The organism is Kordiimonas aestuarii (assembly GCF_025574465.1).
Taxonomy (GTDB): Bacteria; Pseudomonadota; Alphaproteobacteria; order Sphingomonadales; family Kordiimonadaceae; genus Kordiimonas; species Kordiimonas aestuarii.
The window spans coordinates 171,031-224,732 of record NZ_JAOBPP010000021.1; the positions used below are offsets into that span (position 1 = coordinate 171,031).

Annotated in this window: 63 protein-coding genes, 1 tRNA gene and 1 pseudogene (2 of these 65 only partly in view); 37 read left to right on the top strand and 28 right to left on the bottom strand. The window is 56.5% G+C overall.

Annotation, left to right across the window (positions count from 1 at the left end; genetic code table 11):
• Positions 1-1,008 carry the 5' portion of a DUF3883 domain-containing protein gene (locus tag OEU85_RS13350; protein WP_262691998.1) on the bottom strand. It extends 3,294 nt beyond the left edge of the window, so 1,008 of the gene's 4,302 nt are visible here — the first part of the coding sequence; the start codon lies at positions 1,006-1,008; its stop codon lies beyond the left edge, outside the window.
• A 146-nt stretch (positions 1,009-1,154) separates the two neighbouring features.
• Here OEU85_RS13350 and OEU85_RS13355 point away from each other — a divergent pair, with 146 nt between their 5' ends.
• Entirely contained in the window at positions 1,155-1,940 is a 786-nt protein-coding gene (locus tag OEU85_RS13355; protein ID WP_262691999.1) for a DUF2971 domain-containing protein, read from the top strand.
• An 86-nt stretch (positions 1,941-2,026) separates the two neighbouring features.
• Here the strand turns inward: OEU85_RS13355 and OEU85_RS13360 are convergent, their stop codons facing one another.
• Complete coding sequence (locus tag OEU85_RS13360) at positions 2,027-2,275, bottom strand: hypothetical protein (protein WP_262692000.1); 249 nt, start codon at positions 2,273-2,275, stop codon at positions 2,027-2,029.
• A gap of 82 nt (positions 2,276-2,357) precedes the next feature.
• Here OEU85_RS13360 and OEU85_RS13365 point away from each other — a divergent pair, with 82 nt between their 5' ends.
• Entirely contained in the window at positions 2,358-2,573 is a 216-nt protein-coding gene (locus OEU85_RS13365) for a hypothetical protein (RefSeq protein ID WP_262692001.1), read from the top strand.
• Complete coding sequence (locus OEU85_RS13370; protein WP_262692002.1) at positions 2,566-2,835, top strand: hypothetical protein; 270 nt, start codon at positions 2,566-2,568, stop codon at positions 2,833-2,835. The genes OEU85_RS13365 and OEU85_RS13370 overlap by 8 nt, the downstream gene beginning before the upstream one ends.
• Positions 2,836-2,985: 150 nt before the next feature.
• On the opposite strand, the gene OEU85_RS13375 is transcribed toward OEU85_RS13370, so the two are convergent.
• Positions 2,986-3,070, bottom strand: a tRNA-Leu gene (locus OEU85_RS13375).
• Positions 3,071-3,209: 139 nt separating this feature from the next.
• On the opposite strand from OEU85_RS13375, the gene OEU85_RS13380 reads away from it, so the two are divergent.
• The 3 genes from OEU85_RS13380 to OEU85_RS13390 are packed head-to-tail and all read left to right on the top strand — an operon-like array spanning position 3,210 to position 4,916.
• Complete coding sequence (locus OEU85_RS13380) at positions 3,210-3,788, top strand: YqaA family protein (protein ID WP_262692003.1); 579 nt, start codon at positions 3,210-3,212, stop codon at positions 3,786-3,788.
• A 28-nt stretch (positions 3,789-3,816) separates the two neighbouring features.
• Positions 3,817-4,317, top strand: coding sequence for a disulfide bond formation protein B (locus OEU85_RS13385; protein WP_262692004.1), 501 nt, complete (start codon positions 3,817-3,819; stop codon positions 4,315-4,317).
• On the top strand, positions 4,317-4,916 hold the full coding sequence (locus OEU85_RS13390) for a demethoxyubiquinone hydroxylase family protein (RefSeq protein ID WP_394805430.1): 600 nt from the start codon (positions 4,317-4,319) through the stop codon (positions 4,914-4,916). The genes OEU85_RS13385 and OEU85_RS13390 overlap by 1 nt, the downstream gene beginning before the upstream one ends.
• 101 nt (positions 4,917-5,017) lie before the next feature.
• Here the strand turns inward: OEU85_RS13390 and OEU85_RS13395 are convergent, their stop codons facing one another.
• Together OEU85_RS13395 and OEU85_RS13400 are read right to left on the bottom strand one after the other, a co-directional pair.
• Positions 5,018-5,590 carry an HNH endonuclease gene (locus tag OEU85_RS13395; RefSeq protein ID WP_262692006.1) on the bottom strand — a complete coding sequence of 191 codons (573 nt, stop codon included), beginning with the start codon at positions 5,588-5,590 and terminating at the stop codon, positions 5,018-5,020.
• 176 nt (positions 5,591-5,766) lie between these two features.
• Entirely contained in the window at positions 5,767-6,237 is a 471-nt protein-coding gene (locus OEU85_RS13400) for a VOC family protein (RefSeq protein ID WP_262692007.1), read from the bottom strand.
• 81 nt (positions 6,238-6,318) lie between these two features.
• On the opposite strand from OEU85_RS13400, the gene OEU85_RS13405 reads away from it, so the two are divergent.
• Positions 6,319-6,921 (top strand): TetR/AcrR family transcriptional regulator, encoded by a 603-nt coding sequence (locus OEU85_RS13405; protein WP_262692008.1) that lies wholly within the window; start codon positions 6,319-6,321, stop codon positions 6,919-6,921.
• Here the strand turns inward: OEU85_RS13405 and OEU85_RS13410 are convergent.
• Complete coding sequence (locus tag OEU85_RS13410; RefSeq protein WP_262692009.1) at positions 6,918-9,110, bottom strand: TauD/TfdA family dioxygenase; 2,193 nt, start codon at positions 9,108-9,110, stop codon at positions 6,918-6,920. The two genes, OEU85_RS13405 and OEU85_RS13410, sit on opposite strands and share 4 nt — an antisense overlap.
• Positions 9,111-9,178: 68 nt before the next feature.
• Here OEU85_RS13410 and gluQRS point away from each other — a divergent pair, with 68 nt between their 5' ends.
• From gluQRS to OEU85_RS13445, 7 genes are all read left to right on the top strand, one after another.
• Positions 9,179-10,030 carry a tRNA glutamyl-Q(34) synthetase GluQRS gene (gluQRS, locus tag OEU85_RS13415; RefSeq protein WP_262692010.1) on the top strand — a complete coding sequence of 284 codons (852 nt, stop codon included), beginning with the start codon at positions 9,179-9,181 and terminating at the stop codon, positions 10,028-10,030.
• A gap of 115 nt (positions 10,031-10,145) precedes the next feature.
• A complete protein-coding gene (locus OEU85_RS13420) occupies positions 10,146-10,967 on the top strand; it encodes a hypothetical protein (protein ID WP_262692011.1) in 822 nt (273 codons plus the stop codon).
• A 144-nt stretch (positions 10,968-11,111) separates the two neighbouring features.
• A complete protein-coding gene (locus tag OEU85_RS13425) occupies positions 11,112-11,300 on the top strand; it encodes an HIG1 domain-containing protein (RefSeq protein ID WP_262692012.1) in 189 nt (62 codons plus the stop codon).
• A 10-nt stretch (positions 11,301-11,310) separates the two neighbouring features.
• Complete coding sequence (locus OEU85_RS13430; protein ID WP_262692013.1) at positions 11,311-11,877, top strand: cob(I)yrinic acid a,c-diamide adenosyltransferase; 567 nt, start codon at positions 11,311-11,313, stop codon at positions 11,875-11,877.
• Positions 11,878-12,055: 178 nt separating this feature from the next.
• A complete protein-coding gene (locus OEU85_RS13435) occupies positions 12,056-12,802 on the top strand; it encodes an electron transfer flavoprotein subunit beta/FixA family protein (protein WP_262692014.1) in 747 nt (248 codons plus the stop codon).
• The gene (locus tag OEU85_RS13440) at positions 12,802-13,728 is read left to right on the top strand and encodes an electron transfer flavoprotein subunit alpha/FixB family protein (protein ID WP_262692015.1); all 927 of its coding nucleotides are present in this window, start codon (positions 12,802-12,804) and stop codon (positions 13,726-13,728) included. The genes OEU85_RS13435 and OEU85_RS13440 overlap by 1 nt, the downstream gene beginning before the upstream one ends.
• 108 nt (positions 13,729-13,836) lie before the next feature.
• Complete coding sequence (locus OEU85_RS13445; protein ID WP_262692016.1) at positions 13,837-14,712, top strand: 3-hydroxybutyryl-CoA dehydrogenase; 876 nt, start codon at positions 13,837-13,839, stop codon at positions 14,710-14,712.
• A 75-nt stretch (positions 14,713-14,787) separates the two neighbouring features.
• On the opposite strand, the gene OEU85_RS13450 is transcribed toward OEU85_RS13445, so the two are convergent.
• Positions 14,788-16,716, bottom strand: a complete 1,929-nt coding sequence (locus OEU85_RS13450; RefSeq protein ID WP_262692017.1) for a tetratricopeptide repeat protein — start codon at positions 16,714-16,716, stop codon at positions 14,788-14,790.
• Positions 16,717-16,827: 111 nt separating this feature from the next.
• Here OEU85_RS13450 and OEU85_RS13455 point away from each other — a divergent pair, with 111 nt between their 5' ends.
• Positions 16,828-17,463, top strand: a complete 636-nt coding sequence (locus OEU85_RS13455) for a hypothetical protein (RefSeq protein ID WP_262692018.1) — start codon at positions 16,828-16,830, stop codon at positions 17,461-17,463.
• 81 nt (positions 17,464-17,544) lie between these two features.
• Here OEU85_RS13455 and OEU85_RS13460 read toward each other — a convergent pair whose 3' ends face one another.
• Positions 17,545-18,363 (bottom strand): FAD:protein FMN transferase, encoded by an 819-nt coding sequence (locus OEU85_RS13460; RefSeq protein ID WP_262692019.1) that lies wholly within the window; start codon positions 18,361-18,363, stop codon positions 17,545-17,547.
• Between the two features lie 214 nt (positions 18,364-18,577).
• Here OEU85_RS13460 and OEU85_RS13465 point away from each other — a divergent pair, with 214 nt between their 5' ends.
• Positions 18,578-19,255, top strand: a complete 678-nt coding sequence (locus OEU85_RS13465) for a glutathione S-transferase family protein (protein ID WP_262692020.1) — start codon at positions 18,578-18,580, stop codon at positions 19,253-19,255.
• On the opposite strand, the gene OEU85_RS13470 is transcribed toward OEU85_RS13465, so the two are convergent.
• Positions 19,256-19,900: a thioredoxin domain-containing protein gene (locus OEU85_RS13470; RefSeq protein WP_262692021.1), complete on the bottom strand. Its 645-nt coding sequence runs from the start codon at positions 19,898-19,900 to the stop codon at positions 19,256-19,258.
• A gap of 95 nt (positions 19,901-19,995) precedes the next feature.
• Positions 19,996-20,577, bottom strand: a complete 582-nt coding sequence (locus tag OEU85_RS13475) for a TlpA family protein disulfide reductase (RefSeq protein WP_262692022.1) — start codon at positions 20,575-20,577, stop codon at positions 19,996-19,998.
• A gap of 71 nt (positions 20,578-20,648) precedes the next feature.
• Here OEU85_RS13475 and argH point away from each other — a divergent pair, with 71 nt between their 5' ends.
• From argH to lysA, 3 genes are read left to right on the top strand one after another with little or no spacing between them, the layout of a single operon-like run.
• Positions 20,649-22,073 (top strand): argininosuccinate lyase, encoded by a 1,425-nt coding sequence (gene argH, locus OEU85_RS13480; protein WP_262692023.1) that lies wholly within the window; start codon positions 20,649-20,651, stop codon positions 22,071-22,073.
• Positions 22,070-22,192, top strand: a complete 123-nt coding sequence (locus OEU85_RS13485) for a hypothetical protein (protein WP_262692024.1) — start codon at positions 22,070-22,072, stop codon at positions 22,190-22,192. Before argH ends, OEU85_RS13485 begins: the two co-directional genes overlap by 4 nt.
• 11 nt (positions 22,193-22,203) lie before the next feature.
• Positions 22,204-23,472 (top strand): diaminopimelate decarboxylase, encoded by a 1,269-nt coding sequence (gene lysA, locus OEU85_RS13490; protein WP_262692025.1) that lies wholly within the window; start codon positions 22,204-22,206, stop codon positions 23,470-23,472.
• Here the strand turns inward: lysA and OEU85_RS13495 are convergent.
• From OEU85_RS13495 to OEU85_RS18630, 4 genes and pseudogenes are all read right to left on the bottom strand, one after another.
• A complete protein-coding gene (locus OEU85_RS13495) occupies positions 23,415-23,897 on the bottom strand; it encodes a response regulator (RefSeq protein ID WP_262692026.1) in 483 nt (160 codons plus the stop codon). The genes lysA and OEU85_RS13495 overlap by 58 nt on opposite strands.
• A gap of 15 nt (positions 23,898-23,912) precedes the next feature.
• Positions 23,913-24,467, bottom strand: a complete 555-nt coding sequence (locus tag OEU85_RS13500; RefSeq protein ID WP_262692027.1) for a phosphoribosyltransferase — start codon at positions 24,465-24,467, stop codon at positions 23,913-23,915.
• The gene (locus OEU85_RS13505; RefSeq protein ID WP_262692028.1) at positions 24,467-25,357 is read right to left on the bottom strand and encodes a hypothetical protein; all 891 of its coding nucleotides are present in this window, start codon (positions 25,355-25,357) and stop codon (positions 24,467-24,469) included. Before OEU85_RS13505 ends, OEU85_RS13500 begins: the two co-directional genes overlap by 1 nt.
• Before the next feature lie 129 nt (positions 25,358-25,486).
• Positions 25,487-25,588: pseudogene (locus tag OEU85_RS18630) on the bottom strand (zinc finger domain-containing protein); the annotation flags it as partial.
• A 281-nt stretch (positions 25,589-25,869) separates the two neighbouring features.
• Between OEU85_RS18630 and ftsE the strand changes: the two are divergent.
• The 5 genes from ftsE to OEU85_RS13530 all read left to right on the top strand — a co-directional run bounded on the left by ftsE (position 25,870) and on the right by OEU85_RS13530 (position 29,928).
• The gene (gene ftsE / locus OEU85_RS13510) at positions 25,870-26,556 is read left to right on the top strand and encodes a cell division ATP-binding protein FtsE (protein WP_262692029.1); all 687 of its coding nucleotides are present in this window, start codon (positions 25,870-25,872) and stop codon (positions 26,554-26,556) included.
• A 3-nt stretch (positions 26,557-26,559) separates the two neighbouring features.
• A complete protein-coding gene (locus OEU85_RS13515; protein WP_262692030.1) occupies positions 26,560-27,435 on the top strand; it encodes a cell division protein FtsX in 876 nt (291 codons plus the stop codon).
• A gap of 10 nt (positions 27,436-27,445) precedes the next feature.
• On the top strand, positions 27,446-28,009 hold the full coding sequence (locus tag OEU85_RS13520; protein WP_262692031.1) for a YdcF family protein: 564 nt from the start codon (positions 27,446-27,448) through the stop codon (positions 28,007-28,009).
• A gap of 15 nt (positions 28,010-28,024) precedes the next feature.
• Positions 28,025-28,972, top strand: a complete 948-nt coding sequence (locus tag OEU85_RS13525; protein WP_262692032.1) for a DUF2125 domain-containing protein — start codon at positions 28,025-28,027, stop codon at positions 28,970-28,972.
• Between the two features lie 89 nt (positions 28,973-29,061).
• Positions 29,062-29,928, top strand: a complete 867-nt coding sequence (locus OEU85_RS13530; RefSeq protein WP_262692033.1) for an SDR family oxidoreductase — start codon at positions 29,062-29,064, stop codon at positions 29,926-29,928.
• A gap of 38 nt (positions 29,929-29,966) precedes the next feature.
• On the opposite strand, the gene OEU85_RS13535 is transcribed toward OEU85_RS13530, so the two are convergent.
• Positions 29,967-30,893: a prephenate/arogenate dehydrogenase family protein gene (locus tag OEU85_RS13535; RefSeq protein WP_262692034.1), complete on the bottom strand. Its 927-nt coding sequence runs from the start codon at positions 30,891-30,893 to the stop codon at positions 29,967-29,969.
• Entirely contained in the window at positions 30,890-31,993 is a 1,104-nt protein-coding gene (gene hisC, locus OEU85_RS13540) for a histidinol-phosphate transaminase (protein ID WP_262692035.1), read from the bottom strand. The genes OEU85_RS13535 and hisC overlap by 4 nt, the downstream gene beginning before the upstream one ends.
• A 197-nt stretch (positions 31,994-32,190) precedes the next feature.
• Here hisC and metX point away from each other — a divergent pair, with 197 nt between their 5' ends.
• Both metX and metW read left to right on the top strand, forming a co-directional pair.
• On the top strand, positions 32,191-33,336 hold the full coding sequence (metX, locus tag OEU85_RS13545) for a homoserine O-acetyltransferase MetX (RefSeq protein WP_262692036.1): 1,146 nt from the start codon (positions 32,191-32,193) through the stop codon (positions 33,334-33,336).
• The gene (metW, locus tag OEU85_RS13550) at positions 33,329-33,928 is read left to right on the top strand and encodes a methionine biosynthesis protein MetW (RefSeq protein WP_262692037.1); all 600 of its coding nucleotides are present in this window, start codon (positions 33,329-33,331) and stop codon (positions 33,926-33,928) included. The genes metX and metW overlap by 8 nt, the downstream gene beginning before the upstream one ends.
• Before the next feature lies 1 nt (position 33,929).
• On the opposite strand, the gene rraA is transcribed toward metW, so the two are convergent.
• Both rraA and OEU85_RS13560 read right to left on the bottom strand, forming a co-directional pair.
• Positions 33,930-34,436, bottom strand: coding sequence for a ribonuclease E activity regulator RraA (gene rraA / locus OEU85_RS13555; RefSeq protein ID WP_262692038.1), 507 nt, complete (start codon positions 34,434-34,436; stop codon positions 33,930-33,932).
• A gap of 49 nt (positions 34,437-34,485) precedes the next feature.
• On the bottom strand, positions 34,486-34,698 hold the full coding sequence (locus OEU85_RS13560) for an SMc00767 family acetate metabolism repressor (protein WP_262692039.1): 213 nt from the start codon (positions 34,696-34,698) through the stop codon (positions 34,486-34,488).
• A 219-nt stretch (positions 34,699-34,917) separates the two neighbouring features.
• Between OEU85_RS13560 and OEU85_RS13565 the strand changes: the two genes are divergently transcribed.
• Positions 34,918-35,577: a glutathione S-transferase family protein gene (locus OEU85_RS13565; protein ID WP_262692040.1), complete on the top strand. Its 660-nt coding sequence runs from the start codon at positions 34,918-34,920 to the stop codon at positions 35,575-35,577.
• Here OEU85_RS13565 and OEU85_RS13570 read toward each other — a convergent pair.
• From OEU85_RS13570 to OEU85_RS13580, 3 genes are read right to left on the bottom strand one after another with little or no spacing between them, the layout of a single operon-like run.
• The gene (locus OEU85_RS13570; protein ID WP_262692041.1) at positions 35,574-36,314 is read right to left on the bottom strand and encodes a class I SAM-dependent methyltransferase; all 741 of its coding nucleotides are present in this window, start codon (positions 36,312-36,314) and stop codon (positions 35,574-35,576) included. The two genes, OEU85_RS13565 and OEU85_RS13570, sit on opposite strands and share 4 nt — an antisense overlap.
• Positions 36,304-37,548: an alpha/beta fold hydrolase gene (locus OEU85_RS13575; protein ID WP_262693025.1), complete on the bottom strand. Its 1,245-nt coding sequence runs from the start codon at positions 37,546-37,548 to the stop codon at positions 36,304-36,306. Before OEU85_RS13575 ends, OEU85_RS13570 begins: the two co-directional genes overlap by 11 nt.
• A gap of 2 nt (positions 37,549-37,550) precedes the next feature.
• Entirely contained in the window at positions 37,551-37,730 is a 180-nt protein-coding gene (locus OEU85_RS13580; protein ID WP_262692042.1) for a hypothetical protein, read from the bottom strand.
• Between the two features lie 209 nt (positions 37,731-37,939).
• Here OEU85_RS13580 and phaR point away from each other — a divergent pair, with 209 nt between their 5' ends.
• Complete coding sequence (phaR, locus tag OEU85_RS13585) at positions 37,940-38,530, top strand: polyhydroxyalkanoate synthesis repressor PhaR (protein WP_262692043.1); 591 nt, start codon at positions 37,940-37,942, stop codon at positions 38,528-38,530.
• A 96-nt stretch (positions 38,531-38,626) separates the two neighbouring features.
• A complete protein-coding gene (locus OEU85_RS13590) occupies positions 38,627-39,808 on the top strand; it encodes an MFS transporter (protein ID WP_262692045.1) in 1,182 nt (393 codons plus the stop codon).
• Here OEU85_RS13590 and OEU85_RS13595 read toward each other — a convergent pair.
• Genes OEU85_RS13595 through OEU85_RS13610 form a run of 4 tightly spaced genes read right to left on the bottom strand, consistent with a single transcriptional unit; the run spans position 39,801 to position 43,371 of the window.
• Complete coding sequence (locus OEU85_RS13595; RefSeq protein WP_262692046.1) at positions 39,801-40,457, bottom strand: ABC-type transport auxiliary lipoprotein family protein; 657 nt, start codon at positions 40,455-40,457, stop codon at positions 39,801-39,803. The genes OEU85_RS13590 and OEU85_RS13595 overlap by 8 nt on opposite strands.
• Complete coding sequence (locus tag OEU85_RS13600; RefSeq protein WP_262692047.1) at positions 40,454-41,425, bottom strand: MlaD family protein; 972 nt, start codon at positions 41,423-41,425, stop codon at positions 40,454-40,456. The genes OEU85_RS13595 and OEU85_RS13600 overlap by 4 nt, the downstream gene beginning before the upstream one ends.
• Positions 41,426-41,443: 18 nt before the next feature.
• Positions 41,444-42,229 (bottom strand): ABC transporter ATP-binding protein, encoded by a 786-nt coding sequence (locus OEU85_RS13605; protein ID WP_262692048.1) that lies wholly within the window; start codon positions 42,227-42,229, stop codon positions 41,444-41,446.
• A 2-nt stretch (positions 42,230-42,231) separates the two neighbouring features.
• On the bottom strand, positions 42,232-43,371 hold the full coding sequence (locus OEU85_RS13610; RefSeq protein WP_262692049.1) for an ABC transporter permease: 1,140 nt from the start codon (positions 43,369-43,371) through the stop codon (positions 42,232-42,234).
• A 137-nt stretch (positions 43,372-43,508) separates the two neighbouring features.
• Between OEU85_RS13610 and OEU85_RS13615 the strand changes: the two genes are divergently transcribed.
• Together OEU85_RS13615 and OEU85_RS13620 are read left to right on the top strand one after the other, a co-directional pair.
• Positions 43,509-44,915: an MmgE/PrpD family protein gene (locus tag OEU85_RS13615; RefSeq protein WP_262692050.1), complete on the top strand. Its 1,407-nt coding sequence runs from the start codon at positions 43,509-43,511 to the stop codon at positions 44,913-44,915.
• Between the two features lie 36 nt (positions 44,916-44,951).
• Entirely contained in the window at positions 44,952-45,767 is an 816-nt protein-coding gene (locus OEU85_RS13620) for a nucleotidyltransferase family protein (protein ID WP_262692051.1), read from the top strand.
• A 190-nt stretch (positions 45,768-45,957) separates the two neighbouring features.
• Here OEU85_RS13620 and OEU85_RS13625 read toward each other — a convergent pair whose 3' ends face one another.
• Positions 45,958-46,134 (bottom strand): hypothetical protein, encoded by a 177-nt coding sequence (locus tag OEU85_RS13625; RefSeq protein ID WP_262692052.1) that lies wholly within the window; start codon positions 46,132-46,134, stop codon positions 45,958-45,960.
• 89 nt (positions 46,135-46,223) lie between these two features.
• Between OEU85_RS13625 and pip the strand changes: the two genes are divergently transcribed.
• Positions 46,224-47,189: a prolyl aminopeptidase gene (gene pip / locus OEU85_RS13630; RefSeq protein ID WP_262692053.1), complete on the top strand. Its 966-nt coding sequence runs from the start codon at positions 46,224-46,226 to the stop codon at positions 47,187-47,189.
• An 85-nt stretch (positions 47,190-47,274) separates the two neighbouring features.
• The gene (locus OEU85_RS13635) at positions 47,275-47,721 is read left to right on the top strand and encodes a copper chaperone PCu(A)C (RefSeq protein ID WP_262692054.1); all 447 of its coding nucleotides are present in this window, start codon (positions 47,275-47,277) and stop codon (positions 47,719-47,721) included.
• Positions 47,722-47,724: 3 nt separating this feature from the next.
• Here the strand turns inward: OEU85_RS13635 and hemH are convergent, their stop codons facing one another.
• Complete coding sequence (hemH, locus tag OEU85_RS13640) at positions 47,725-48,732, bottom strand: ferrochelatase (protein WP_262692055.1); 1,008 nt, start codon at positions 48,730-48,732, stop codon at positions 47,725-47,727.
• 115 nt (positions 48,733-48,847) lie between these two features.
• On the bottom strand, positions 48,848-49,885 hold the full coding sequence (locus tag OEU85_RS13645) for a succinylglutamate desuccinylase/aspartoacylase family protein (RefSeq protein ID WP_262692056.1): 1,038 nt from the start codon (positions 49,883-49,885) through the stop codon (positions 48,848-48,850).
• Between the two features lie 166 nt (positions 49,886-50,051).
• Between OEU85_RS13645 and OEU85_RS13650 the strand changes: the two genes are divergently transcribed.
• From OEU85_RS13650 to argB, 4 genes are all read left to right on the top strand, one after another.
• Positions 50,052-50,684: a cation transporter gene (locus tag OEU85_RS13650; protein ID WP_262692057.1), complete on the top strand. Its 633-nt coding sequence runs from the start codon at positions 50,052-50,054 to the stop codon at positions 50,682-50,684.
• A gap of 10 nt (positions 50,685-50,694) precedes the next feature.
• Complete coding sequence (locus OEU85_RS13655; RefSeq protein ID WP_262692058.1) at positions 50,695-51,984, top strand: MFS transporter; 1,290 nt, start codon at positions 50,695-50,697, stop codon at positions 51,982-51,984.
• A gap of 98 nt (positions 51,985-52,082) precedes the next feature.
• Complete coding sequence (locus OEU85_RS13660) at positions 52,083-52,799, top strand: lysoplasmalogenase (RefSeq protein ID WP_262692059.1); 717 nt, start codon at positions 52,083-52,085, stop codon at positions 52,797-52,799.
• 48 nt (positions 52,800-52,847) lie between these two features.
• Positions 52,848-53,702, top strand: partial view of an acetylglutamate kinase gene (gene argB / locus OEU85_RS13665; protein WP_262692060.1) — the 5' portion only. 51 nt of this gene lie beyond the right edge of the window; only the first 855 of its 906 coding nucleotides appear in the window; the start codon lies at positions 52,848-52,850; its stop codon lies off the right edge, out of view.

Consider the following 53,702-nt stretch of genomic DNA (forward strand, 5'->3'; position numbering starts at 1 on the left):
AATTTTTTTTCGGGCAATTGGTAATGAAACACCGAGGTATATTCTTCCATTCCGTCGGCGATAATAATCCGGGTAAGAGTTGTCCGAGAACTTTGCAGGTATCTCAAGGATACGCGTAAATTCGAGTTCTTCGAACTTACGGGTTGTGTCCGGTCCATTTTTTTGAACAACCTTCAACTGCCCTATTCGGCGAACCACAGATACTCCGCGCATTCGACAGCGTACAGTTTCGGGTTTCTGTCGCCATTTAATCGAGCGCCCCAATCGAGTGGAACTGAGTGTGAGTTCACGTAGACCAGTTCGTCGTCCTGTCAGGGCCAACTTAATGAGAGTTGCGAGCACCCCTCCCGCCATCGCATCAAATGTTCGCCTCTCCGTATCAACGCGAAATGGCTCAAGCTTTTCGAATTTGCTAGTGCGAAATGGAACTTTGAGACGCACACCGCGCCCGCCATGCCCAATATCCTTGGTCCTGCCCGTCAACAGCTGGGGTAAATCCAGCAATGCCACCTGACCATTGGAGCGGACATAGATCTGATCGCCGAACAAAAAAAGGGAGCGGAGGCCAAAGTTTTTGGATCCAATCCCGTTGGCTTTTCGTGAGATTTGCCCATCCGCATCGTCGCCGACAACTCGACCGGTGCCTACTATAACAGACAGTCGCTTCCATCCGTCGGTGCTGATTCCGCGACCGTTACCGGCCACGTCTAAAGCGTCGGCACTGAATTGCACAGTTAGCTTATTGCCACCTCCATCGAATTCATTTTGAACCAGTTCCCGTAGAACATCACTTGGCTGGTGACCCGCAACAAACTCATCGACGACACTCGCACCGATCCTCGTTCGCAGACTATTACCGAAATCGGGAGGGCTCCATGTATCAATTGACGGCTCACGGAAATCAGCCTTAAGACCACGCAAGCCAGCTACATCCCCATACTCGAGATCGACGTCTGGTTTTTCTTCTGCAGTACCCGCTACATTCCCACTTGCGCTTTTATGCACCATAACACCCCCCTAGACATACAACTTGTAGACATTAGCCATTCCACTCGAATAGTAAAATAGGTGTATGGAGGTATTATAAGTTCTGACACTGATTGCATCAGTACTCAGATCATTGAGCTACGGTGCAAAATCGATGGGGAGTGGGAATGTACTACAAATTTATCGGCGGCAGTGAAGATGCACTCTTAGAAATTTTCACTAAGGCTGTTGCAAACGGCTCTGTAAAGTTCACCCCCGCGCACAGCTTCAACGATCCTTTTGAATTCAAATTCGCAAACGTAGCCCCAACACGAGCGACATTTGATCGTTGGCACAGTATCCATGCTCCCCATCGCACCAAGGACGAACTCGAAAATGCTTGGCGCAGCCTCTCTGGTCCAGCGAAGAGTTACACTGCAGCTTTTGAGCCACGCTTACAACTGATGAAAAACATTTACGTGCTGTGCTTGGCGGGCCGGTGGGATAGCCATTTGATGTGGGCACACTATGCGGCTGAACATCGTGGCTTTGTAATTTGCTACCGACCAGAACTGATCACTACTCTCGCAGAAATGCCAGACCATGCGGGTGACGGCAATGTCACTTATAGCGACAAGGTGCCGGAGATGCGCTGGTTCTCCGGCGATCAAGACGCAATGGCCACTGCCATCCTTACAACGAAATCGTCAGAATGGACTTACGAGCAGGAATATCGCGTATTGAAACAGGGGCCCGCGGGAAGTAGCGCAATAATTAGAGCCGTTGATCCAAACCTAATCGCCGGTGTCATTCTTGGAGATCGCGCCCCCGATAAGTTGGCGGAAAAGGCACTGGGTCTCCAAAAAACTCGAAAGGACTTCACAGTTGAAAGGATCGGCTCAATGTCCAATAGCTATAAAATGATAATGCGGCGAGTAGAACCAAATGTACGTATATTCTCCGGCTCTCTTTGAGCCACCTGTATAGAATCAAGCACCCCAGCCCCGCCCACGCACTCCACCCACACAGACTTTCACACAGTGAGGTACGGTATGGGGTATCAGCGTCCCTTGAGCAATTTTTCCAGTTCCACAATACTAACCTTTAGCCCGTCTAGCCGGTCGAGTTCGGAAAGCCACTCTGTCGGGCAGCCCATAGTAACAAGACGGCGTTCTAGCGCCTTGAAGCCGTTTTTACACCGGAATTTCAACATATTTCCGGAGAGCGTGAGTTCGGAAAAGATTAATCTGACGAACAGCTCCTTTTCCGCTGAAATCGCCGAAATATAGCAGGAATGCGCGTCGTTCACCCTCTTCTATCTCGACCCGCCTTACTATGGTGTCGAGGATTACTATGGCCGCGACCTGTTCAGCCGAAATGAATTTGCCAAAATGGCTACCCAACTCGAAGGCATCAAAGGGAAGTTCATTCTGTCCCTCAACGCCACGCCGGAAGTGAGGGATATATTCAAGGCATTTGCGGTTGAGGAAGTCCCTGTGAACTACACGGCCTCTCACAAGGTCACGAAACTGGCCCGAGAGTTGATCATCTCAAACTGCGCAGAAGATTTCCGGCATGTAACTATGAAGGAGGCGCAGAATGGATAAGCCGTGGCCCCAACCGAGAACTGAGGAGCTGCTCACCTCCATCCTCGAAGAACTGAAGTCAGCGAAGATGCCCAAACGGCTCTGGTCACTGGACGACATCGCCGCCTACCTCAACCGTTCGAAAAACACGGTGCAACAACGGGTGGCCTGCAAGCCTGATTTCCCTGACGCCATCCGCATCCCGACGAGTGCCGGAAAACTCGGCCCTCTCTGGTACGAGGATGAGGTGAAGGCCTATGTCAAACGGCATCAGAAGAAGTGACTACCGAGTCAGCGACACAGGGTGCGGTGCGCAAGCGTCGTACCCTTTCGCTCATTGCGCTTGCAATCGAGTGCGCCAGAGACATAATGCCAAAAGCACTGCGCCAAATGCGCGCCAATGGGCACTAACTCGTTGATTTTTATAAGGTGATGGTGCCCCCGGTCGGACTCGAACCGACACTCCCGAAAGAACCGGATTTTGAATCCGGCGCGTCTACCAGTTCCGCCACAGGGGCCTGTGGGATGGGCTTTTTCAAGCGCCGTGCATCATATACAGCTTCGCACACGCGTCAAGCGCGGAAAAGTGAGAATGCGTGATTGTATTTCGCCCCCCTCATTGCTAACCATCGCATATGAGATGATCAAGGAGCGGGCATGCTGAGAAAGCTGTATGACTGGACGCTGGCGAAGGCGATGAGCCCGCACGCGGAAAAATGGCTGGCGGGCATATCCTTTGCGGAAAGCAGCTTTTTTCCCATCCCCATCGACCTGATGATGATCCCGATGATTTTGGCTCAGCCCTTCAAGGCCTTTCGTCTTGCCACGATTACGCTCGTGGCGTCGGTGCTGGGCGGGGTAGCTGGCTACCTGATCGGCGCGCTTCTTTTTGAGACCATCGGCCAGCCGATCATCGACTTTTACGGCTACAGCGCGCAGTTCAGGGAGTTCCAGAGCTATTATCAGGAGTATGGTATCCTCATTGTTCTGGTGGCGGGATTTACGCCGCTGCCCTTCAAGGTGGTAACCATCGCCAGCGGCGTTGTCGGCATGAACCCTTTGGTGTTTTTCCTCACCAGCGTCCCGGCGCGTGGAGCCCGGTTTTACCTTGTCGCCGCGCTTTTGTGGAAGTTTGGCCCGCCGATCCGCGAGTTTATCGAAAAGCGCCTTGGCCTTGTGCTGACAGCCTTTGTGGCATTGGGTGTCGCCGGGTTTGCCGTACTCAAATACTTATAAAAACAGATACCGGACAGAAGGATACACCATGGCCCAGAACCCGCTTTCCCTGCCCTCACGCGACCCGGTGTTGTTCGCGGGCCTTGTGGCCGCGGTATTGCTGGCGTCTGCTTTCGCCTTCCAGCTGGCCGGTTACCCACCGTGTGAGCTGTGCTGGTGGCAGCGCTACCCCTATATAGCGGCGGTTGCCGTGGCGCTGCTGAGCAAGCTTGTGAAGGCCCTGCCGGCGCAGCTTGTACTTGCGATGCTCGCGCTTCTGTTTGCCACCGACGCTGGCATCGCCGCCTTTCATGTCGGGGTTGAACAGCTATGGTGGGAGGGGCTTGCTTCCTGCTCGGCCTATGTTGATATGTCCGGCGATATGGATGCCGCGCTTGATGCGATCATGAAGGCGCCCATCGTGCGCTGCGACGAAATAGCATGGTCCTTGTTTGGTATCTCGATGGCGGGTTATAATTTCCTTATCGCCCTTGGCATGACCCTCTTTATTGCAGGTAAAATTGGGGCTGGGAAAGGTCGGAAAGCATGATGACCAGGCAAACGCACAAACCGGTGACGGAAAAAACAACGCCCGCGCGCCCCCTACCGGGGGACCGCGACTATAAGGCGGAAACCGACCGCATGATCCGCGTTGATCACGCGGGCGAATTCGGCGCCGTCCGCATTTATGCGGGCCAGCGAGCCATCCTTGGTGACAACCACCCGCGCGCGGGTCTGTTCAAACATATGTATGAGCAGGAAGAGGTGCATCTGGCCCGCTTCAACAAGCTGATCAACGAACGCGGCGTGCGCCCGACCCTTATGGCACCCTTCTGGCATGTGGCAGGCTTCGCCCTTGGCGCCACCACCGCGTTTCTGGGCGAGAAAGCCGCCATGGCCTGCACCGCCGCGGTTGAGGAAGTAATCGACGGGCACTATCAGGAACAGCGCGACAAACTTTCAGCGCGGCAGGAGCATGCCCGCGATATCGAGCTTGAAGAAACCATCGAAAAATTTCAGGCGGAAGAGGTGGAACACCTTGAGATCGCCAAGGCCCACGGCGCGGAAGACGCCACGGGCTACCCCGTGCTTTCCGGCCTGATCAAAGCCGGGTGCCGCGCCGCCATCTGGATCTCGAAACGGGTATAAAATCGGAGCGGCCCACCGCAAGTTTCAAGGCATGCGGCCTTGGGGCCGCATGCAAAAGGCCTCGCCGAAGGCGGGGCCTGAAATATCCCAGCGCACCGCGCCTACTGCTCCAGCTCGGCGTCCCAATAAAGAAAATCCCGCCAACTTTCATGCAGATAGTTTGGCGGGAATTGTCGTCCTCGTGCGTGAAGCTCCTGATTGGTGGGCCTATGCGGCCACCGCATGGGGATCATGCCGGCTTCCTCCGGTGTGCGGCCACCCTTGCGCAGGTTACACGGCGCACAGGCGGCGGTGATATTGGTCCAGCTGGTGCGCCCGCCATAGGTGCGCGGGATGACATGATCGAACGTCAGGTCGTGTGTCGAACCACAATACTGACACTGGAATTCATCGCGAAGGAAAAGGTTGAACCGTGTGAAGGCCGGGTAACGCGGCTGGCGCACAAATTTCTTGAGCGCAATCACACTCGGCAGGTTCATCGCAGTGGAGGGTGAACGCACCTGGCGGTCATATTCCGACAGGATGCTGACGCGGTCGAGGAAAACCGCCTTAAGCGCCGTCTGCCAGTTCCAGAGGCTGAGCGGATAGTAGCTGAGCGGCCGGTAATCGGCGTTCAGTACAAGCGCCGGGCAGCTCTCCGGCGATGGTAGTAGGGGTGCAAAATTGACACCCATATCTCTGTCCCCCTGACCTATCGTACCGGGAACCGACGCCAACCGCCGGTCCCGCCCAATTGGGCTTCAACTCCGACATGTCTGAGAATCAAGATACAGTGTTACGCCGTGATGACAAAGCACTATCTTGTGCCGAATCACGTCAAACAATCGATGAATCGAAGCGCTCTAACCCTTCAGGCTCCGTCAAATGTCGCCGCCCAGCGACCCTGCATTTCCTCGCCCGTCAGATGGTCAACATTCTGTTGCAGCAACCAGCTATAACCAAAGGGGTCCGCCACCATGCATGAAAGATACCCGTAAAACTGTTTCTCTATCTTGCGCATAGGCTCAGCGCCAGCATCCACCGCGCGCTGGAACGCTGCTTCCACGTCATCCACTTCTACTGTGAACTTGACCGGGCACCCACCAATACTCACCGGGCTCAACGCACCGAAGTCAGGGTGTTCGTCGGCCAGTTGCAGCAGTGTGTTGCCAATTTTGAACTCGGCATGCCCCACCACCCCGTTCGGGTCTACAAGGCGGAACTGTTCCTCTGCGGCGAAGGCTTTTTCGTAAAAAGCCAGCGCCTTTTTTGCATCCTTGACAATCAGATACGCGGAGACAGCGTTCATCGACGCTGCTTTTGCTGTGCTGTTCTGACTCATGGCATCATCCTTCCTTGTTGTGGCGAATAATTTATGTTACGTTACGTAACGTAATTAATAAAAAGAGTCAATTGACACAAAATGACACCAGACAAAACGTCACCGAAACGTGGTCGCCCACGCAGCGAAGAAACCCGGGTACGGATATTGACTGCAACGGCCGTGCTGCTGCGCGAGGAAGGCATGCCGGGTGTCACCATTGAGGCTGTGGCCGCGCGCGCTGGTGTCGGTAAACCGACCATCTACCGTTATTGGGCCAACGCCAATGAACTGGCCATGGCAGCGTTGATGGAAACCGCACCCAACCGAGACGCGGCAGATACGGCCGAAGATGCGGTGGATGACCCCGTCTCACGACTGCGCGCTATCCTCCACCGCATATCGGAGACCTTCTTCCACACCACAGGGCGGTACGTTGCGACCATGCTGGCCGCGGCGCATGAGGATAGTGAGGTCTCAAAGGCTTTTCGCAGCCATTTCATCCGCGCCCGCCGACAAGAAGCCGAGCGCGAGATGAAAGCCGCACAGCGGGCTGGCATCATCAGCCCGGCGGCAGACATTGCCCACGCGCTCGACATGCTGTTTGGCGCGGTGTTTTATCGCCTGCTGATGGAACAGGCCCCCATGGATGCCACCCATATGGACGAGGTGCTGAGCTTGCTGATGCGTGGGCTGAGGGGCTAGGCCCGCCCCTTTTCTATCCGGTCATTGACCATCGCTTCAAAGGCGTTTGAGACAGCGTCCAGGTGCACCCGCGTATAGGGAAAGTTGCCTGCATGGTCATAGTTGTGGCGCATCGCGGCGTTGCATTCAAAAATGAACAGCTTGCCGTCTGGTAGCACGGTGAAGTCCACACCAAAAAAATCAAGCTCGACAAGATCTCGGACCTTTTCAAGCCGCGCCATGTTTGCTGCACCCAAGGTGCCGGGCATGTCACGCAGATAGTCTTGCTCCCGCGCTTGCATCGCCGGGCTTTTGTCCATCACCGTATAGCGATCGCCCGAATGCACATTCCAGCTGTTGTGCGTGAGCGACGCCACGGGGAAATAACGCCCGTCAATACAGAAGGTGCGGGATTTCCGGTAAAGACCATGCTCATCGGCAATGTCGTGGTACTCAATGAGATGATATTCCCGGCCCGGCTGCGCCCCCGCAAAATAACGGCGGATTTCGTCTTCGCTGTGCAACATCACCACACCAACACCAGTGTGCGTGCCCGTTGGGCGCGCGATCACCCGCGGCTTCAGCTTCGCTGCTTCCATCTGCGCCAATACAGCCGTCGCCTCACCACCCGGCCACGCAAGCCGCAGGGTCGTGGGGAACACAACGCCCTCGAGCACCCCCAGGCGGCGGGCGTTTTCGTCCCGCGTGGTCGCCAGCACTTGTGTAGGATGGTTGATCAGCGGCAAATCATCATGCACCGCGACAAACTTCTCCAACGCCTCAAGTGAGCCTTTCAGCCGATCGGCACAGGCCATAGTATTCAGCACAAGGTCGACCTTCGGTACGTCATCAGCGAGCGGCCGAGCTTCATCAAACACATTCTGCACAATGAAATTATAGCGCTTCCTCAGCATCAGGTGCCGCAGGGAAAAATGCCCGCCTTCCAGCACCGGTTTATAAAACCCGCTTTTGAGGTTGAGCGTATAGGCCGGGCCTTGCAAGCCCCGGCTACGCAGTATGGTGGGCTTTAGCGGATCGTGGTTATCCTTCACCACAAAAGGTAACGTCTGTGCAGCCAGCCGCTGATGGTCCTGAGCGCGCGCCGCGTCGCCCGCTTGTTCATAAAGCCCTGCTTGCGCCACGTGGGTTTTATAGTCATCCGGCTGCTGTCTCAGAAGCCGGGCGTTGACGGCCAGTGCATCACGGAAGCGACCGGTGGACAGAAAAATGTCACTTGCCGTATGCATCAGGTCGACATCATCCGGCGACGCCTTCAGCTTTCCGGCCAGCACCTCAGCTGGATCAACTGTTGCCCCTGGTGCCGCCACGGACGCGATTTCCTCTTCCGCACCGATGGCGTCGTCTCCATCCCACTCTGCAGCAACGGCTTCGCTTGAGGGTGACAGCAGGCGCGCCCAGAAACCGGTTTTAGGTGTATGGGCATCAAAATCGGCATGGTGGCGCACGCGGAAAAGTGTGCGGCGGCTGTCAGAGGCAAAACCGGTGCGTCCATGCAATACTTTTGCGTTGTTCATCACCACCGCCTCGCCGGGCACAAGCGCAAACCGGATATCATGCGCCAACCGGTCCAACAATTTATCAAACCTGTCGAGAAGCTCGATATCCGCCGCAGACAACGGCTTGTCATCCGCGGCAGCCCGGTCGATTTGCGCGCGGTAGTAGCGCACGAGCATGCCTCTACCCGTTTCCCTCAGGATGGCACCCGTGAACCGCCCGAAGGGAAACGCTGGCTCAGAAAGCCGTGTGCGGTCCTCGTCACTCAGGTGCAGCAGGATATCATCCACCGGCACCATGGTGTTTTCGCCGCCTTCACGCGCCGCGATCACACACTGGAAGCCTACCAGTTCATGTGGGCGTGGCAGATAGGTGGAATCGGTGTGGGGGCTGAGCGGCAGGTGTGTGCGGCTGTAGGCAGTCACACCTTGCGCACGCTCAAGTGCGTCCGGGCGAATGCTGACCGTGGTGAAAGAAACCTTCCCGAGTGCTTGCTTGCTTTGTCCCTCCGCCATCCATTCCGTAAGCGAAATAATCTCTGTCTTATCACCACCTGGGTGGAACCCTTTCACCTTGGCGAAATAGGGATAGGCGTTCAGCGCCGCCGCGATGCGCGCCGTAATCTTTTTCTTCTGCCGCGCAGCGGGACCGCCTGCCCGCAGGAATGTCTCAGCAAGATCAATTGTCTCAAACATCCGTCATATACCCCCTCACCCGCATTATTCCTGTTTCTTTTGCGCGCGGGCTTTTTTATGGTGCCTTCATGCTTACCAAGCCTGAAGAATTTGTCACGCGCTTTGCGCCCAGCCCGACAGGGCGGCTTCATAAGGGCCATGCCTTCTCGGCCCTTATGGCATATAAGCGCGCGCAGGCTGAAGGTGGCCGTTTTCTGCTGCGTATCGAGGATATCGATATCACCCGCTGCAGGGCTGAGTTCGTGGACGGCATTTATGAAGATCTCGCATGGCTGGGCCTGGCGTGGGAAACACCCGTGCGACGCCAGAGTGAGCATTTCGCAGATTATCAGGCAGCCCTTGAAAAGCTGAAAACCCAGGGCCTTGCCTACCCGTGTTTCTGTACCCGCAAGGATATTGAAGCGGAGATCGCCAAATCAGCCAGCGCACCCCATGGGCCGGACGGGCCGGTTTACCCAGGCCTATGCCGTCACATGAGCACGGCGGAACGCACGGCAAAAATCACCGGAGGTGTCCCGCATGCATGGCGGCTGAACCTCGCGACGGCCCTCAACCATATCGGTGAACCGCTGGCATGGCGCGACGAGATCAAGGGCACCGTGCCCGCAATCCCGGAGGCACTTGGCGATGTTGTGCTTGCGCGCAAGGACACGCCGACAAGCTATAACCTGAGTGTGGTTGTGGATGACGCCCTGCAAGGCATCACGCACATTATTCGGGGGGAAGACCTGTTTCACGCCACCCATATTCATGTTGTGCTGCAACGCTTGCTTGACATGCCAACACCCATCTATCACCACCATGGCCTGATGCTTGATGAGCACGGCCAACGCTTTGCCAAAAGGAACAGGGCGGTAACGCTTGAAAGCCTGCGAAATAGTGGTGCTGACGTCGCGACGCTGATGCGCGCCTTCCCTTAATCAAAGCTGATTCACAGGCGAAAGAATAACAATGTTACAAAGTGGCTTGCCAAGCGCACGTCAACACAGCTTTATATACTTCATGTAATGTACACACAAAAATATGAGAAGATTTATGAATTTTTATAGGCCGATCGTGCTTTTGGTGGCTGTTTTTTCGGTATCAGCCTGCATGTCCACCGATCCCAGCCGAATTGCTTCAACATACTGGGTGCCCCAGGCAGCTCCATCGGATAATGAGGCACGCTGGGTAGAACCTGGCGACATCGTTTTGGTGCAGGAAGTTCGCCCGGAACAGGTAGCAGCAGTTAAAACCGCTGATTATCTGTCTGCGGCGGCGGCGGATCTCCCGGGGAATGCGGCCGATGGTCCTGTGCATGTCACACTGCATCAGACCCGGGTGGGCGACAGAACCGAGATATACTGCCTGCCGCGCACCACGGCAGAAGTCAGCGCCTTCGAAGGCTTCCTGATCGGGAAATCACGGAATGTGAAATGCTTCAGGGATACTGATCAGGATGGCGCTTTTGACGAGATGTATGACACCTACAGCAACCTCCATGCACTGCCGATCGTCAGCGGCAAAATCAGCAAACCGGAAACGCTGACACAGCCCCTGCCGTATGTAAAATCACAGGGTCCCATGGACGAGAAATATTTCATCGAAATAAGGTATTCCGGCATACCGCTTCTTTATCGCAGTCGTCGGAACTTCACTGTCTATGGCAAGCAAGGCGAGAATGACCCGAAGTCTTTGACCACAACGGTGAATGCAATCAAGGTAGACGAATTGCCCGCCAAAGGGCAAGTGAACGGCGCCACATTTGAAATTCAGGAAGTTGACGGCGACCGCATCAAAATCAAAATTGTTTCTGCTATTCCGCCTTCTCCGATAACTGTCTTTACGCAGACATCCTATCAGGTTGTATATTATTGACAGCCTTTTGAGCCAGGCCTGATGCGTGATCCGGCTCCGCCGCATCCGGGGGCATGACCTTTTGTCACAAGCGGCATGACAGCCCTTGCCGCGCCATAAAGCAGGTCTATAGTGGGGCAAACGCAATTATGGTAAGGTCCCCCGATGAATTTCCTTTTCTTTCTTGGCCTCCTTTTCATGTTCCTGACGCTTGGCATTTTCTTTGCCGGCATCGGCAGCATGAGCAAGGGGGGCGACTTCAACAAAAAATACGGTAACAAACTGATGCAGGCGCGGGTAATTTGTCAGGCGCTCGCCGTTGTCTGTTTTGTGCTGTGGGCTGTGTCAAACTAGGGGCAAACCTGTGCCAAAACTGAGCAAGATATACACACGCGGCGGCGATAAAGGCCAGACATCCCTGACCGGCGGCAAGCGGGTCCCGAAGGACGATTCACGCGTGGCGGCGTATGGAACCGTGGACGAGGCCAATGCTTTCATCGGCGTGGCCCGCCTGCACGCGGAGGGTATTACCGACAAGATGCTGGCACGCATCCAACATGACATGTTTGACCTTGGCGCGGATCTTTCGACCCCGGGCGATGATTTCACTCCGTCCGAGATGACCCTGCGCATCACGTCAGAGCAGGTCAGCCGACTGGAGCAGGAGATTGATGCCATGAACGCTGACCTGTCACCATTAACCAACTTCACCCTGCCCGGCGGCACGCCCGCAGGAGCGCATCTGCATGTGGCCCGCACAGTGGTCCGGCGCGCAGAGCGCGAGGCAATCGCCGCAAGCCGCGAGGTACCGATCAACCCGGAAGCGATAAAATATTTGAATCGGCTGTCCGACCACCTATTTGTCCTTTCAAGGCATGTGAACAAGAAAGGTTCAGGTGACGTTTTGTGGGTACCCGGCGCCAACAGGTAAAGCGAAATAACGCTACGGCAAACCCGTTTTTGCTGCACTGCATTGACTCGGGTTTTTCTATGGTTTAACGCTGTGTACCCCTAACTTTTCCTAGGGCTGGGGCCATTTTTACCCCGGCTTTGTCAACTGAGGTTCCCCGGGCTTTGTTGCCCTGCACAATAATGGGAGAGAGACCCCCATGAAGATCATGGTCCCCGTCAAACGGGTAGTCGATTATAACGTGAAGGTTCGCGTCAAGTCGGACAATTCAGGCGTTGAACTCGCCAATGTGAAGATGTCCATGAACCCTTTCGACGAGATTGCTGTTGAAGAAGCAATCCGGTTGAAAGAAGCCGGCAAGGCAGAGGAGATTATTGTTGTCTCCATCGGCCCCAAAGCCGCACAGGAAACATTACGCACCGGCCTTGCCATGGGTGCCGATCGCGGCATTCTGGTAGAGCATGACGGCGTGGCAGAACCTCTGGCCGTTGCAAAAATCCTCAAGACCATCGTTGAGGAAGAGAAGCCCGGCATTGTGCTTCTCGGTAAACAGGCCATTGATGACGACTGCAATCAGACGGGCCAGATGCTGGCACAGCTCTTGGGCTGGGCACAGGGCACATTCGCCAGCGAAGTTGCTGTTGATGGCGATACTGTAAACGTCACCCGCGAGGTAGACGGCGGGCTTGAGACCGTGAAGCTGACACTTCCGGCCATCATTACCACCGACCTGCGCCTGAATGAGCCACGCTATGCATCGCTGCCGAACATCATGAAAGCCAAACGCAAGCCGATCGACGAGAAAAAGCCAGATGACTTCGGTGTCGACATGGCCCCGCGCCTGACGACTCTCAAGGTAGAGGAACCGCCAAAACGCGAAGCCGGTATCAAGGTTGAAAGCGTTGAGGAACTCGTAGGCAAGCTTAAAGAAAAGGGAGTAATCTAATGACCGCTCTCGTAATTGTTGAACATGATAATGTATCGGTAAAAGACGCAACGCTTGCCACCGTCACGGCAGCCAAAGCCTTTGGAGATGTGCACGCGCTTGTTGCAGGTTCCGGCTGTGGCGCTGCAGCGGAAGCTGCCGCGAAGATCGACGGCGTATCAAAGGTGCTCGTGGCTGACGACGCATCATACGCTCATCCACTCGCGGAAGAGCTTTCTGCTGTGGTGCTTTCGGTTGCGGGTGACTATGACGCGATCCTCGCGCCTGCCACCACGATGGGGAAAAACTTCATGCCCCGCGTTGCAGCATCGCTCGATGTCGCGCAAATTTCCGACATCATCGAAGTTGTCAGCGAAGACACCTTCAAACGCCCAATTTACGCCGGGAATGCCATCGCAACCGTGCAGTCTTCGGACGCCAAGAAGATCATCACCGTACGTGCGACGGCTTTTGATAAAGCTGCTGCCGAAGGTGGGTCGGCCTCCGTCGAGACTATCTCGGCCGCGGACAAAGCTGGCGTGTCCGAATATGTCGGCGCTGAGCTGTCAAAATCCGACCGCCCCGAACTGACATCGGCCAAGATCATCATCTCCGGTGGCCGAGGCATGGGTTCAGGCGAGAACTTCAAGATCATCGAGGCGGTGGCCGACAAGCTTGGCGCTGCTGTAGGTGCCTCTCGTGCGGCTGTAGACGCGGGCTTTGTGCCAAACGATTATCAGGTCGGCCAGACCGGCAAGATCGTGGCGCCTGAGCTCTACATTGCGGTTGGTATTTCGGGCGCGATCCAGCACCTTGCCGGCATGAAAGACAGCAAGATCATCGTTGCGATCAACAAAGACGAAGAAGCTCCGATCTTCCAGGTCGCGGACTATGGCCTTGTGGCTGACCTCTTCGAGGCTGTGCCTGCGCTAGAGAAGGCTCTCTAAGCGGACGGACAATCAGAAATTAAGGGCGCTCCTGTAGCGCCCTTTTTTTAAACGTGATAATAACAAGCCATATAAAGCTCTGAAAACAAAGCGTGAAAGAATAACAGAATGGTTGAGAAGGTAGGGGTTATCGGCGCAGGCCAGATGGGTAACGGTATCGCCCACGTCAGTGCACTTGCAGGCATGAACGTCATGCTGACAGACGTAAGCCTGGAAAAGGTGGAAGCCGGCCTTGAGGTGATCAAGGGCAACCTCTCCAGACAGGTTGGCAAGGGCAAGATCACAGCAGACGAGATGGACGCCGCGCTTGGCCGCATCAAGATTGCCGACAAGCTGTCCGCGCACTCCGACTGTGATCTTGTCATTGAAGCCGCAATTGAGAACGAGAAGATCAAGACCACGATCTTCAAGGATCTGTGCCCGCATCTGAAATCAAGTGCGCTGGTCGCGTCCAACACGTCGTCTATCGCCATCACACGACTTGCCGCCACCACGGACCGGCCAGAAAAATTCATGGGCGTTCACTTCATGAACCCGGTGCCTGTGATGCAACTGGTGGAACTGATCCCCGGGATCGCCACGTCGGAAGAAACATTTGAGCGCTTCAAGGTTTTCACCGGTAAACTGAACAAGACAACCGTGATCTCGGAAGATTTCCCCGCCTTTATCGTCAATCGTATCCTGATGCCGATGATCAACGAGGCCATCTACACACTTTATGAAGGTGTGGGCAGCGTTGAAGCCATCGACAGCGCCATGATGCTGGGTGCCAACCACCCGATGGGACCGCTTACGCTGGCTGACTTTATCGGCCTTGATACCTGCCTGTCGATCATGCAGGTGCTCTATGACGGCCTGGCGGACAGCAAGTATCGCCCTTGCCCGCTTCTGGTGAAATATGTGGAAGCCGGATGGCTGGGCCGCAAGACAGGTCGCGGTTTTTATGACTACCGCACCGGCGGTGAACCGGTCCCGACCCGGTAATCAGGACAGATTGGTCCACAAATGAAAAAGCCGCTTTCCAGAAAGCGGCTTTTATTTTTCCAAACATGCAGCTGCTTACTGCTGCTGCATTTTTTCCTTGCGTATCTTGGCGATTTTGAACTCCGCGATCGTTTCCCGCAGCTCGTCTTTCAGCTTCTTGTCAAAGCTTGCCAGTGCATGTGCTGCCTGGGTTTCAGCAATCGCTTCGTCAAACATACCCAACTGGGCCAGCGCATAGCCATAGTTTGCGGCAACAACCGCTGATGTAGGCAATAGCTTGCGCGCGGTCTGCAATGCGGTTTTTGCCTCGGAAAACTCGGACAGCATAAGGTGTGTGTGGCCCAGTTTTGCATATAGCTGGCCATCTGCATCCACTTTGGTAACCAGCACCTTCAGGTCGGCCTTCGCAGCTTTGTAATTGCCAAGGGCACTATAAGCATAGCCCCTGTTCTTCAGCGCCGATTGATAATCCGGCTTAAGCGCAATTGCCTTGGAAAGCGCGTTCACCGCGTCTTCCATTTTACCCATCCGGTAATAGATCGCCCCTTTGACGTTGTGGGCAACGGCTTCGCCATCCTCGTACTGCATCAGCTTGTTGGCTGTTGCCAAGGCATCCACATAGCGCTCTCCCTCAATCTGCATATTGGCGATTGAGGAAAGGCGCTCCACAGACATAAGGCCCATGTCGTCAAGACCGTTCATCAGTTCTATAGCCAGATCCAGATTGCCCGCTTTATATTCGGCAATGGCTTGCGCGGTCATGAGGCTGGCCTGGACCTGCCGGGCGTTGTCGCCTTCCTGTGAGGTAAACTCAATCGCTTTCCTGAAACTTTCCGAAGCCGCTTTGCCGTTTCCCAGCGCCACATTGGCCGCGCCCGCCGCGGCCTGGGCGTCTGTATCCGAAACCTGGTCCGGGAGAAGCGGCTTCAGCACGTCAAGCGAGCGTTCCGGAAAACCGGCCTTGGTCAGGCTTTCAGCGAGCGCGAGACGAACCTCACGGTCATCCGGGTTTCTGTTCAGAAATTGTTGCAGAAATTTTGAAGCAACAGCATATTTCTGCATGCGGTATGTCACAAGGCCATACAGGCGGTTAGCGGCCGGATACAGGCTGAACAAGTCGCCTGACCGCAACAAAACTTCCTGGGCCTGTTCAAGCTGCCCCTTCTCGGCCTGAATGAAGGCTACATAAAACTGCGTCACCGGATAATTCGCCGCAAGCGCCACCGCCTTGTCCAGCGCTTGTTCCGACTGCTCCAGCTTGCCAACATCCAGATAGGCAGCTGTGAGTTCAAGCAGCGCGTGAATGTGCGTTGGTTGCTTCTCCAGAGCCCGCTCAAGTAAGGTGATAGCCTTTTCTGAGTTGCCCCGCATGCGAGCAATCGCCCCCAGAATATAGTCGGGCATCGCCTTGCTGTTGTCTTTTTCGCGGGCGGAACTGGCTGCCGCCTCGGAGGCTTCAAGGTTTTTGTCGCTAAGCTCCAGCAGGGCAAGGCCTAGGTCAACTCGGTAATTTTCCGGCTGCATGCCAGCCGCAATACCATAGTATTTCCGTCCGAGTTCGACATCTCCCTCTTGCACGGCAATATCCGCTTGCACCAACAGTGCTTCAAAACCATCCTGCCCAGACAGCTTTACATTGCGAAGTTCTTCCTTTGCATCATGAAGCCGGCGCTGCAACATATAGGCAGACCCCATCGTCAACGCGGTCTGCGATGACAGAGCACCGCTGTCACGTGCTTTTTCGATCGCCACCTGTGCGGCAACGCCATTGAGCTGTTTCAGGTAAATATCTGCCAGCACAAGATAATCGTCAGTTTTTGTAAGATTAAGTTGCTCTTTCGCACGGATAATTTCGATCGCCTTCGCAGCTTCCCCTTCATCCGCCAATTGTGTGAGTGCCGCGCGGTCATACGCTGCCAGTTCATTGGAATCCAGCCCAAGGTCGTTGGATTCACCACATGCCGCTAGCATAAACGCAGCTATTAAAATAAATTTTCGAAACATGCGATGAACTGCCCCAATCCAGTATTTATGTACTTCTTACATTTTTAATGGAGTTTTCCCCAAATTTTAGCTATAAGGAGAAAAATTTACGTTGTCATGGGATATTTAATTATGACAGGTCTTGGAAAACTTTTGACGGCTGGCTTTGCTCTGGCATCGGGTATCGCCATTTCAAACTCAGCGTCTGCAGCAACCATATATGGTGAACTTCTTGCTGATCCCGGATCATACGGCGCTATCGCGCTCGGGGATTCCATTACACTTGATGGATGTGGCTCCGTTTTCGATTACAACCCAAGCAAAGGAGCGGAAGGTACAACCGTTTCCCTGTGTAACGGCGTAACCGACCTGTCTCCGTTTGACTTCACATGGGCAGTCTACAACTCCATCGGTCAACAGCTTGGTTATTTGGCGCAGAATTCGATCACGCCGCTCATGACCACTGGAGGCATGGGTGATATCATTACTGTTGCGGGTAGCTACTACCTCAGCCTTAACGTTACATTGTCCCCGACATCTGCGACCTTTGCGCTTCCAGGCGGCGATACTGGCGCCTTCCAGCCAACCAACGAACCGTTCTATTCAGATCCAAACCCTGACCCGAACTCAGATACGCGATTCACAACCGTCGCGTTCATTGTGAACCCAGCGTCGGTGCCCGAACCTGCAGGCGCACTGCTGTTGTTGCCAGCCATGGTATATATGGCGCGCCGCGAGCGGAAACGGCGCAAGACCGCAACAGCCTGAGCGAACGGTTAAAAACAGAATAATTAAAAAACCCGGCAAACCGCCGGGTTTTTTATCGGCCGGAGAGCAGAAAAGCTGCCATCAGGACGCATATTCCAGCGCGTGAGCACCCTGGCGTGTCAGCACAATACCGTTTGCGCCAAAGGCTGACAGCACTCGTGCCGCCTTGCTCGGCATAAGTGCGGCCACGACCGTCAGCGCATCGGCCGCAGCAGCAGTCGGGGCGCGGACAATCATGCTCATGTCACCCCATTCGCCGCTGTCGCGTACCATATGAGTACTGGTGTCAAAAAACGCCCCGCCCCCCAAGGTGCCGCCAAACCCAGATATTGCGCCATCATTCAGCATTACCGGCAGCCCGGGTTTTGCCGTTTCAGCCTCCAAATGAAAATGCACCCGCCATTCCTGAGCACCAAAGGCCCGGATATGACCACCAAGATCAACAATGCCGCGCCTGACACCTGCATCCCGCAGGGTTTGTACAGCCAAGTCCACGGCAAAACCCTTTTTGATCCCGCCAAGGTCAATCATCAGTGGTCTGCGCAACGTGACAAAACCCGCCACGGACAGGTCAATGTCCAGCCAACTGGCCGCGCCGCCCGTACCGGTACTCGCCACATCAAACACGCCGTCCGACCTGTAGGCCACTTCCTGGGCAAGGCGCAGCATATACCAAAGCGGTTTTGATGTTGCGACCGGCGTGCCAGGTGGGCTGGCGCACAGGCGCATAAGCTCACTTTCCGCATAGTCTGTGTCAACGCTGGCCTCCAGTTGTTCAACCTGGGTAAACGCCACACGCAGGGCCCGCATCGCACATGCCCCGTGAATCCCCAGCGTGGATAGGGACAACACGTCCCCCATAAGCGGCTTGGCGCGCGTGACTTTATGACAGCAGGACATGCGGTTCCCCTTCTTGAGCCTGGGCGCAAATGCATCCAACAGGCGGGTTATTGCTCTTTCTTCTCTTTATTAAGAATAATTATTAATTGCAATAAAGAATCTGCCAGCAAGAAAATTGTGATGCGGCGGTTAGAAACATTCCGTCGCCTGTGTGTCAGTCGCATGGTAAGAGCGGTCGGACCATCCGCTCGCAATAACAAAGGATCGTCACGACATGCCTGCCCTTAAAATCGTCATCGGTAACAAAACCTATTCAAGTTGGTCTCTGCGCGGCTGGCTCGCCGTCGCTCACTCCGGCCTGGTATTCGAGGAAGAGCTTCTGCCGCTCGATACACCCGAGTTTCATGAGCGCATCGGCGCGCTTTCGCCCAGCCGCACCGTGCCTGCGCTTCTCCATGGTGACGCAGTTGTATGGGACTCGCTGGCGATCATTGATTATTGTGCCCATCTCGCGCCGGAGCATTTCTGGTGGCCCAAGGAGACAAAGGCGTACGGATATGCCCGCAGCATCACGGCCGAAATGCACACCAGCTACATGGGGCTGAGGAGCCACGCGCCGATGAACCTGCGCGGGAACTGGTCCGGCCTTGAGCTGGGCGAGGCGGTAAAAGCCGATGTTGAGAAAGTGCAAAACCGCTGGTCCACCGCCCGCACCCGATTCGGCAGTGGCGGAGAATTTCTCTTTGGCAACTTTGGCGCGGCCGACATGATGTTCGCGCCCGTTGTCGCCCGCCTGCTCACCTACAGCATTGAGGTAGACGACATCTGCCGCGCCTACATGGACGCGGTACGCAACCACCCGCTGGTCGACGCATGGTATAAAGATGCGGCAGGGGAAACCGATATTGTTGAGATGGACGAGATCCCGGCGGACGCAACCCGCCTCGGCTAGCTAGACATCACCTCGCGCCAGCGCCTTGAAGAAATTCACTGTCTCTGGCGCTTCCCATTCGCGCAGGTGGTAGCTGGTCGCCCGCACAAAGCCGTCCGGCCCCACGATCACGCTCATCGGCCCCGTGCCGTTGCGCTGGAAGTCAGGGTCCATGCTGAAGTCGCGGATAATGCTCTGGTGATGGGGTTCATAGGCAGCCAGGCCTTCCAGACCCCAGCGCGCAAGCGTGCGCTCGGCCTCCTGCATGCCGCCCTTGCCCACATGCAGCGCGATCACTTCAACTGTGTTGATGCCAAGGTTGCGCTGCAAGGCCTCAAGGCTGCGCAAATGTGCCCGGCAGGCCAGGCAGTCCCGGTTGTAGAAGGTGATGACAAGCGCTTTGCCTTCCTTGGCGCCAAGACGCAGGATATTTTTCTCCGTACCGTCGTAAGGTGCCTCAACCTTCATATCCGAAACCTGTACCGGTTCCGATTTGACGGTCAGTGCCTCAAGGTCGCCAACAAGATAGGGCTTTATGTCACCGGCCGACGCACCGAGGGTAGCAAACATGAGCAAAGACGTGACAACAGTGACAAAGCTGACGTTATTGACACTGTTGACAGTCTTGACAGCCTCAGCGATCTGAGCAACTTTCCCGAGCTTCATCATCTATCCCCAATTCGTTTCTGCGTTTCCGCAGCATATCACGATCCGGGGGCGACAATTATGTCAGCACGTTCAACTTTGCTTGATCGGGCCAGCTATAGCTGGCCCTTCTTGAGGGCGGTGAAAAGCGCAATCGCCTCGGGCGCATCCCATTTGAGCGGCCCAAGGAACAAGGCCTTCACCTTGCCGTCCCGGCCGATAATGTAACTTGTCGGCAGTTTACCGTCAGCCAGATCAAAAGCGATTTTCATCGTGGGTTCCGCGTAAAAGCCAAGTCCCTCTACACCCCACTCCTCAAGCGTTTCACGCGCCTGCGGGATACCGCCACGATCCACGGTGATCGCCACCACTTCAAAGTCGCCGTCGCCAAGCTCTTTTTGCAAGCTCGCCAGCTCTTTCATCTCCGCGCGGCAGGGCGCACACCAGCTCGCCCACACGTTCACCAGCATGGCCTTGCCCTTCAGACTTGAGAGCGGTGCCTTGCTGCCATCCTCGAAGGTAATCTCGTGGCCTGGCAGGTCCATTGGCGTTTCAGGCAAGGTCAACTTTGCCATTTCCCCTTTCAGGTAAGAATTTATCGGTGCATCTGGCGTTGTGGCCGGTATAAACACCCGATAAGCTGCAACGCCCAAAAGGGCGATGGTCACGAGGAAAATGAGAAGAACCTTCTTTGACATCCTGACACTCCGGGATCGTTGTTGGTTGCGGCGGCAAGCATAGTGGCGTTGGTACGAAAGGCAATACAGGCATGGATCACAAAGACGACAAGCAAAACACCGCAGGTGCTGACGGCAAGGGCCAGTCCATGTGGGGCGGGCGCTTTGGTGGCGGGCCATCTGCCATCATGGAAGAAATCAACGCCTCCATCGGTTTTGACAAACGCCTCTATGCGCAGGACATCGCGGGCTCAAAGGCGCATGCCACCATGCTGGGTGAACAGGGCATCATCGCCAAAGACGATGTCAAGGCGATCCATGAAGGGCTTGATCAGGTCAAGGCAGAGTTTGAAGCCGGTAAAATGGTGTTCGACCCAGCGCTTGAGGACATCCACATGCATGTGGAAAGCCGCCTGCGCGAGCTGGTGGGGGACGCGGGCGCACGCCTGCACACCGGTCGCTCACGTAATGATCAAGTGGCGACAGACTTCCGCCTGTGGGTGCGCGCGCAATGTGATGCGCTTGATAAAGGCCTTGCGCGCCTCCTTCGTGCCCTTCTTGACCAAGCAGAGAAACACGCGGCGTCGGTGATGCCCGGCTTTACCCATTTGCAGACCGCACAACCCGTGACCCTTGGCCACCACTTGATGGCATACCACGAGATGTTCGCGCGGGACCGCGCACGCCTTGCGGATTGCCGCGCACGCGTGAATGAAAGTCCCTTGGGTGCCGCGGCCCTGGCAGGCACCAGCTTTCCGATCGACCGGCACATGACGGCTGAAGCCCTGGGTTTCGACCGCCCGATGGCCAATTCGCTTGATGCTGTCTCGTCCCGTGATTTTGCAATTGAGTTCCTGTCGGTGCTCTCCATCGCATCAATCCATCTGTCCCGCCTCTCGGACGAGATTGTGCTTTGGGCTACCTCGGCCTTCCGGTTTCTTGAGCTGTCTGACGGCTTCTCGACCGGCTCATCGATCATGCCGCAAAAGCGCAATCCGGACGCCGCCGAGCTTGTCCGCGCCAAGGTTGGCCGTATCACCGGCTCCCTGAATGGCCTGATGATGGTGATGAAAGGCTTGCCGCTTGCCTATTCCAAGGACATGCAGGAAGACAAGGAACCGGTATTTCAGGCCGTGGATGACTTTGTACTGTGTATCGCCGCCATGACCGGCATGATCGAAGACCTCAAGCCCCGTACCGATGAGATGCTCAAGGCGGCCGGGCTTGGTTTCTCCACCGCAACAGATCTTGCTGACTGGCTGGTGCGTGTGCTGGGCCTGCCGTTCCGCGACGCGCACCATGTGACAGGCTCTGTCGTCAAGGAAGCCGAAAACCGGGGCCTTGACCTCAAGGACCTGCCGCTGGACGCCATGCAGGCGGTTGAACCACGCATTACCAAAGACGTTTATTCAGTCTTGAGTGTGGAAGCCTCGGTCACTAGCCGTACCTCGTTTGGCGGCACCGCGCCCGAGAATGTAAAAGAAGCGGTCAAGGCCGCACGGGAGAAGCTACAATGAAAAAGCTTGTTAAATCCGCCCTACTTGTCAGCCTGGTGGCATCATGCGTGCTCACCGTTGCGGCGTGCGGCAAAAAAGGCGATGTGAAGCCTCCACCAAGCTATAGCAGCAGCAACTAGGCAGCAGTTTCATGGACCATTTCCAGTATCAGGACGGCCAGTTGATGGCCGAAGACGTCGCGCTGACGGATATCGCCGAGCAAGTTGGTACACCGGTGTATGTCTATTCTACCGCTACGCTTAAACGCCACTTCCGTGTGTTCCGCGAGGCGTTTGCCACCGTGAACCCGCTTATATGTTTTGCCGTCAAGGCCAACAGCAATCAGGCGGTGCTGACCACGCTGGCGCGCGAAGGTGCGGGCGCGGATGTCGTCAGCCTTGGTGAGTTGATGCGCGCGACCAAGGCCAGTATTCCGGGCGAGCGTATTGTCTTCTCCGGTGTCGGCAAAACAGACGAGGAAATGGAAGCTGCGCTTCGCGTTGACATCAAACAGTTCAGCGTCGAAAGTGAAGCAGAGCTTGAGGCCCTGAACATCGTCGCAGGACGCGTCGGCAAAGTTGCCCCTGTGTCCATCCGCGTAAACCCCGACGTGGACGCCATGACCCACGCCAAAATCTCCACCGGCAAGTCGGAAAACAAGTTCGGCATCGCGTGGCAGAAAGCGGATGCCGTTTATGGCCGCATCAAGGAACTCCCGAATGTAAAGGCCGTTGCCGTAAACCTGCATATCGGCTCACAACTGACGAAGCTTGAACCCTTCCGGGAGGCCTTTGAGCGCGTGCTCGGCCTTGTGCGTGAGCTGCGCGCGAAAGGTCATGATATCAAACATGTGGACCTGGGCGGTGGGCTTGGCATCCCCTATGACCCGGCTGCGGCCACACCGCCGGCCCCCAGCGCCTATGGCGAAATGATCCTCGAGGTGATGGGCGATATGGACTGTGACATCATCCTTGAGCCTGGCCGCCTGATCGCCGGCAACGCCGGGCTTCTGCTCACGCGCACAATTTACGAAAAACAGGGTGAGAACCGTACCTTCTATATCGTTGATGCGGCGATGAATGATCTTGCCCGTCCGGCTATGTATGACGCCTATCACGCCATCGTGCCGGTGACGGAACCATCGGACGGCAAAACCGTCACTGCAGACTTTGTGGGCCCTGTGTGCGAAAGCAGCGACGTGTTCGCGAGAGACCGTAAAACCCCCGCCCTCAAAAGTGGTGACCTGGTCGCGATCAAGTCTGCCGGTGCATATGGCGCGGTGATGGCCTCGACCTACAACAGCAGGCCTCTGGTGCCTGAGGTTCTGGTAAACGGAAACACATTTGAAGTGATACGCAGGCGTCAGTCGCTTGAAGACTTGCTCGCGCTCGACAGCATCCCGTCCTGGCTTGAGGACTGAACCGGACTTTCGCCTGCCTCGTCATCATCCTCTTTTGCCCGTTTGCGCGCGTTTTTCAGTGCTTTGTTCACCGTGCTCAGAAGCTGGTCCATCGTAAAGGGTTTCGAGAGAAGCCCTTCGATCAGCAGTGAGAGGTTATGCGCGCGCTGGCGCTCGTTCGCATAGCCGGTCATCAGGATAATCGGCACGTGCGGCCGTGTCGCTCGCACCTTCAGCGCAAGCGAAATGCCGTCCATCATCGGCATAACGATATCAGTGACAAGAAGATCAAAGTGATGTTCGTTCATCTGCTCAACAGCCTGGGCGCCGTCATGAGCAACAAGAACAGTGTGGCCGTGCAGAGTTAGCACGCGACAGACATAGTCACGTACCGCTTCTTCATCCTCTACAACCAGCACCCGTGCCACAGGGCGGTACTCCCGCATGTTGAAGCCCGCGCCTCATGCGCGACCCATTTTGCCGATGAACGGCAGCTCTCTGTAACGGTATGCAATATCCATTCCATAACCGATAACAAAAATATCCGGACACTCAAAACCCACAAAATCAGGCTTAATATTAGTTAACCGTCCCTGGCTTTTGTCAAGCAATACAACACTCGTTACGCTTTCGGCGCCCTGAGCGAGAAAATATTTCCTGGCAAACTCAAGTGTTTTACCATGTTCGAAAATATCATCAATCACGAGCACATCGCGCCCCTCGACCGGCAAATCGGATGCCGACCTCAGGTTAACTGTGCCTGACTTTCTGTCTTTTTCGAGGCGAATAAAGTCCATTTCCATGACACAGCCACGGGCGGACATGGCGCGGGTAAGGTCAGCTGCGAACATCATGGCGCCGTTCATCACAACCTGCGCCACCGGTTCGGTATCAAACCACCGGGTCAACCGCGCGGCAAGATCGTCCACCTTGGCCACAATTTCCTCAGCCGTAAATACCGGTTCGATGCCATGGTGAGCATCGCCTGCTTTATTCCAATCAAAGAAGTAATCCATTATTCCGAGGACCGTGCTTCAGCGTCAGAGCGTGTCCCTTCTATGACCTTCACGGCCACATTGGCAGCCCCGCTGGGGATAGGATAAAGACTGGTTTCAAAATTGAGCACTGCTTGCCTGCGCAGTATCTGCCCCGGAGGATCGGTGACCCAGCTTTTCAGTATACGCCCGCCCTTGTCGAGCACATCGACCTGCACTTTGGGCACGGTGGCGGAGCGTTCCTTACTCATGTTTTGTACAAAACCGCGCACCATAAGCGTATTGCGCCCGTCCACATTCTCGACACGGGTGCGGTCGTTATGCAGCTTGGCGGCGACATAGACCTCAATCTCGCCTAAAGGCTTGGAAAGTTCTTCGCCCTCTTCCGGCTGGAAGCGTTCGATATCCTCCACACCTTCAAAAAGTGCATAGAACCCCGCCATGCCCGGCATATTGTCTACAACTTCTTCTTTTTTGAACGTCAGGAGGTAGAGCACCGAAAGCCAGAAGATCACAAGAAGTGCCCAGCCAACGGTAATGAATTTACGTTTGCGGGCCTTCGCCTCACGCTCAGCCTGACGCCGCTGCTCGGAGCGTCGGCGCGCAAGGAAGTCATCATCGTCATAGTCGTCGTCGGCAGCAGATGTCCCTCCTGCGTCGTCATGATCCTCTTCGTCGTCATCGAGACCAAGGCTACTACCGAGTGACTGTTTTAACGCGTTCGCCACGCCAAAATCATCGCCCTTGTCAAAATGCTCGTCTTCGGGCGCCGTGGCCGGTGCCGCGCGGAAATCGCCATCGTCATCGTAGATGTCTTCGTCCGTTGGGGCGGGCGGCGGTACGTCGTCCTCAAATCGGTCCTGCACCGTACGGCGCACAGCCGCGGCCCGGGCAGCGAGACCCGCATCCATATCTGGGTTCGGAGCATGTGCCGCAGGCTGCGGAGCCTGAATCTGCACAGGAGGTTGAGTTTGTGCTGGCCGAGGTGGTGCTGCCGGGGCCGCAGGCCTTGTCAGCAACTGATCGGGGAATGCACGCCAACTGTGTTTGCATTTAGCGCACCGAACGGTACGTCCATCAGGCGGAATAGCCCCGTCGGGAATTTTAAATGTTGCCTTACACGACGGACAAACAAGGATCATAAATCAGGCCCGAACATCCTTTTGGCCACAGGGCAGTACCATGGGGCCGCGTTCAAAGAAGGTTTTTCAACTGTATATGAAAGCAGCCAAAAAACACAAGCGCCTCGGCACATTAACACCAGCATCGGTCTTAAAAACGCCATGACACGGAGGAATGCTGGTTGACAGCACGCACGGAAATGTCAACTGGACGCCAAGCACGCCATATGCAATTCTGCGCGCGAGATCCGAGGGAGCGGTAATGATTACCTTTTCTGCGCGCGAGATCCGAGGGAGCGGTAATGATTACCTTTGAAAATGTTGGCATGCGATACGGCATGGGCGCTGAAGTTCTGAGGGACGTCAGCTTCACGCTCGACAAAGGCTCCTTCCATTTTCTCGTCGGCCCATCGGGGGCTGGAAAAACGACGCTCCTGAAACTGCTTTACCTGGCACACCGGCCATCACGTGGTCTGATCAATTTCTTCGGCCGTGACCTCATGACCCAGGAACGGGAGACACTGCCCCGCCTCCGGCGCCGCATCGGAGTCGTCTTTCAGGACTTCCGTCTGTTTGACCATATGACCGCGTTTGAAAACGTCGCCCTGCCCCTGCGCATTCAGGGTGCCAAGCGCGCGCAGGTCGCTGACCACGTGGAAGAATTGCTTTCATGGGTCGGCCTTGAAGACCGAATGCATGCTCGCCCAGCTACGCTGTCGGGCGGGGAAAAACAGCGTGTCGCCATCGCTCGCGCCGTTATCAACAAACCTGACCTTCTGGTCGCGGATGAGCCAACAGGCAACGTGGACCCTGAGATGTCCCGCCGCCTGATGCATCTGTTTGTTGCCCTCAACAAGGAGGGTACAACCACAGTTGTCGCCACCCACGACGATACTTTGGTCCGCAGCATGGCGGCACCAACCTTGAGGCTCGACAAGGGCGAAATCAGTTTCCTGCCGGGCGGCAGCCCCATCGATCCGGGGGAATAGCGCATGTGGGGCCGCACGCTTCAATTTTTACCAAGGGATATGCGCGAGGGACTGCTGCCGTGGGTTATTGGTGTGATGCTGTTCCTGTGCACCCTCGCGCTTGCCTGCGGGCTAGCACTCGGGCGAGGGCTTGAGCGTTGGAGCGCCGGGCTAACCACCAATCTGACCGTACAGATTGCTGTCATTGACGACAAGGAGCGAGACAAGCAAACAGCAGCAGCGCTAACCCTTCTGCGCGCCACGCCCGGCATCGTGGAAGCCAGCGTTCTGGCGGACGCAGAGGTCGTTGCTCTATTGTCCCCCTGGCTTGGTGAAATGCCGTTTGATACCGGCTTACCCGTCCCTACGTTGATTGACGTAAAACTCTCACGTCCCGACGCCGTGAACACCGCGGGCCTGCGCGAACGGCTGGTTGCAGCAGCAGCCGGTGCACAACTTGATGATCATCAGGCGTGGATGGGTCAGGTTCTGGACCTCGCAGCAGTTGTACGTCTTTTGCTTGCCGGAATTGTTGTCATGGTGGTGCTTTGCACTATCGCCATTGTCATATTTGGCTGCCGCGCGGGACTGGCCACCCACCGGGAAAGCATTGAAATCATGCACCTGATGGGTGCGGAAGACAGCACCATATCGCATGCGTTTGATCAACGTTACCTGTCGCATGGCCTCAAGGGAGGACTGGTTGGCGTGATCCTCGCGGCACTGACGCTTTACCTTATTGCGCACATGGCACAGCGTATGGGCCAAGGACTGCTGACGGCCTCGTTACCAACGGGCGACAACCTGATGTGGCTTGCCCTTCTACCAATTGTATCCGCGATACTGACCATGTTGACCGCCCGTGTCACGGTTCGGCGTGCGCTTTTGAAAATGATGTAGGGTCGGCACCGTGGAACGCAAAAAGACATCCATCACCAGACACATAGTCCGCGTCTTTGCTTATCTTGTTGCCGCGTGGTTGCTTGGGTTCGGCTACTTCCTCATGACAATGCCGGAGGAACCGGCCGAGATGCAGGGAGCGGATGCCATCGTTGTGTTGACGGGCGGTGCCGGGCGGCTTGAGGCCGGTCTTGAACTGCTGGAAGCCAAGGTTGCCAAGCGTATGCTGATCTCCGGCGTGAACCCGGTGGTAAAAAGCGGCGACCTGAGCGCGCTGACGGGGGCTGAACAGACTTTATTCAACTGCTGTGTAGACCTTGGCAAAGCAGCGCTGAACACCAAGGGCAATGCTGACGAGACAGCCGAATGGGCCAATGTTTACGGCTTTTCCTCCATTGTGCTGGTAACCGCCGACTATCATATGCCACGCAGCTTGATATTATTCCGTCGTGCGATGCCAAAGGTGCATATCGTGGCCCATCCGGTTTCCGGTGAATGGCCTATCCTTTTTCTTGCCAAAGAATATAGTAAATATATCGTCACGCTTGTCCGCCATGCGCGCGGACCAAATTGAGCGCCGGGAGCGACCATGACCAAACTGCGCGCCCTCATCGGGCTTATCTTCATTGCTATCCTCGTCTATTGCGGCCTCTGGTACACCGCCGCCTTCAAGGCGGAAAAAACCACCGCGCGGGAACTGGCTGACCTGCGCGACAAGGGCCTGAAGGTGGAGCATGGCAAGATCAAGCTTTCCGGCTTTCCGTATCGCATCGTGCTGACGATTGATGGCATCGGCGTCAAGACCCGCGGCCCCGGTATGGAATTTGGCGCCGACAGCGTAACCTTGATCAGCCACCTCTGGACGCCCGGCCACTGGATGATGGAGGGCCGCAACGTCGTGGCGTCCTTCGCCGACGATGCCGTCGCCTTCAAGGACGGCTACATGCGCGCCAGCTACAAACGCCACGCCGATAAACAGGCGGTGATTGTGGTTGATTCATATAAAACCGACGACTTCGTGCTTGAAGCCGCCCCCGCACTTGAAAAGCCACAAAGCCTCAAGGAATGGCAGCTTTATCTGCGCTACGATGGGACGGCGGAACCCACCGACGGCTTGTATGAAAAACGCTTCCTTGATTTCAAGCTGGTGATGGATAGCGGTAACCGGCTGGAGCTGATGGGCGGTGTAATGGGCCCACCGCTGTTTGATTGGACGCGGGGTGCGCTGGGTGCATGGCGCGACGCTGGCGGCTTGCTTGAACTTGACAGCATCGATATCGCTGTGCGCGGTGCGAGAGTGAAGGGAAATGCGAGCCTGACGCTGGATGAAAACTTCATGCCGCTTGGTAGCGCAAGCCTTGCCATCGCTGGCGGACCGGCTCTTGCCGACTATCTCACCAGCCTTGGTTTTGAGGACGCAAGCTCCCTCACTGAAATGGGCTCACAAGCCGAGAGCCTTTCGGTAATGGCACAAATGGGCCAGCTCAACATTGGCTCCTCCCCCGTGGCCATGCTTGAACCGATAATTGACGAATAGACTGGAAATTTTCTTCACGCTTTCTCTTCCCTCACCGCCTTTCAGCCTATGTTATAGTGCAGGAAGACCACGGGAAGAGGAGCAAGGCCATGAGCCTGAAAGGCAAAACCATTTTCATGAGCGGCGGTAGCCGCGGTATCGGCCTCGCCATCGCGCTGAGAGCCGCCCGCGACGGTGCGAACATTGCCATCGGTGCCAAAACAGCGGAGCCCAACCCCAAGCTGCCCGGCACCATCTATACCGCCGCGAAAGAAATTGAAGCGGCAGGCGGCAAGGCCTTGCCACTAGTTTGCGACATTCGTTTTGAAGAACAGGTGCAGGCGGCAGTCGACAAAACGGTGGAAACCTTCGGCAGTATCGACATCTGCATCAATAATGCATCGGCCATTTCGCTGACCAACACGCAGATGACCGACATGAAGCGCTATGATTTGATGAACAACATCAACACGCGCGGCACCTTCATGGTCTCGAAACTGTGCCTGCCGCACCTGAAGCAGGCAAAAAATCCACACATCCTCACGCTTTCCCCACCCCTTGACATGAACCCGCGCTGGTTTGCGCCGCATGTGGCTTATTCCATCGCCAAATACGGCATGAGCCTGTGTACCCTGGGCATGGCAGCGGAGTTCAAGGCCGCAGGCATTGCCGTTAATTCCCTGTGGCCCTTCACGGCCATCGATACTGCGGCGGTGCGGAATGTGATTGGTGGGGACGAGATGGCCAAGAACAGCCGCACGGTTGAGATCATGGCCGACGCTGCCCACGCCATCCTTGTGCGCAACGCCAGCGATTGTTCAGGCAATTTCTTCATCGATGAGGAAGTGCTGCGCGCGGAAGGCGTGACAGATTTCAGCAAGTATGCACCCCACGCCGACGGGCCGCTGGTGCCAGACTTCTTTGTACCCGATGACATAGTCGAGCGCCTGCCCACCGAGGTGATGAAAGTCTGGTAAAACGAGAAAGGCCGGGACACCCGGCTTTTCACTAATCTTCAATCCTCGTGCGGGCGGCCGAAGTCGGCCTTGGCGTCGTCCTGCCCGGCGTCGATAATGCGGCGGCGGATCTCCCGCGTGCGGGTGAAGAGATCAAAGAGCGCGTCGCCGTCACCCCAGCGAATGGCGCGCTGAAGTGCTGTCAGATCCTCGCTGAAACGTCCCAGCATTTCCAGCACCGCGTCCTTGTTATTGAGGAACACGTCGCGCCACATGGTTGGGTCAGATGCCGCGATACGGGTAAAATCCCGGAAGCCACCAGCAGAATATTTAATCACCTCCGAACGTGTCACTTCTTCAAGGTCGGACGCCGTACCCACGATATTATAGGCGATGAGGTGCGGGACATGGCTGGTGATGGCCAGCACAAGGTCATGGTGCCGCGCCTCCATGATCTCAACTGTGCTGCCAAGGCCCTGCCAGAAGGCGGTGAGCGTCTCAAGCGCATCCGCATCCACCCCCTCCGGTGGCGTCAGGATGCACCAGCGCCCGTCAAAGAGTGACGCGAACCCTGCTGCCGGACCAGATTGTTCCGTACCTGCCACCGGGTGGCCGGGGATCAGATGGGCATGGGCCGGCAACAGGGGCTCCAGCGCCCCAAAAACACTTTCCTTCACCGACCCAACGTCAGAAATGATAGCGCCTTCAGCAAGACCGGGCGCCATCGCCACACCAACTGATGCCATCGCGCCCACTGGAACGGCCAGGATAACAAGCCCGCTTCCGGCCACGGCTTCCACCACGCTCGTGTGAAAGCTGTCGGCAATGCCAAGGCCTTCGGCTTCCTTGATCACTTCCTCATTCGCGTCTGCGAGTGCAAGGTGCCCCGCAAGTTTGCCGCGGCGAACCGCCCGCGCGACGGAAGAGCCAATCAGTCCGGCGCCGATGATCGTGATACGGTCAAAAAGCGGGGTGCCTGCCATCATGTCCGCCCCTCCTGCGAGCCATTCATAAAGCCGGAGATCAGGGCCATCACGGTGCGGTTCTGCTCGTCGGTTCCCACAGATATGCGCAAGTGTTTGGGCAGGCTGGGCAGCGCGCGCACTAGATAGCCGTTCCGGGTCAGATATTCGTTACACTCAAGCGCGGTAAACGGACTCTCGTCAGGGAATTCCACCAGTACAAAATTTGTCTCGCTTGGTACAACATCCAGACCAAGGGCGGAAAGCTGCGCCGTCATCCAGTCTCGCCATTCGTTATTGTGGCGCACGGCGGCGTCAAGGTGCTTCTGGTCACCGACCGCCGCAAGGGCCGCTACCTGGCCCGAAAGGCAAACATTAAACGGCATGCGCCAGCGGTTGAGTGCATCAATAACCGCGTGTGGCGCATACAGCCACCCAACCCGCAGGGCCGCAAGCGCATACATTTTTGAGAACGTGCGGGTCATCACTACATTCTCGGATGCTTCCACAAGCGCTTCCCCGGCTTCATAATCCGATGCGGTTACACACTCGGCATATGCCGCATCAAGGACCAACAGCACATGGTCAGGCAGGCCCGCATGCAACCGCTCAACCTCGGACCACGGCAAATAGGCGCCGGTGGGGTTATTGGGGTTGTCGATGATGACAATCTTTGTGCGCTCGGTCACCGCCGCCAGGATACCGTCCACATCGGCCGCCCAGTTTTTGTTGGGCACTGCCACGCCCACGGCCCCCGCCGCCTGCGTCTGGATCGGGTAAACCATAAAGCCATACTGGCTGAAGATCACCTCATCCCCGGGCCCCGCATACGTGTGGATGAGAAGCGTCAGCCCTTCGTCGGAGCCTGCACCACAGATGATGTTCGCGGCCTTCAGGCCATGCACGTCGGCGATGGCGTCCCTGAGCTCTGCTGACGCGGGGTCGGGGTAACGCATCACGCGGCCTGCCGCCGCCTTGACGGCATCCACTGCCTTGGGGCTGGGACCAAACGCGCTTTCGTTGGCGCTCAGTTTCACTGGCTCCTTGATACCGTGCACATGCGCGCGACCCGGAACATACGCGTTCAGGTCCATGATCCAGTCATGTGCTTTAGGCGCGGGCATCGTTGTCTTCCTCTGGTAAAAATCGCTCGTTTCAGCCCCTTCTCAAGCCGTTCCGGGGCGGTTTAGAGTTAATGGGACACCGAGCCAAAGGCAAAGGAAAGTTTCCTAATGCCTCAAGTTAGATTAGGAAGATTGACAGACGCGCGCGCGGGGGCTTTTCTGTGCGCCCGATTTTGGCATGAATGCAGGAGCGACAGGTGAACAAGGGTGCAGGTAAAACCGCTGTACTTTTTGAAAGTGACGCGCTGACGCTTGACAGCGGCGCCGCACTGTCACCTGTGACCGTGGGCTATGAGACCTATGGCACCTTGAACGCAGACGCCAGTAACGCCGTGCTTATCTGCCATGCCCTCACTGGCGACCAATACGTCGCATCAAACCACCCCATCACCGGCAAGCCCGGCTGGTGGGAACGGCTGGTAGGGCCCGGCAAACTGATCGACACCGACCGGTATTATGTCATCTGCTCCAACGTGCTGGGCAGTTGCCTTGGCACCACCGGCCCATGGGCAGACAATCCAGCAACGGGCAAGCCGTGGGGGGTAGACTTCCCGGTCATCACGGTGCGCGACATGGTCCGGGTGCAGGCTGCGCTGATCAGCCACCTTGGCGTGGATAGCCTGATGATGATCATCGGTGGTTCTATGGGCGGCATGCAGGTGCTTGAGTGGCTAACCACCTTCCCCGAGCGACTGCATTCCGCCGTGATGCTGGCAACTGCGGCGCGCCATACAGCACAAAACATTGCCTTTCACGAGGTGGGGCGCCAAGCCATTATGGCAGACCCGAACTGGCAGGACGGCCGCTACTATGAACATGAGGCGAAACCCGCCAAGGGTCTTGCGGTCGCGCGCATGACCGCGCATATCACCTATTTGAGCGAGGATGCCCTGACCGCCAAGTTTGGCCGCAACCTGCAGGAACGCGAAGCCGTGACCTTTGGTTTTGATGCTGACTTTCAGGTGGAAAGCTACCTGCGCCACCAGGGTTCCACCTTCGTGGACCGTTTTGACGCCAATTCATATATCTATATCACCCGCGCGATGGACTATCTGGACATTGCCGCGCGCCATCAGGGGCGCTTGGCCGACGCCTTCAAGAGTGCGGCCCATGTGCGCTGTTGTGTGATCAGTTTCACAAGCGACTGGCTGTACCCGACGGTGGAAAACAAGCGCATCGTGCATGCCCTGAATGCCGCTGGCGTGCCTGTCAGCTTTGCCGAGATCGAAAGCCCCTTTGGCCATGATGCTTTCCTCCTGGACGTACCGGAGATGGACCATATGCTGAACGGTTTCGTTTGTGCCGCCGCCCGCACAAGAGGGCTGGAGGACAAAGATGCATAATCTGCGCCCGGACCTGAAATTGATCGCGGATATGGTGGAACCCGGCAGCCGTGTGCTGGACGTTGGCTGTGACGACGGCGCGCTACTGGATTATCTGGTGCGCGAGAAAAAGGTGGATGGCCGGGGTATCGAGATCAGCCAGCAGGGTGTGAACGACTGTGTGGCCAAAGGATTGTTTGTCATTCAGGGCGACGCGGACAATGACCTCGCGGAATATCCCGACGGCAGCTTTGACTATGTGATCCTGTCGAAAACCCTGCAGGCGGTGCACCGACCGCAACTTGTGCTGTCGGAACTGCTGAGGATCGGCAAACACGCCGTAGTGACCATCCCCAACTTCGGCCAGTGGAAAGTACGCATGAGCCTTGCGCTGCGCGGCCGCATGCCGGTGACCAAGGCGCTCGACAAAACATGGTACAATACGGACAACATCCACTTCTGCACCATCCTTGACCTCTTTGACCTGATTGAGGAACAGGGCTTCCGCGTGCGCGAGTTCGTCCCGCACACCGAGGCTGGCAAACGCCTGAACCTCAGCCCTCGACAGGCCAACTGGTCCGCCGATCAGGCGCTGTTTTTGTTGGAGCGATAAACTAAAGGCTTGGCAGTTCTTTGGCAATGACGACGCCGTCAGCGTCGGCGATGACCCAGTTGCCGGGATGCACGGTCACACCGCCGATGGCGATTTCCACATCCACCTGGCCGCGACCGAGCTTTTCACTTTTCTGTGGGCAGGCGCCCAATGCCTTGATGCCAACATCCTCACGCGCAAGTTCATGCTGGTCCCGCACACGGCCATAGATCACGACACCTTCCCAACCGTTTTTGGCAGCGAGGGCAGCAAGATTACCCCCCAGAAGCGCCACACGGCTTGAGCCACCGCCGTCCACCACCAGCACACGGCCTTCGCCTCTGGTTTCGAGGAGCGCACGCACCTTGGTGTTGTCATCCAGGGTCTTGAGGGTCACCGCAGGCCCCGCGAAATCAAGTCTACCGCCATAGTCGTGAAAATCGACCGGCAGGACGGAGACAGCGTCACCCACTGCGTCACACACGTCAGCGGTGGCGAGTTTTGGTGTGATGATCTTGCCAAAGGGCATGATATTCGTCCGTCCTGCTGTCAGTCTCTTTTACCTGTTCCCAGGAGTACTAATCCTGCTTGTGGATAATTGGCACAAGCATGTCACCCCACGCGCCCTCTTCGTTATGATAACGTGACGCGCGCATCAGTTCGACGGTGACCCCCTTACCCACGGCAGAGATTACGGCATCGTTCAGGCGGTGCAGGGCATTTGCCACCTGCCGGATCGCCATTTCCTTGTCGTCGCTCATCGTCGATTCTTTCGGGGTCTCGTTCGTCATGGGGCTCTCCGCTTTTGACACGATTTTGAATAATTTTATGACCCAGACAATATTAAACACGCAATAATAATACAAGGCGTTTCTGATTGTCCGGCCCGTAAGGCAAGCTAGTTTGCCGCGCTAAAATGACAATGCCGTGGCATGCCATCTGGCACAATCGTGAATGGCGTGACATCCGCCTGCCCGTTAGCATCCTATCATAACAAAAGGAGGACAAACATGACTGATCGTCGGGTTAAGCATCGGGCTGGCATGGTGCTTTATGGCGCGAAGGGTGGCGGCTCCGCTATCATCGAAGCACAGCTTGACATAATCGGCAAACCCTATGAGCGCCACTACCTTGACTGGGGCACCCTGCACAATCCGGAAGGCATCTTGGCACAGGTGAACCCCATGTGCGAGATCCCCACGCTTTTGTTACCAAACGGCACAGTAATGACGGAAACCGCCGCCATCACCTTGTGGCTGGGGGCCAAATACCCGGAAAATAGCCTCGTGCCAACGCAGCAGGACTCGCAAGAGTACGGTCTATTCCTGCGGTGGCTCATTTGGCTGGTGGCTGGCGTTTACCCCACGTTCACCTTTGGCGACCACCCCGGGCGCTGGCTCGCAAACGCTGATAGCGCTCGTGAACTCAGGACCGCAACCGACCGGCGGCGCGAGACGCTGTGGCAACAGCTCGAAACCGCAATCACTCCGGCTCCATGGCTGTTGGGCGAAAGAATGACCGCACTGGACCTATTCCTCGCCATCATGACGCGCTGGCGGCCCCGGCGAGACTGGTTCAAAGAAAACTGCCCAAAGCTTCATAGCGTAGCCACCCGTGTGGACGGCCTGCCCTCGCTCAAAGATACGTGGGAAAGAAACCTATTATCCTAGGCGCCGGCACCCGCTCCCGGGCCGGTCAGCACAGGCATCGCACGCACTCTCTTGGGGGTTTTCGGCAATGCACCATAAACCTGTTTACGCGCGCTGACAATCAGCACCCCACCCAGATTACGCCCAAGCGCATGCACCACCCGTTCGCCATATCGCACCAGTCGCGGCCCGCCTGGCCAACCGAACGGTGGCAGCATCAGCGCCGTGTCCCACCCCTCCGGCGGCAAGAGCTGTTCACTCATCAGGTCATATAGCTGGCTGCGGGAATAAGGCCTGCCGTGACCAAAGGGCGTGGTATCAAGCGCTGACCAACTGCGCCGCCTGTTCGGGACAATAAGGACAACCTGCCCGCCTGGCGCAAGCACCCGCCACAGCTCTCGCAACAGATGCTTCGGTCTGTTGGCGTGTTCCAGCGAATGCGCCAACACCGCACGGTCAACACATGAATCCGGCAACGGCAGATGATATTCCTCCACGAGAGTTGTACGTGTGCCGTGTGTGTCAGGCCAATGGCAAACACCCTGCTGCGCCGGCATGAACGCGAGGTAGCGACAGTTTTCATCCGCTTCAACCGTGGCAAGGTGATCAAGGTATGGCAGCGCGAAACCAAGCCCGAGGGTCAGAGAGGCGGTGCGCGGTGACAGAAGGTTCTGGACCCGGCTTGCAATGATGGGGGCGACCGTCTGGCCAAGGCGGCTACCATAAAAGCGAAACAATGTCAGAACCTCAGGCCGCATGCCTTGCCTCCTGTGCCCGCAGCCAGCCAACAAGCGGCGCCCATAAGCCGCGCGCAGCTTTTGAACCCACCATCATACCTACGTGGCCCGCACCGGGGTCATGTGTCGTGGCGCTCCTCAGCTTGCTTACCATGGCATAAGCACTTTCCTGCGGCACAAGGCGATCAGCACGGGGGGCCGCCACCCATACCGGGCAGGTAATATCCTCAAGCCGCACAGCGTCGCCCCCCACTTGCCACACACCCCGCCCCGGCTCGTTTTCCATATACCAGCCCCGGATGACATCTTTTGCCACCTGCCGCGCCAGCGGCGCGCCGGTATTGGCCCATGTCTCAAGCGCGATAAAAAACTCCGCCGCCTCCGACGCAGGATCAAGCGATAAAAAGCGCCGAAACTTACGGTCGGTCAAAGTGGGGTCGACACTGGTAAAAAAGACCTGCAGCATATCAACCGGCACCGGCATGCCCTCTGGCAGGCGGTCCAGCATGTCAGCCATCACATGAGCGTAGCGCCGACCCGCGTGCGGGACCTCGCTTGCGAAATCCCACGGTGCGGCAACAAGCGCGAGCGCGGAGACCAAGTGCGGTGCGCGCGCCGCAAGCGCCGTACACAGCGTGCCACCCATACAGTAACCAAGCACAGGCGCAGGGCCGGCACCGACCGCCACGATATATTCGAGGAAAGGCAGTGCGCGTTTCATAACATAGTCGCTGACGTCAAAGCCCAGTTCTTCGTCACCCGGCTCAAACCATTTCAACAGGAACGGCCGATACCCCTGGCTTTTCAGGTATGCGGCGATGCTGCGACCTGGCTTTAGGTCCAACACGTAATGCGGGTTAACAAGGCTTGGCACCAACAGGACCGGCTGCCCGTCACCGCCAAAATCATACAGCTCACATTGGCCCACCCGGTGGCACAATTCCGGCTCAGAGCCAACGCGGGCATAAGGATGGCTGATATAGCGGCTGATACCCGCCAACACGTCATCACCACGGGCCGCTGCTTTCTTTTTTACCGCACGTTGAAACTTTTCCCGCGTCTCGTCATCAGGTAAACAGTCGCGCAAGAGGGCGATATCGGCTTCAAGTGACGGATGCCAACCACCCGCGTTCTCCATCAGGCGCTGTGCACCGGCGGGCGCCTGTTGCCAGATGCTGAGCGCATTCGACAGGTGCAAGGACATCGGCCTCGGCCCCTTGATGTGCCTGACATCCATCCGGTCTTTCCCGCCCATACTCACTTGGCGTCCCCTTCCGGTGACGTCCACGAACTGCCGGCCGTCGCGCCTGCCGCGTCCAAAAGCATCGCCAGTTCCGTTGGGGTCAGCAGCTCTTTCTCCATAGCCCAAAGGCGGATATTTTCCTGCCACAGGCTCAGGAACACGTCGGCGGCTTTATCGATGTCTTCATCAAGCATGACAAAATCCCTACAGGATGGCGCGCCAGCGACAAAAGCATTTTCTGTGTGCAAATGCACAATTTTCCTTGCGGCAGCGCATCAAATACCATTTAATTCGCTGTTCGAATAAGGATTTATACGTTTCTTGCGCTGCAACGGGCAAGCAGGCAAGAAATGAAGCCGCACCACACTGTGGTGCGGTGCCGGGCACAAAGGGTGGAAGTACAATGGCGCGTAAAAAGCGTGAGCCGGGCGAACCAATCGTCATAAAAAAATACGCAAACCGTCGGCTCTATAACACCGAGACATCCAGCTATGTAACGCTCGACCATTTGGCAGACATGATCAAATGCGGCGAGGAGTTTATCGTACATGATGCCAAATCGGGTGCCGACCTGACCCGTACCGTGCTGACGCAGATTATTTTTGAAAAAGAGACCAACGAAAAGAACATGCTGCCGCTCTCGTTTCTCAGGCAGCTTATCAGCCTCTATGGCGACGGCCTGCAAGCCATGGTGCCGACGTATTTGCAAAGTGCGATGGAAGTGTTGACCCGCAACCAGGACCAAATCCGCCAAGCCTGTGGCGATGCGGGCAACGCCAGCAATTTCATGCCGATTTTTGAGGAAATCGCGCGGCAGAATATGGCACTTTTTGAAGAAAGCATGCGGGTATTTACCAGCCGCACAACGGGTAAAACCGCCCCCACCGCCGCGAAGCCGTCCACCGCTCGCACAGCCGAGAAGGATGAAAAAATTGCAGCGCTTCAGGCGCAACTGGCCGCCCTCAAGGAAAAAGTTGACGCACTGTCGAACTAGGGATGGCCGCTCTCGCACTGCTCCCGACCTTGTGATTCCACTCGCGCTTAAAAACGCTATGCTGTCCCTGCCCTCAACCCTGCAGGATGTTTTTGCATGCCCGTGATTATCTTTGCCGTGTTTATCGACCTTCTGGGCTTTGGCATCATCATTCCGATCCTGCCGTTCCTGACCCTTCAGTACGGCGGCGATGCGCTGGTTGGCGCAGCACTCATGTCCATCTATTCACTGACAACTTTTCTGGCAGGGCCTCTGTGGGGACGGCTTTCCGACCGGATAGGCCGGCGACCGGCGCTCGCGGCAACATTTTTTGGCTCGACCATCGCCTATATCATGCTTGCCTTCTCAGACAGCCTTGCGATGCTGTTTGTAGCCCGTGCCATGTCTGGCATGATGGCGGGCAATGTGGGTATTGCCATGGCCGCGATGTCTGACCTGACGGACGAAAGCAATCGTGGCCGGGCCATGGGCCTGATTGGTGCAGCTTTTGGTCTTGGCTTTGCTTTTGGGCCTTTTATCGGCGGCTTGCTGGGCAGTGTCGGCGGTGAGCCCAATGTCTTTATCCCCGGTCTTGCGGCCGCAGGTTTCTCCTTCACAGCGATGTTTCTGACAGCGCGCTTCATGCCGGAAACCAGCAAGAAGAAACAAGCCTCATTCAATGAAGAGGGCCCGGCAGCCGCGCCACTGCCGCATTGGACGACAGTTTTGCGCGCGCCCGGGGCGCTGGCGCTGTATGCCATGTTTTTCATTGCCGCCGTCGGACAAAGCATCTGTTTCGCCATCACGCCCTTTTGGGCAAACACCACGCTTGGCTGGAGCCAATCCCAGGTCGGCTTTCTGCTTGCGGGAGTCGGTCTTTGCGTGGCGGCAATTCAGTCAATGGCCGTTGGCCCGCTGTTTCGAATATTTGGCGAGGTCAAGTCTCTCCTGCTGGGCGCCGCAACGCAGTTGGCGGGCCTTGCCCTGCTGTTTGCCGGACCTGTCCATATGGCCACAGCGATCATCGCTTTCCCAATGGTCATGAGTGGCCTGACCATTTCGTTCCCGGCACTCAACAGCCTTGTGTCACAACGGTCAGACCGCCGAATTCAGGGTACGGCTCTTGGTCTTTCGTCTGGCGTTTCCGCCCTTGGCCGCGTTTTCGGACCGATAAGTGGCGGCTTCATCTTTGAAGGGTTTTCAGCCTATACACCCTATCTGGCTGTCGCGATGACCGGCGCAATCATCTTTGGGTGGGCGATGCATGAAACCCGGCGCGTTGCCCGCCTGACTATTTAACCGGTGCCCTGCAGGCATCGACCTGATCTTTCAGCCACAAGCCCATCTCGTCGGCCGTCGCCGCCATCGCGCGGTTGAAAGCCGTCATTACCACGTCGCCGTCTGTTCCCTGCACGGACATGGACCGGGTGAATGTGGGATGGCTGATAAGTGTGCTGTCGCTCAGCCGCACAAGGGACATCTCGATCGCAATCTCGACCTTGTCGCCCCCGACGTCACCACCTGGCACAAACTCAAGCGCCCAGACCTTGGTGCCCAAACGGCAACCCGCGTGGATATCAAGACCACCTTCGCCAATCATATGAGCACCTGCCTTGTCGCCCAGTGCACGGGCAACATAGTCCCGCACCAGTGTACTGAGCGGCGCCGACCAACGCGCACCCTTAAGCGTGCTGCGCCTTTCGCCCGCCAGCGCCACAGCGATCTTTTGGCCCGCTAGACCATCGGCCATATGTGGTTCATCCACATAAATAACCGGCGCGTCATCGCCATTGGTATGATAGCCGCCTGGGTATTTCAGCGAATACACCGTGTCGCCGGGCCCATCACCACCAAACGAGATAATCGGCCCACAACCAGACACCGCGGCTGCGGAAGCCAACAATAGGGCACCCCCGTAGCGTCGAAGAAGCATAGATAGTTTTATCATTTTTTCTTCTCCTCTTCCTTGCGGGTCTTGAGGTCATATTTGCTTTCCGCCGGCCCAAACAGCACCTCGCCCGGGTTGCGCTCAATGCGCGTTACGAGACGCGACAGACTGCGCGCCGTGCGCCGGAGATCAACGATCATGCGCGTGACTTCCGGCAGGCTGCCGGCAACAAACTGGGTGATATTTTCCTCGTTGGCATCTACCAGCCCGTCGATGCGGTTCAGGGTCGTCTCCGCCGCGTTGACCGCCTTCACCGCCTCGGTGATCAGCAAGGCTGCATCCTCGGAGAGCAGCTTGTGACCACTATCGGCCAGTTGATTGAGCTTTTGTGTCGTTTCGCCAATTTGCGCCATCACGCCGCGCACGTCCGACATCAGCCTGTCGAGGCCCTGTGTGCCCGCGGCCAGGTTGGCGGCAACCTGATCGGCATTATCCAGAATGGTGCCTACCTTTTGCAGATTTTCGTCGCTCAGGAGCTTCTGAACCTGCTGGATGGCGAGGATCGCCTCATTAATCAGGTTTGGAGCGCTCTCGTAAAACTCCATAAGCGGTGAAGCTTCAGACGGAATAACAGCACGCTCTCGCCCCTCCTTGGGTGTCAAGGGTGTACCACCTGAAGCGCCACCCTTGAGCTCGATATAGGCAACACCTGTCAGCCCCTGGAATTCAAGCCTGGCGGTTGTGGTTTCCGTCACTGGCACTTCGTCCCGCAGCCGGACAAGCACATGCACTTTGCTGCTGTCATTCTCCGCCACCCGAATGTCCCGCACATCTCCGACGGGGATGCCGAGATAATAGACGATGCTGCGCTTATAAAGGCCCGAGACGGTGCCGTCGAAATAGATATCGTAATCCTGATACTCGGCATCCAGGTCCACTTTCGCGATCCAGATCGCAAAGGCAATAAGACCAGAGAGAAACGCCAGCACAAATGCACCAACCAGAATATGTGAAGCCCGTGTTTCCATCGCTTGGAGCGCCCCTGCCTAGCCTTTACCTATGCCTGCGGCCCTAGCCCGCGGACCACCAAAATATTCCTGTACCCAAGAATGATCAAACTTGCGCACTTCATCAAGTGGCGCATTTATCAGGATTTTTTTATCACCCAACACTGCCACACGGTCGCATACCCGCGCGAGTGTGTCGAGGTCATGTGTCACCAGAAAGACCGTAAGGCCGAGCGAACGGCTTAGTTCAAGCACCAGTTGGTCAAACGCAGACGCGCCAATCGGGTCCAGTCCCGCCGTTGGCTCATCAAGAAACAGAATGCTGGGGTCCAATGCCAGTGACCGGGCGAGCGCCGCCCGCTTGCGCATGCCGCCAGAAAGATCAGAGGGGAACTTGACTGCTGCATCAATCGGCAAGCCCGCCATGGTGATTTTACTGAGCGCAAGATCATCCATCAGATCCTGCGACATGTGGAAATGTTCGCGCAGGGGCACTTGAACGTTCTGCGCGACCGTGAGGGAGGTAAACAGCGCTCCGTCCTGAAACAGCACGCCCCAGTCCCGCCGCGACAGACGGTCTTCCTCGCCGCTCATTTCCGCTTTGTCACGCCCGGCGATCTCGATCATGCCTTCAACCGGGTTCAACAGGCCTACGATGGCGCGCAGAAGCACGGACTTGCCTGTCCCGGACCCGCCCACGACACCAAGAATTTCGCCGCGCTTCACATCAAGGTCAAGGCCATCATGAACCACATGCGCCCCAAAGGCGGTTTTAAGCCCGCGCACCCTGATCGCCATATCGCTAGTGTGTACTCCGGTACTCATCACTATAGCCCCACATTGGTGAAAAAGATCGCGAACAATGCATCAAGCGCAATCACCATAAAGATGGACTGCACAACAGCGCGTGTTGTGCGGCCGCCCAGCGAATCGGCACTGCCTTCCACACGCAAGCCATTATAGCAGCCCGCTGTAGCAATAATTGCGGCAAAAAACGGTGCCTTGATAATGCCGACCCAATAATGCTCAATCGTAATGACTTCGCGGAAATAGACGAGGAAGTTGGCCGGGGTAATGTCCAACTGAATCCACGCCATTACAGCGCCCCCGGCGATACCGACAATATCGGCATAAAAGCCCAGGAGCGGCAAACAGATCACCAGTGCCAGCAGCCTTGGCAGCACCAGCACATCCACCGGGTCCATCCCCAGCGTCTTCATGGCGTCCACCTCTTCGTTCAGCACCATGGAGCCAATCTGTGCAGTGAAGGCGCTGCCTGACCGGCCCGCAACGATAATGGCGGTCAGCAGGATACCAAGTTCACGCAAGTGCCCGATACCCAGCATGTCGATGACAAAAATATCCGCGCCAAACTTGGCAAGCTGGATTGCGCCCTGATTTACCGTCACCGCACCGATGAGGAAGGCGATCAGCCCCACGATGCCCATCGAGCGCATGCCAACGACTTCCATCTGATGCACCATGGGAACCAGCCGGATGCGAGACGGGTCGAGGAAGGCACCAAAAAGCCGAATCAAAATAAGACCAAGAAAACTGAGCAAACGGCCGCTTGACCTCAGCCCAAGGATTGTAGCCGTCCCCACCTGCAGAAAAGGGGAGAGATACCAGGCCACACTGTCTGGCTCAGTGGGCGCGGGTGGCGGACAACTGGAAATCACCTCCAGCAATACTTTATGGTCGGCCCCTACGCCGGTCAGGAGCGCGGCGCCGCTGGCCTCGATGCTTGCGGCATAGCGCCGGATCAATACCGCCCCCGTGGTGTCAAGCTGCGCAATCCCTGAACAGTCAATCACTGCGCCCGAGCCGCAAACGGCAACAGTTTTTGCCATTTGCGCGTCAATGTTTTCGGCGCTTTCAATGGTCCAGTCTCCGCGCAGGCGCACCATGGCCGAAGGCGTGCCCGCCTCAACCTTCACATTGTCGCCTGCAAAAAGTATGTCGGACACGCCGGGAACATCCTTGATTATTCGCGTGATACGCACCACATAGGCGCGCTCAAGGCTTTATCTATACTTGTAAATTTACTATAACTAACCTTGCCGATTATAGGTCAACAAACAACCCTTATAAGAATACGGGACAAATGAAAGCCGACACAGAGAACCCCTTGCATGCCTTTGCTGCATGGACGGCAACGGTACCGCATGCCTGGTCTGACATCGCGCGCACGCGGGCGCGCGATGCCTTTATTGATGTCACCGCGGTAATGATACCGGGCGCCAGAGAGCCCGTGACCGCGACCGTATACAAGCTGGCGCAGAGGTGGGGGCGCGGTGACTGCAATACCGTGGGGTTTTCTGGCGGCCTGTCTGCGCCGATGGCGGCGCTGGTTGGGGGTACCGCCGCCCATGCGCTTGATTTCGACGACAATTTTGACCCTGCCAAAGCGCACGCCACCGCTGTGCTCGCTCCGGCGCTTCTGGCAATCGCGGATGAGCGGGACGTAACAGGCGAGCAACTGCTGGACGCATACATCGTTGGCCTGCAGATGATCGGCCGGGTTGGCCAGGGAGTAAATCCCTTCCACCGCAGCCGGGGCTGGCACGCCACCGCTACCGTCGGTGCTGTGGGGTCCGCTGCGGGCTGTGCCCGCCTCTTGGGGCTGGATACGGAAAAAACTGCACACGCCATCTCATTGTCCACAAGTCTTGCGGGTGGTTTCATGAGCCAGTTCGGCACGATGACCAAACCTCTGCACGCCGGGCTGGCCGCAGCGGGCGCCGTGCAAGCCGCACTCTTCGCTGAGGCTGGAATCACCGCCGGCGACCAGACCCTGCACGGCAAAAACGGGATGGACACCCTGATGGTGGGACAGGACGTGGAAGACCTGCGCGCGATCATGGCCGACAAGGATGAATACGGTCAGAAGGTCCAGTTCGCGACAAAAGACATCGGCACGCCGCTACACATTGAAAAATATGGGCTGAAAGTCAAACGCTTCCCCAACTGTGGCAGCGTGCATCGGGCGCTGGACGGGCTTTTGGCGTTACGCGCCCAGCATGGCTTTGGACCAGACGACGTAACGGATATTTTTGTGCGTGCACCAGCCGCACACCTGCGCAACCTGATGTATGAGCGTCCGACCAACACAATGGAAGCCAAGTTCAGCCTTGAATATGGCCTGGCTGTTGGTCTCCTGAGCGGGAATGCAACGCTTCAGGATTATGAATCGGCGGCGATTGTTCGGCCCGAAGTGACGGCTTTATTGCCCCTCGTCCGTAAAGAGTATGTTGAAGCACTCGAAAGTGATTTTCCAACGGAAGTACATGTAACACTGAAGAGTGGCAAAACTGTTTACACGACCGTGGATATGCCCGTCGGATCAAGCGCCGCACCGCTCAGTGAGGCGCAGCTTCTGGAGAAATTTGACGGATGTGTCACAGGCCATGTAACGCGTGAGCATGCTGATGAGATCAAAACATCGCTGATGTCGCTGGGAAGCGAACACAAAGTTCGCACACTCATGACTTTGCTATCGAAGGCAAACTGACTTAAAATAAGAATTGAAGGGCAGAGGATACTCAAAATGACAGAGAAGAAACTGGCAACCGCCCTCGTGCTGGCTGCAAGCCGTCGCGGAGCGGAAGATACGGTCGCCAAGATTCAGGGCGTTAGCCACAAGTGCCTGGTGACCCTTGATGGCGTGGTAATGCTGGAACGCGTTGTGCGCGAGATGGTGGGCGCCGAAGGTGTCGGGCGCGTGTATGTCTCGATCGAGAGCGAAGCGCTGCTACGCTCGGTTCCTGCACTTGCCGACATGCTGGACCGCGGCGAAATTCATTATGTTGAAAGCGCAGAAAACCTGTATTTGTCGGTAGCCAAAGGTGTCGAGACGATCGACAGCCCGTGGCCGTTGATCATAACAACAGGCGACAACGCCCTGCACACCACCGAGATGATCAATCACTTCTGCGGCCAATTGTTTGCGGGCGGTGCCGACGCCGCCGTCGGCATGACACCTGCCTCGGTCATTCTGGAAACTTACCCGGACGGCAAGCGCGCGTTCCACAACCTCAAGGACGGAGGTTGGTCCAGCTGCAACCTTTATGCCTTGACCACGGACAAAGCGATGATCAGCGCCAAAATTTTCGAGGGCGGTGGGCAGTTCGGCAAAAAGCCACAGCGCATTCTCAAGGCGTTTGGCCTGATGTTCATGCTGTTGTATCGCTACAAGCTGGCAACGATCGACCAGCTTGCAGGACTACTGGGGCGGCGCTGGAAGCTCAGGGTTCAGGTGATCCGCATGCCTTTTGCTGATGCGCCGATCGACGTGGACAACCCTGGCGATTTTGCCCTGACGGAACGTATCCTGCGGTCCCGTCACGCGGCAGCGGCGGAATAGAAACAGCCTGTCCAAACTGCTGCCGGGGACTGCCCCCGACAGCTATCGCTTACATTTTCCAGCGAACCCGGCCGCCTTGGCAGGTGGCCTCAAACCTGACACGTTGACGTTCAAGACTGCTGGTAATGATGGATTCAACGATGTCGATTTGCTCATACCCAGGCACCCGGACACGTTGTACAACGCCCTGTTATAGCCCAAGGTCACAACTGAGATTAAACTCAAGCGCCCACACCTTGCCATTATGCGCGGTCCGATAATCAAAGCCCCCGTGGCCATAAGGCCAGATGTAATGGTTGATCTCTTCTGAGTAGGCAGCAAGCGCGTCCGGTCGGCCGCCGCACAAGCGCTTCTTTCCCGCGCTCACTTTTTGGTAACCCACAACACGCTATTCTTGTTTTCTTAACGCTTGCTGCGTATCCTCAATTGTCAGCAGAAAACGAGAAGGACAGCCCATTGCGCGCCGACAGCACGACAACGTTCCGCTCACTTTACCCCCCCATCGAGCCCTATATCAGCGAGCGCATTCCGGTATCGGGCGGGCACGAGGTCCATGTGGAACAGTCTGGCAACCCGCACGGCATTCCGGTGCTTTTTGTACATGGCGGGCCGGGAGGCGGCACAAGCCCGATCCAGCGGCGTTTCTTCAACCCATCAAAGTATCGTATTATCCTGTTTGACCAGCGCGGGTGCGGTAGAAGCCGTCCGCATGCCTCTCTTGAGAATAATACAACCCAGGACCTGATCGAGGACATGGAGGCGATCAGGGAATATCTGCGGATCAAAAGTTGGGTTCTGTTCGGGGGGTCGTGGGGCAGCACCCTGTCACTGCTATATGGCCAGGCCCACCCTGACCGGGTGCGCAGCATCATTCTGCGGGGCATCTTTCTTTCTCGCCGTGAAGAACTCGACTGGTTCTACAAGGAAGGCACACGGTCGCTGTTCCCCGAAGCATGGGCCCGGTTCTCCGGCAAGATACCCGAAGCTGAACACGATGACCTGATCAAGGCCTATTATCGGCGTCTGACCGAGCCGGAGTTTGAACGAGAACGCCTCACCTACGCCAAGGAATGGAGCTTATGGGAAGGTAGCACAGTCACACTTGTCCCGGATGAAGAACAGCGCACCCACTCGGTTGATCCGGTGTTCGCCCTCGCGTTTGCACGCATTGAGGCGCATTACTTCCTGCACCAGTGTTTCCTTGAGTGTGACGACCAGATCTTGCGTGACGCATCCAGGCTCAAGGACGTACCCATCACGATTGTGCAAGGCCGGTATGATGCCATATGCCCCCCCAAAAGCGCGTGGGATCTGGCTCAGGCGATGCCCTGGGCATCTCTTAAAATTGTGCCCGTTGCGGGACATTCCGCCTTTGAGCCCGGCATCCAGCATGAATTGATCTGTGCGACCGACGCCATCTGACCTAGTTGACACCTGCGCTGATCTGTCGCTTGCACACGTGTGGGATTCCCGTTACTCAGGCTTCATTAAATCCATGGAGACTATGATGCGATACCTGCTGTTAGCCTGCGCCCTATTGTTCACTAGCCCATCTGTCTACGCGCACGGGGAAGAGGGCCACGGCCTGAGCATTGAAAAGGCATGGGCACGCAAAACCAGCCGCACAGTCTCTGCTGCCGTTTACCTGATCATACGGAACGACACCCATAACCTTGAATATCTTCGCGGCGTGAGCACTGATATCGCTGACAATGCGATGATCCACCAAAGCCGCGAGGTGGATGGTATCATGCGCATGGACCACATGAGCGAGTTGCCAATCGCACCGGGCGAAAGCCTGGCTTTTGAGCCGGGCGGTTATCACATCATGCTGATGGGGCTCAACAAACCGCTTGAACAGGGCGATGTCTTCACTGTCACCCTTGATTTCGAGAATGCGGGGCAGAAGCCTGTCATCGTTGAAGTCACTGGCCTTATGGGGCTGCAGCAATAAGCCTTAAAGCCACCCCTGCAACTCACCCCTTGCTACCGCTTCGATCACGCGCATACCGCGGTCCGTGGCGTTCAGGCATGGGATGTAATGAAAATGCGTACCACCGTTCTCCATAAAGGTTTCGCGCAGTTCCATATTGATCTCCTCCAGTGTCTCCAGACAATCCGAGCTGAAGGCGGGTGCCAACACCGCAAGCTTTTTCACACCACCCTTTGCCAGCTTTTCTACTGTCTTGTCCGTATAGGGGCTGACCCACTCGGTAGGGCCCACACGCGACTGGAAACTGGTGATCAATTCGTCCTGACTTTTGCCGAGTTTTTCCCTCAGATAACGGCTGGTTTTAAAACAGTGGCAGGGATAGGGGTCCCCGTTATCCCAATAGGATTTTGGGATAGAGTGATAGGACGCAAGGATTTTTTCAGGCTGCCAGTCAATTGCCGCCAATCCATCCGTCACTGACGCGGCAAGCTCATCGGAGAATTCCGGATAATCCAGATAGGCCGGAACTGTACGCACCGCCGGTTGCCAGCGCATCTTCCCCATCACCTCAAATACCTTGTCGTAGGCCGTCGCCGTGGTGGTTGCACTATATTGCGGGTAGAGCGCGAACAAGAGGATACGGTCGCAGCCCTGTGCCCTTAGCTTCTCAAGGCCGCTTTCGATCGTGGGCTGGCCATAACGGAATGCCCATTGCACATGGGCCACGTCCCCGATCCGCGCCTGCAGTTTTTCGCCCTGTGCACGGGAGTGCGTCCGCAGCGGACTCTCGCCGCGTTCATAATCCCAGATTTTCGCATAGGCCTTTGCTGATTTTTTCGGCCGGAAGGTCAGGATAGGGCCATAAAGGATAGGCAGCCACAAGAGCTTCGGTGTTTCAATCACCCGCGGATCAGACAGGAACTCGGCAAGATAACGCCGCGTGGCCATATAGGTTGGCGCGTCAGGCGTACCAAGGCTTAGAAGCAGTATCCCGAGCTTTCCTTTTTTGATATCCGGGTGATTGTCAGTCATCTTGATCAGCTTTTCCGTTAGGGGATTGTTATGAGTGCTTTCCTACGACAGATTGGCCGTTCTGGCTCATAAAAAAAGCCGATAAGAGCAATCGTTGCGGCAACATGCAGCAACCTTAGTGCAATATCCGCACGAGCATGGCCCCCGCATCCCGCACCGGATCAGTCGCCACGGCCACAACAGCGCCGCTGACCGGCGCATAATGGTGCCTGAGCGGCCGACCAAAAGGATCGTAAAGAGTGGCAATCGGGTCGCCCTTTTTCACGTGGTCCTTCAAGTCCACCTCAATCACCGCAAGACCGCCCTCCCCAGCGTAAACATTGGTAAAACTGGACCCAACAACGGGCGTGGGGGCTGCCCTGTTTTCACCCTCAGCGAGGAAACCCTGCGCGTTAAGAAAATTCTCAAGGCCATTCAACGCCTTGTCAATCAGTCCAGCCTGAAATTGCTTCGGCCCGCCAATCTCGAATGTGACGGCAGGGATACCCTTGCGCACCATGCTGGTTTCAAGGGTTCCATCCTCACCGGGATCATTCTTGATCATGTCCGGCATCAGGGAAAAGGCCATCTCACGTACGATGTCATTGCGGAAGTCAGCGAAAACAAACAGGGGATAGCTTGTGCCTGTGGTCTGTGTGTGCAGGTCCACCACAAGGTCTGTACCCGGTAACAACAGGCCATGCCATAAGTGGTACGCAAAACGGGCTTCCGCGTCCCCGCGCTTCTCGGTCCCGGGAAAGGCGCGGTTCGGGTCACCACCCCGCACACCGAAGTAACGACTGTGCGCTTCCATGCCGGGCTGGTTAACACCTGGCACAGCGACAATGGTGCCCGACAGCTTTTCCGGTGACACCATCGACATCAGCCGATGAATGACGCGGATACCGTTCAATTCATCCCCGTGAACAGCCGCAGTCAGCAGCAACTGCTTGCCCGGCTTTACGCCCTTGAGCACGATAACAGGGACAAGCGACGGCACCCCGGTCGCACCGCGTCCGGCGTTAAAATAGAACTGGTGGCGCCCCGTGGCGAGCGCACTTGTATCCAGTTTGTCGATCACGGGTACGTCGCCAACCATGCCGCTGTCCGCATGGGCCGCGAAGCTGCACCAAAGCGAGAGCAAAAACGTCACGCGTGCCACCAGGCGGATCATAAACCGGTCTCCCTTCACAAAATCATGGCGTACATCATCGCAGAACGCCCCCCACGCACGCAATCATCAATCTAGCGCCCAAGTGGCATCAGCCTGGGATCACACAGAAATTTGGGTTGCAGTTCCCCCGCCGGTGATGCCAAATAAGGGGGAAGGAGTTAGCCTGATGGGTGCCAATTGTTGTCACAACGTGAAGTTTGAGGGCCTTGACCCCGCCTACAAACGTGCGCTGGTCCTTGTCATCCTGATCAATGCGGTCATGTTCCTGGTGGAAATGCCGATGGGCTATGTCGGGCAGAGTCAGGCGCTAAAGGCCGACGCCCTTGATTTCCTCGGCGACACCTGCACCTATGCGCTTTCGCTTTATGTAATCGGCAAGGCCGACACCATGCGCGCCAAGGCCGCGCTTATCAAAGGGCTCAGCCTGTCCGCCATGGGTCTATGGGTGCTGGGCTCCACACTCTATACCGTGCTGTACCTCAAGGAACCGCAAGCCTTTATCATGGGATCGGTAGGTGCGGCCGCGCTTGCTGCCAACGTCGCAAGCGTGCTGCTGCTCGTACGCTTCAAAGACGGCGACGCCAACGTACGGTCTGTCTGGCTTTGCAGCCGTAATGACGCTATCGGTAATGTCATGGTAATGGTCGCGGCGTCTGGGGTATGGGCTACTGGCACCGGTTGGCCCGACCTGATCGTGGCCGGGATCATGGCTAGCATTTTCCTCTCCGGCTCTATCGCAATTATACGGCAGGCGCGCACCGAGCTTGCACACCATCACCGTCACGCGGCTGCGGAATAGGCCGGGGAAGATGGAGCGCACACCATTCTCGCTTCTCGGTACCCGGCGCTTCCTTGCACTTTTCATTACCCAGTTTCTGGGCGCAATGAACGACAACCTGTTCCGGCAGGCGCTTATCATGCTCATCACCTACCGGATCGCCGACCAGATGTCGACCCAGCCCGCGGTGTTGAACAATCTTGCCATCGGGCTTTTCATCCTACCGTATTTTATCTTCTCCGCCCTTGCGGGCCAGTTGGCCGACAAGTTTGACAAGTCCCGCCAGATTGTCTGGATCAAACTGTGGGAAGTGGGTTTGATGTTGCTGGGTGCCCTTGCCTTTCGGCTTGAAAGCCTGCCGCTGATGATCGGCGTCCTATCCGGCCTTGGCCTCCAGAGCGCCTTTTTTGGCCCGATCAAATATTCCATCCTGCCGGAACTGACGAGCAAGGATGAACTGTTGGGGGCAAATGGGCTTATCGAGGCAGGCACCTTTGTTTCCATTCTTTTAGGGCTTCTCATCGGCGGGCTTTTGGTGCTGCAGCCAGGTGGCACCGACAAAATGGCCTATCTGATGATCAGCCTCGCGGTCATCGGCACTATTTCCGGCAGCATGGTGCCCCGCACCGGAGCAGCGGCACCGGACCTCAAGCTTAATTTCAACGTCTTCACGGCGACCGGCAGGCAGCTCAAGGCCGCATGGCAGCATGACATCGCGCGCCCAGCGATTATCTGCATCAGCTGGATATGGCTCTACGGCTCGATCTACATCACACAAATCCCGGATATTGTGAAAAACAGACTGGGTGGAGACGAGACGGTCGTCACCGTCATCATCGCCTGTTTCTCCATCGGCGTTGGTGTGGGCTCGCTGACATGCAGCCGCCTGCTCAAGGGCCAGATATCGGCCCGACTGGCGCGCCCCGCTCTTCTGTGTCTTGCAGCAACCAGCGTGCTGCTTTATCTGGCATTGCCCGGCGAAAATGGCGTTGATGCGACATCGGTGATTAACCTGCCCACATTCCTGAGCATCATTTCAAACTGGTTTGTGCTTGGGCTTCTTATTGCCGTCGCCATTGCCGCAGGTATGGTCATCGTTCCATTTTACGCCATCCTGCAGGACCGCAGTGAACGTAGTCAGCGATCACGCATGATCGCCGCCAACAATATTTTCAACAGCGGCTTCATGGCCGGAGGCACGATCATCGCCGCCATCCTCATCACCACCGGGCTGACATCCTCGCAAATTTTGCTGCTTTATGCATTTGCCAACCTGCTAATCCTGCCGATTGCGACCAAACTGTCAGATCGGCTAAAATGAAACAAACAAACATTCCCGCCTTGAAATTGATACATTTGAATCAAAGGCTTGTGGCGGCATCAAAGGCCTGCCTATAGTGCGGTGAAAAGGGATAATTCGTGACACGCATCTTCAGCCAACGCAAGCGACCGGTTATCGAAGCCATGGGACAGATATTTGTCATTCTGTCTTTCCTTGGTGCTGTTGCCTATGGTGCCGGCCTCTATCCCGAAGGCATCCTGTGGCAGGCACTGGTCAAGATGAGCGCTGTCAGCTTTCTTGTTTTTTTTGTTGGCATCAACCTCAGGTCTTTCAGCCACTTCCTGCTGATGCTGGCACTTGTTGCATCTGTTGCCGGGGATGTGCTTCTGGTGATCCCGCACGAACAATCCTTCCTTCGGGGACTGATGGCCTTCGGGGTTGCCCATATCACCTTTACTATTCTTTATCTCGTCAACGGCCAGCGATTTGACCGGATTACCGCAAACAGAATACGCTTTGTTATTATTTTATGGTTCTTCGCTTTTGTTGCCGGCTATTGGATGTATGATGCGCTTGGTGACATGCGTTACTATGTACTTGGTTATACCACAGTGCTTGTACTGATGGCATCAACCGCACTGCTCAGCAAATTTCCTCCCCGTCTTGTCGGGCTTGGGGCCGTGCTGTTCGTCTTTTCAGACGCTGCGCTTGGCGCGCGACAATTCATGAATGTACCCGACTACGTCGGCTACTTCGTTTGGGTCAGCTATTACCTGAGCCAGTTCATGGTAACGCTTGGTGTCATGCTGACAGAGGATCGTCCAGCCTACTCAGGCGGATATCGATTTGACTAGAAGGCCATTTCCACCCAAAAGGGTGCCTTCGGTTTCAGGACAAAGGTCATGATCAAAGTGGACCAGGATAAAAGAAAACTGCAGAAGAAAGCCGCAACGCTCGTGGAGGCACTGCCTTACATGCGCAAGTATGCTGGCGAAACATTCGTCATCAAATATGGCGGTCACGCCATGGGGGACCCTGCACTTGCCAAACAATTTGCACAGGATATCGTGCTTCTCAAACAGGTAGGCATCAACCCCGTGATTGTGCATGGTGGGGGCCCACAAATTGGCCAGATGCTTTCACGCCTATCGATTGAAACCGAATTTGTCGACGGGCTGCGCGTGACTTGCCAATCCACCGTCGACATCGCGGAGATGGTACTGGGGTCGATCGGCAAATCCATCGTCGCAGACATCAATGATGCGGGGGGGCGGGCCATTGGCCTTTCCGGCAAGGACAGCTCTATGGTGATGGCAACAAAGATGTCGCGCACCAAGCGCGACCCGGATTCAAACATCGAAAAAGTGATCGACTTTGGATATGTCGGGGAGCCAACAACGGTAAACCCGCAGATTGTCGAACAATGCATCCAGAACGGCATCATTCCCGTTATCTCCCCGATCGCCCCGGGCGAAGATGGCCACACCTATAATATTAACGCCGATACCATGGCAGGGGGCATTGCTGGTGCCTTAAATGCCCGCCGCTTCTTCCTGTTGACCGATGTTCCCGGCGTTCTCAGCAAAGACAAGGAACTGTTGACTGAGCTGGATCACGACGATATCGAGGCATTGGTCGAAGACGGCACGATTTATGGCGGCATGATGCCCAAGGTGGAAACCTGCCTGAATGCCATCGACAAGGGTGTGAAGGGGGCTGTTATCCTTGATGGCCGTGTCAAGCATGCCATGCTTCTG

What these genes read in the sequence shown, in the direction of transcription:
- OEU85_RS13355 (WP_262691999.1), top strand. Translation starts at nt 1,155, where the DNA reads ATGTACTACAAATTTATCGGCGGCAGTGAAGATGCACTCTTAGAAATT.
- OEU85_RS13365 (WP_262692001.1), top strand. Translation starts at nt 2,358, where the DNA reads ATGGCTACCCAACTCGAAGGCATCAAAGGGAAGTTCATTCTGTCCCTC.
- OEU85_RS13370 (WP_262692002.1), top strand. Translation starts at nt 2,566, where the DNA reads ATGGATAAGCCGTGGCCCCAACCGAGAACTGAGGAGCTGCTCACCTCC.
- OEU85_RS13380 (WP_262692003.1), top strand. Translation starts at nt 3,210, where the DNA reads ATGCTGAGAAAGCTGTATGACTGGACGCTGGCGAAGGCGATGAGCCCG.
- OEU85_RS13385 (WP_262692004.1), top strand. Translation starts at nt 3,817, where the DNA reads ATGGCCCAGAACCCGCTTTCCCTGCCCTCACGCGACCCGGTGTTGTTC.
- OEU85_RS13390 (WP_394805430.1), top strand. Translation starts at nt 4,317, where the DNA reads ATGACCAGGCAAACGCACAAACCGGTGACGGAAAAAACAACGCCCGCG.
- OEU85_RS13395 (WP_262692006.1), bottom strand. Translation starts at nt 5,590, where the DNA reads ATGGGTGTCAATTTTGCACCCCTACTACCATCGCCGGAGAGCTGCCCG.
- OEU85_RS13400 (WP_262692007.1), bottom strand. Translation starts at nt 6,237, where the DNA reads ATGAGTCAGAACAGCACAGCAAAAGCAGCGTCGATGAACGCTGTCTCC.
- OEU85_RS13405 (WP_262692008.1), top strand. Translation starts at nt 6,319, where the DNA reads ATGACACCAGACAAAACGTCACCGAAACGTGGTCGCCCACGCAGCGAA.
- OEU85_RS13410 (WP_262692009.1), bottom strand. Translation starts at nt 9,110, where the DNA reads ATGTTTGAGACAATTGATCTTGCTGAGACATTCCTGCGGGCAGGCGGT.
- gluQRS (WP_262692010.1), top strand. Translation starts at nt 9,179, where the DNA reads ATGCTTACCAAGCCTGAAGAATTTGTCACGCGCTTTGCGCCCAGCCCG.
- OEU85_RS13420 (WP_262692011.1), top strand. Translation starts at nt 10,146, where the DNA reads ATGAATTTTTATAGGCCGATCGTGCTTTTGGTGGCTGTTTTTTCGGTA.
- OEU85_RS13425 (WP_262692012.1), top strand. Translation starts at nt 11,112, where the DNA reads ATGAATTTCCTTTTCTTTCTTGGCCTCCTTTTCATGTTCCTGACGCTT.
- OEU85_RS13435 (WP_262692014.1), top strand. Translation starts at nt 12,056, where the DNA reads ATGAAGATCATGGTCCCCGTCAAACGGGTAGTCGATTATAACGTGAAG.
- OEU85_RS13440 (WP_262692015.1), top strand. Translation starts at nt 12,802, where the DNA reads ATGACCGCTCTCGTAATTGTTGAACATGATAATGTATCGGTAAAAGAC.
- OEU85_RS13445 (WP_262692016.1), top strand. Translation starts at nt 13,837, where the DNA reads ATGGTTGAGAAGGTAGGGGTTATCGGCGCAGGCCAGATGGGTAACGGT.
- OEU85_RS13450 (WP_262692017.1), bottom strand. Translation starts at nt 16,716, where the DNA reads ATGTTTCGAAAATTTATTTTAATAGCTGCGTTTATGCTAGCGGCATGT.
- OEU85_RS13455 (WP_262692018.1), top strand. Translation starts at nt 16,828, where the DNA reads ATGACAGGTCTTGGAAAACTTTTGACGGCTGGCTTTGCTCTGGCATCG.
- OEU85_RS13460 (WP_262692019.1), bottom strand. Translation starts at nt 18,363, where the DNA reads ATGTCCTGCTGTCATAAAGTCACGCGCGCCAAGCCGCTTATGGGGGAC.
- OEU85_RS13465 (WP_262692020.1), top strand. Translation starts at nt 18,578, where the DNA reads ATGCCTGCCCTTAAAATCGTCATCGGTAACAAAACCTATTCAAGTTGG.
- OEU85_RS13470 (WP_262692021.1), bottom strand. Translation starts at nt 19,900, where the DNA reads ATGAAGCTCGGGAAAGTTGCTCAGATCGCTGAGGCTGTCAAGACTGTC.
- OEU85_RS13475 (WP_262692022.1), bottom strand. Translation starts at nt 20,577, where the DNA reads ATGTCAAAGAAGGTTCTTCTCATTTTCCTCGTGACCATCGCCCTTTTG.
- argH (WP_262692023.1), top strand. Translation starts at nt 20,649, where the DNA reads ATGGATCACAAAGACGACAAGCAAAACACCGCAGGTGCTGACGGCAAG.
- OEU85_RS13485 (WP_262692024.1), top strand. Translation starts at nt 22,070, where the DNA reads ATGAAAAAGCTTGTTAAATCCGCCCTACTTGTCAGCCTGGTGGCATCA.
- lysA (WP_262692025.1), top strand. Translation starts at nt 22,204, where the DNA reads ATGGACCATTTCCAGTATCAGGACGGCCAGTTGATGGCCGAAGACGTC.
- OEU85_RS13495 (WP_262692026.1), bottom strand. Translation starts at nt 23,897, where the DNA reads ATGCGGGAGTACCGCCCTGTGGCACGGGTGCTGGTTGTAGAGGATGAA.
- OEU85_RS13500 (WP_262692027.1), bottom strand. Translation starts at nt 24,467, where the DNA reads ATGGATTACTTCTTTGATTGGAATAAAGCAGGCGATGCTCACCATGGC.
- OEU85_RS13505 (WP_262692028.1), bottom strand. Translation starts at nt 25,357, where the DNA reads ATGGATGCGGGTCTCGCTGCCCGGGCCGCGGCTGTGCGCCGTACGGTG.
- ftsE (WP_262692029.1), top strand. Translation starts at nt 25,870, where the DNA reads ATGATTACCTTTGAAAATGTTGGCATGCGATACGGCATGGGCGCTGAA.
- OEU85_RS13515 (WP_262692030.1), top strand. Translation starts at nt 26,560, where the DNA reads ATGTGGGGCCGCACGCTTCAATTTTTACCAAGGGATATGCGCGAGGGA.
- OEU85_RS13525 (WP_262692032.1), top strand. Translation starts at nt 28,025, where the DNA reads ATGACCAAACTGCGCGCCCTCATCGGGCTTATCTTCATTGCTATCCTC.
- OEU85_RS13530 (WP_262692033.1), top strand. Translation starts at nt 29,062, where the DNA reads ATGAGCCTGAAAGGCAAAACCATTTTCATGAGCGGCGGTAGCCGCGGT.
- OEU85_RS13535 (WP_262692034.1), bottom strand. Translation starts at nt 30,893, where the DNA reads ATGATGGCAGGCACCCCGCTTTTTGACCGTATCACGATCATCGGCGCC.
- hisC (WP_262692035.1), bottom strand. Translation starts at nt 31,993, where the DNA reads ATGCCCGCGCCTAAAGCACATGACTGGATCATGGACCTGAACGCGTAT.
- metW (WP_262692037.1), top strand. Translation starts at nt 33,329, where the DNA reads ATGCATAATCTGCGCCCGGACCTGAAATTGATCGCGGATATGGTGGAA.
- rraA (WP_262692038.1), bottom strand. Translation starts at nt 34,436, where the DNA reads ATGCCCTTTGGCAAGATCATCACACCAAAACTCGCCACCGCTGACGTG.
- OEU85_RS13560 (WP_262692039.1), bottom strand. Translation starts at nt 34,698, where the DNA reads ATGACGAACGAGACCCCGAAAGAATCGACGATGAGCGACGACAAGGAA.
- OEU85_RS13565 (WP_262692040.1), top strand. Translation starts at nt 34,918, where the DNA reads ATGACTGATCGTCGGGTTAAGCATCGGGCTGGCATGGTGCTTTATGGC.
- OEU85_RS13570 (WP_262692041.1), bottom strand. Translation starts at nt 36,314, where the DNA reads ATGCGGCCTGAGGTTCTGACATTGTTTCGCTTTTATGGTAGCCGCCTT.
- OEU85_RS13575 (WP_262693025.1), bottom strand. Translation starts at nt 37,548, where the DNA reads ATGGGCGGGAAAGACCGGATGGATGTCAGGCACATCAAGGGGCCGAGG.
- OEU85_RS13580 (WP_262692042.1), bottom strand. Translation starts at nt 37,730, where the DNA reads ATGCTTGATGAAGACATCGATAAAGCCGCCGACGTGTTCCTGAGCCTG.
- phaR (WP_262692043.1), top strand. Translation starts at nt 37,940, where the DNA reads ATGGCGCGTAAAAAGCGTGAGCCGGGCGAACCAATCGTCATAAAAAAA.
- OEU85_RS13590 (WP_262692045.1), top strand. Translation starts at nt 38,627, where the DNA reads ATGCCCGTGATTATCTTTGCCGTGTTTATCGACCTTCTGGGCTTTGGC.
- OEU85_RS13595 (WP_262692046.1), bottom strand. Translation starts at nt 40,457, where the DNA reads ATGATAAAACTATCTATGCTTCTTCGACGCTACGGGGGTGCCCTATTG.
- OEU85_RS13600 (WP_262692047.1), bottom strand. Translation starts at nt 41,425, where the DNA reads ATGGAAACACGGGCTTCACATATTCTGGTTGGTGCATTTGTGCTGGCG.
- OEU85_RS13605 (WP_262692048.1), bottom strand. Translation starts at nt 42,229, where the DNA reads ATGAGTACCGGAGTACACACTAGCGATATGGCGATCAGGGTGCGCGGG.
- OEU85_RS13615 (WP_262692050.1), top strand. Translation starts at nt 43,509, where the DNA reads ATGAAAGCCGACACAGAGAACCCCTTGCATGCCTTTGCTGCATGGACG.
- OEU85_RS13620 (WP_262692051.1), top strand. Translation starts at nt 44,952, where the DNA reads ATGACAGAGAAGAAACTGGCAACCGCCCTCGTGCTGGCTGCAAGCCGT.
- OEU85_RS13635 (WP_262692054.1), top strand. Translation starts at nt 47,275, where the DNA reads ATGCGATACCTGCTGTTAGCCTGCGCCCTATTGTTCACTAGCCCATCT.
- hemH (WP_262692055.1), bottom strand. Translation starts at nt 48,732, where the DNA reads ATGACTGACAATCACCCGGATATCAAAAAAGGAAAGCTCGGGATACTG.
- OEU85_RS13645 (WP_262692056.1), bottom strand. Translation starts at nt 49,885, where the DNA reads ATGATCCGCCTGGTGGCACGCGTGACGTTTTTGCTCTCGCTTTGGTGC.
- OEU85_RS13650 (WP_262692057.1), top strand. Translation starts at nt 50,052, where the DNA reads ATGGGTGCCAATTGTTGTCACAACGTGAAGTTTGAGGGCCTTGACCCC.
- OEU85_RS13655 (WP_262692058.1), top strand. Translation starts at nt 50,695, where the DNA reads ATGGAGCGCACACCATTCTCGCTTCTCGGTACCCGGCGCTTCCTTGCA.